Source organism: Leeia speluncae (genome assembly GCF_020564625.1).
Lineage (GTDB): Bacteria > Pseudomonadota > Gammaproteobacteria > Burkholderiales > Leeiaceae > Leeia > Leeia speluncae.
In genome coordinates, this window is the sequence record NZ_JAJBZT010000011.1 from 57,672 (window position 1) to 115,342 (window position 57,671).

Annotated in this window: 46 protein-coding genes and 1 pseudogene (2 of these 47 cut by a window edge); 24 read left to right on the top strand and 23 right to left on the bottom strand. The window is 42.3% G+C overall.

The window, feature by feature from the left end; all coding sequences use genetic code 11:
* The 4 genes from LIN78_RS15815 to LIN78_RS15830 form a co-directional block, all read right to left on the bottom strand.
* Positions 1–1,107: the 5' portion of an NAD(P)/FAD-dependent oxidoreductase gene (locus tag LIN78_RS15815; RefSeq protein WP_227181835.1), read on the bottom strand. It extends 156 nt beyond the left edge of the window; 1,107 of the gene's 1,263 nt are visible here — the first part of the coding sequence; it begins with the start codon at positions 1,105–1,107; its stop codon lies beyond the left edge, outside the window.
* A gap of 28 nt (positions 1,108–1,135) precedes the next feature.
* The gene (locus tag LIN78_RS15820; protein ID WP_227181836.1) at positions 1,136–2,161 is read right to left on the bottom strand and encodes a 4-hydroxyproline epimerase; all 1,026 of its coding nucleotides are present in this window, start codon (positions 2,159–2,161) and stop codon (positions 1,136–1,138) included.
* 84 nt (positions 2,162–2,245) lie between these two features.
* On the bottom strand, positions 2,246–3,124 hold the full coding sequence (locus LIN78_RS15825) for a dihydrodipicolinate synthase family protein (RefSeq protein WP_227181837.1): 879 nt from the start codon (positions 3,122–3,124) through the stop codon (positions 2,246–2,248).
* A gap of 108 nt (positions 3,125–3,232) precedes the next feature.
* Positions 3,233–4,384 carry a branched-chain amino acid ABC transporter substrate-binding protein gene (locus tag LIN78_RS15830; RefSeq protein ID WP_227181838.1) on the bottom strand — a complete coding sequence of 384 codons (1,152 nt, stop codon included), beginning with the start codon at positions 4,382–4,384 and terminating at the stop codon, positions 3,233–3,235.
* A gap of 385 nt (positions 4,385–4,769) precedes the next feature.
* Here LIN78_RS15830 and LIN78_RS15835 point away from each other — a divergent pair, with 385 nt between their 5' ends.
* From LIN78_RS15835 to LIN78_RS15850, 4 genes are all read left to right on the top strand, one after another.
* Positions 4,770–6,209 (top strand): hypothetical protein, encoded by a 1,440-nt coding sequence (locus tag LIN78_RS15835; RefSeq protein ID WP_227181840.1) that lies wholly within the window; start codon positions 4,770–4,772, stop codon positions 6,207–6,209.
* Positions 6,210–6,652: 443 nt separating this feature from the next.
* Complete coding sequence (locus tag LIN78_RS15840; protein WP_227181842.1) at positions 6,653–8,542, top strand: GGDEF domain-containing response regulator; 1,890 nt, start codon at positions 6,653–6,655, stop codon at positions 8,540–8,542.
* Positions 8,543–8,599: 57 nt separating this feature from the next.
* Positions 8,600–9,256 (top strand): alpha/beta hydrolase, encoded by a 657-nt coding sequence (locus LIN78_RS15845; protein ID WP_227181843.1) that lies wholly within the window; start codon positions 8,600–8,602, stop codon positions 9,254–9,256.
* A 112-nt stretch (positions 9,257–9,368) separates the two neighbouring features.
* Positions 9,369–10,991, top strand: a complete 1,623-nt coding sequence (locus LIN78_RS15850) for a methyl-accepting chemotaxis protein (protein WP_227181844.1) — start codon at positions 9,369–9,371, stop codon at positions 10,989–10,991.
* An 85-nt stretch (positions 10,992–11,076) separates the two neighbouring features.
* Here LIN78_RS15850 and cysB read toward each other — a convergent pair whose 3' ends face one another.
* The 5 genes from cysB to LIN78_RS15875 form a co-directional block, all read right to left on the bottom strand.
* Positions 11,077–12,006 carry an HTH-type transcriptional regulator CysB gene (cysB, locus tag LIN78_RS15855; RefSeq protein WP_227181846.1) on the bottom strand — a complete coding sequence of 310 codons (930 nt, stop codon included), beginning with the start codon at positions 12,004–12,006 and terminating at the stop codon, positions 11,077–11,079.
* A 132-nt stretch (positions 12,007–12,138) separates the two neighbouring features.
* Positions 12,139–13,179: a sulfate/molybdate ABC transporter ATP-binding protein gene (locus tag LIN78_RS15860; RefSeq protein WP_227181847.1), complete on the bottom strand. Its 1,041-nt coding sequence runs from the start codon at positions 13,177–13,179 to the stop codon at positions 12,139–12,141.
* A 20-nt stretch (positions 13,180–13,199) separates the two neighbouring features.
* Entirely contained in the window at positions 13,200–14,093 is an 894-nt protein-coding gene (gene cysW / locus LIN78_RS15865) for a sulfate ABC transporter permease subunit CysW (protein WP_227181849.1), read from the bottom strand.
* 13 nt (positions 14,094–14,106) lie between these two features.
* Positions 14,107–14,931, bottom strand: a complete 825-nt coding sequence (gene cysT, locus LIN78_RS15870) for a sulfate ABC transporter permease subunit CysT (RefSeq protein WP_227181850.1) — start codon at positions 14,929–14,931, stop codon at positions 14,107–14,109.
* 67 nt (positions 14,932–14,998) lie between these two features.
* Positions 14,999–15,994, bottom strand: a complete 996-nt coding sequence (locus LIN78_RS15875) for a sulfate ABC transporter substrate-binding protein (protein ID WP_227181851.1) — start codon at positions 15,992–15,994, stop codon at positions 14,999–15,001.
* Positions 15,995–16,393: 399 nt separating this feature from the next.
* Here LIN78_RS15875 and ssuD point away from each other — a divergent pair, with 399 nt between their 5' ends.
* From ssuD to LIN78_RS15910, 8 genes and pseudogenes are all read left to right on the top strand, one after another.
* Positions 16,394–17,560 carry an FMNH2-dependent alkanesulfonate monooxygenase gene (gene ssuD, locus LIN78_RS15880; protein WP_227181853.1) on the top strand — a complete coding sequence of 389 codons (1,167 nt, stop codon included), beginning with the start codon at positions 16,394–16,396 and terminating at the stop codon, positions 17,558–17,560.
* On the top strand, positions 17,557–18,747 hold the full coding sequence (locus tag LIN78_RS15885; RefSeq protein ID WP_227181855.1) for an acyl-CoA dehydrogenase family protein: 1,191 nt from the start codon (positions 17,557–17,559) through the stop codon (positions 18,745–18,747). The genes ssuD and LIN78_RS15885 overlap by 4 nt, the downstream gene beginning before the upstream one ends.
* A gap of 37 nt (positions 18,748–18,784) precedes the next feature.
* Complete coding sequence (locus tag LIN78_RS15890; RefSeq protein WP_227181856.1) at positions 18,785–20,059, top strand: bifunctional 3,4-dihydroxy-2-butanone-4-phosphate synthase/GTP cyclohydrolase II; 1,275 nt, start codon at positions 18,785–18,787, stop codon at positions 20,057–20,059.
* A 48-nt stretch (positions 20,060–20,107) separates the two neighbouring features.
* Positions 20,108–21,094, top strand: a complete 987-nt coding sequence (gene cysK / locus LIN78_RS15895; protein WP_227181857.1) for a cysteine synthase A — start codon at positions 20,108–20,110, stop codon at positions 21,092–21,094.
* A 223-nt stretch (positions 21,095–21,317) separates the two neighbouring features.
* Positions 21,318–22,052 (top strand): annotated as a pseudogene (locus LIN78_RS18440) (methionine ABC transporter ATP-binding protein); the annotation flags it as partial.
* A 39-nt stretch (positions 22,053–22,091) separates the two neighbouring features.
* Positions 22,092–22,331, top strand: a complete 240-nt coding sequence (locus tag LIN78_RS18465) for an NIL domain-containing protein (protein WP_284700263.1) — start codon at positions 22,092–22,094, stop codon at positions 22,329–22,331.
* The gene (locus LIN78_RS15905) at positions 22,328–23,005 is read left to right on the top strand and encodes a methionine ABC transporter permease (RefSeq protein WP_227181860.1); all 678 of its coding nucleotides are present in this window, start codon (positions 22,328–22,330) and stop codon (positions 23,003–23,005) included. Before LIN78_RS18465 ends, LIN78_RS15905 begins: the two co-directional genes overlap by 4 nt.
* Positions 23,006–23,105: 100 nt before the next feature.
* Positions 23,106–23,894: a MetQ/NlpA family ABC transporter substrate-binding protein gene (locus tag LIN78_RS15910; protein WP_227181861.1), complete on the top strand. Its 789-nt coding sequence runs from the start codon at positions 23,106–23,108 to the stop codon at positions 23,892–23,894.
* Positions 23,895–23,988: 94 nt separating this feature from the next.
* Here LIN78_RS15910 and LIN78_RS15915 read toward each other — a convergent pair whose 3' ends face one another.
* From LIN78_RS15915 to ssuE, 4 genes are all read right to left on the bottom strand, one after another.
* Positions 23,989–25,338: an NAD(P)/FAD-dependent oxidoreductase gene (locus tag LIN78_RS15915; protein WP_227181863.1), complete on the bottom strand. Its 1,350-nt coding sequence runs from the start codon at positions 25,336–25,338 to the stop codon at positions 23,989–23,991.
* A gap of 19 nt (positions 25,339–25,357) precedes the next feature.
* Positions 25,358–26,515: a trans-sulfuration enzyme family protein gene (locus LIN78_RS15920; protein ID WP_227181865.1), complete on the bottom strand. Its 1,158-nt coding sequence runs from the start codon at positions 26,513–26,515 to the stop codon at positions 25,358–25,360.
* Positions 26,516–26,594: 79 nt separating this feature from the next.
* On the bottom strand, positions 26,595–26,810 hold the full coding sequence (locus LIN78_RS15925) for a TOBE domain-containing protein (RefSeq protein ID WP_227181866.1): 216 nt from the start codon (positions 26,808–26,810) through the stop codon (positions 26,595–26,597).
* Between the two features lie 45 nt (positions 26,811–26,855).
* The gene (ssuE, locus tag LIN78_RS15930) at positions 26,856–27,449 is read right to left on the bottom strand and encodes an NADPH-dependent FMN reductase (protein ID WP_227181867.1); all 594 of its coding nucleotides are present in this window, start codon (positions 27,447–27,449) and stop codon (positions 26,856–26,858) included.
* A gap of 246 nt (positions 27,450–27,695) precedes the next feature.
* Between ssuE and LIN78_RS15935 the strand changes: the two genes are divergently transcribed.
* On the top strand, positions 27,696–28,475 hold the full coding sequence (locus LIN78_RS15935) for an EAL domain-containing protein (protein ID WP_227181869.1): 780 nt from the start codon (positions 27,696–27,698) through the stop codon (positions 28,473–28,475).
* A gap of 28 nt (positions 28,476–28,503) precedes the next feature.
* Here the strand turns inward: LIN78_RS15935 and LIN78_RS15940 are convergent, their stop codons facing one another.
* Both LIN78_RS15940 and LIN78_RS15945 read right to left on the bottom strand, forming a co-directional pair.
* Positions 28,504–28,809, bottom strand: a complete 306-nt coding sequence (locus LIN78_RS15940) for a DUF2325 domain-containing protein (RefSeq protein ID WP_227181870.1) — start codon at positions 28,807–28,809, stop codon at positions 28,504–28,506.
* 28 nt (positions 28,810–28,837) lie between these two features.
* Positions 28,838–29,410, bottom strand: a complete 573-nt coding sequence (locus LIN78_RS15945) for an RBBP9/YdeN family alpha/beta hydrolase (protein WP_227181871.1) — start codon at positions 29,408–29,410, stop codon at positions 28,838–28,840.
* A 342-nt stretch (positions 29,411–29,752) separates the two neighbouring features.
* Here LIN78_RS15945 and LIN78_RS15950 point away from each other — a divergent pair, with 342 nt between their 5' ends.
* On the top strand, positions 29,753–30,877 hold the full coding sequence (locus LIN78_RS15950; RefSeq protein WP_227181872.1) for a sigma-54 interaction domain-containing protein: 1,125 nt from the start codon (positions 29,753–29,755) through the stop codon (positions 30,875–30,877).
* A gap of 88 nt (positions 30,878–30,965) precedes the next feature.
* On the opposite strand, the gene LIN78_RS15955 is transcribed toward LIN78_RS15950, so the two are convergent.
* The 5 genes from LIN78_RS15955 to LIN78_RS15975 all read right to left on the bottom strand — a co-directional run bounded on the left by LIN78_RS15955 (position 30,966) and on the right by LIN78_RS15975 (position 37,047).
* Positions 30,966–32,225 (bottom strand): acyl-CoA dehydrogenase family protein, encoded by a 1,260-nt coding sequence (locus tag LIN78_RS15955; RefSeq protein WP_227181873.1) that lies wholly within the window; start codon positions 32,223–32,225, stop codon positions 30,966–30,968.
* A 258-nt stretch (positions 32,226–32,483) separates the two neighbouring features.
* Positions 32,484–33,452, bottom strand: coding sequence for an ABC transporter permease (locus tag LIN78_RS15960; protein WP_227181874.1), 969 nt, complete (start codon positions 33,450–33,452; stop codon positions 32,484–32,486).
* 1 nt (position 33,453) lies between these two features.
* Positions 33,454–34,428: an ABC transporter permease gene (locus LIN78_RS15965; RefSeq protein WP_227181875.1), complete on the bottom strand. Its 975-nt coding sequence runs from the start codon at positions 34,426–34,428 to the stop codon at positions 33,454–33,456.
* Positions 34,415–35,977 (bottom strand): sugar ABC transporter ATP-binding protein, encoded by a 1,563-nt coding sequence (locus LIN78_RS15970; RefSeq protein WP_227181876.1) that lies wholly within the window; start codon positions 35,975–35,977, stop codon positions 34,415–34,417. The genes LIN78_RS15965 and LIN78_RS15970 overlap by 14 nt, the downstream gene beginning before the upstream one ends.
* 104 nt (positions 35,978–36,081) lie before the next feature.
* Positions 36,082–37,047 (bottom strand): sugar ABC transporter substrate-binding protein, encoded by a 966-nt coding sequence (locus LIN78_RS15975; RefSeq protein WP_227181877.1) that lies wholly within the window; start codon positions 37,045–37,047, stop codon positions 36,082–36,084.
* Between the two features lie 332 nt (positions 37,048–37,379).
* Here LIN78_RS15975 and LIN78_RS15980 point away from each other — a divergent pair, with 332 nt between their 5' ends.
* A complete protein-coding gene (locus LIN78_RS15980) occupies positions 37,380–38,345 on the top strand; it encodes a sugar ABC transporter substrate-binding protein (protein WP_227181878.1) in 966 nt (321 codons plus the stop codon).
* A 570-nt stretch (positions 38,346–38,915) separates the two neighbouring features.
* Positions 38,916–40,793 (top strand): P-loop NTPase fold protein, encoded by a 1,878-nt coding sequence (locus LIN78_RS15985; protein ID WP_227181879.1) that lies wholly within the window; start codon positions 38,916–38,918, stop codon positions 40,791–40,793.
* 156 nt (positions 40,794–40,949) lie between these two features.
* On the opposite strand, the gene LIN78_RS15990 is transcribed toward LIN78_RS15985, so the two are convergent.
* Positions 40,950–42,383 (bottom strand): LLM class flavin-dependent oxidoreductase, encoded by a 1,434-nt coding sequence (locus tag LIN78_RS15990; protein WP_227181880.1) that lies wholly within the window; start codon positions 42,381–42,383, stop codon positions 40,950–40,952.
* A 314-nt stretch (positions 42,384–42,697) separates the two neighbouring features.
* Here LIN78_RS15990 and msuE point away from each other — a divergent pair, with 314 nt between their 5' ends.
* Positions 42,698–43,282: an FMN reductase gene (gene msuE / locus LIN78_RS15995; protein ID WP_227181881.1), complete on the top strand. Its 585-nt coding sequence runs from the start codon at positions 42,698–42,700 to the stop codon at positions 43,280–43,282.
* Positions 43,283–43,312: 30 nt separating this feature from the next.
* Positions 43,313–44,407 (top strand): dimethylsulfone monooxygenase SfnG, encoded by a 1,095-nt coding sequence (gene sfnG, locus LIN78_RS16000; RefSeq protein WP_227181882.1) that lies wholly within the window; start codon positions 43,313–43,315, stop codon positions 44,405–44,407.
* Positions 44,408–44,494: 87 nt separating this feature from the next.
* Here sfnG and LIN78_RS16005 read toward each other — a convergent pair whose 3' ends face one another.
* Both LIN78_RS16005 and LIN78_RS16010 read right to left on the bottom strand, forming a co-directional pair.
* A complete protein-coding gene (locus LIN78_RS16005) occupies positions 44,495–45,796 on the bottom strand; it encodes a hemolysin family protein (protein ID WP_227181883.1) in 1,302 nt (433 codons plus the stop codon).
* A 155-nt stretch (positions 45,797–45,951) separates the two neighbouring features.
* Positions 45,952–47,214, bottom strand: a complete 1,263-nt coding sequence (locus LIN78_RS16010; RefSeq protein ID WP_227181884.1) for an SfnB family sulfur acquisition oxidoreductase — start codon at positions 47,212–47,214, stop codon at positions 45,952–45,954.
* 336 nt (positions 47,215–47,550) lie between these two features.
* On the opposite strand from LIN78_RS16010, the gene LIN78_RS16015 reads away from it, so the two are divergent.
* The 6 genes from LIN78_RS16015 to LIN78_RS16040 all read left to right on the top strand — a co-directional run.
* Positions 47,551–48,699, top strand: coding sequence for an FIST signal transduction protein (locus LIN78_RS16015; protein WP_227181885.1), 1,149 nt, complete (start codon positions 47,551–47,553; stop codon positions 48,697–48,699).
* Positions 48,692–51,637, top strand: coding sequence for an EAL domain-containing protein (locus tag LIN78_RS16020; RefSeq protein WP_227181886.1), 2,946 nt, complete (start codon positions 48,692–48,694; stop codon positions 51,635–51,637). The genes LIN78_RS16015 and LIN78_RS16020 overlap by 8 nt, the downstream gene beginning before the upstream one ends.
* Positions 51,638–51,894: 257 nt before the next feature.
* Positions 51,895–52,905: a Gfo/Idh/MocA family protein gene (locus LIN78_RS16025; protein WP_284700262.1), complete on the top strand. Its 1,011-nt coding sequence runs from the start codon at positions 51,895–51,897 to the stop codon at positions 52,903–52,905.
* A gap of 76 nt (positions 52,906–52,981) precedes the next feature.
* On the top strand, positions 52,982–53,878 hold the full coding sequence (locus LIN78_RS16030; protein WP_227181887.1) for a sugar phosphate isomerase/epimerase family protein: 897 nt from the start codon (positions 52,982–52,984) through the stop codon (positions 53,876–53,878).
* Between the two features lie 261 nt (positions 53,879–54,139).
* Complete coding sequence (locus tag LIN78_RS16035; protein ID WP_227181888.1) at positions 54,140–56,344, top strand: OsmC domain/YcaO domain-containing protein; 2,205 nt, start codon at positions 54,140–54,142, stop codon at positions 56,342–56,344.
* A 363-nt stretch (positions 56,345–56,707) separates the two neighbouring features.
* Positions 56,708–57,671 carry the 5' portion of an MFS transporter gene (locus LIN78_RS16040; protein ID WP_227181889.1) on the top strand. It continues 395 nt past the right edge of the window, so only the first 964 of its 1,359 coding nucleotides appear in the window; it begins with the start codon at positions 56,708–56,710; the stop codon falls past the right edge of the window.

Below are 57,671 nucleotides of genomic sequence, written 5' to 3' on the forward strand. Positions count from 1 at the left end.
ATCAATAATAGGCTTGGTATCTGGTAGGAATGGGCGATACCCAACGGCGGTTTCTGCGCCAATGACATTCATATCCGGGAAAATCTTTTTTGCCTTCTCCAAAATAATGTCTGCTCTTGCAAAATTAGGTGCTGCATCTTTACCAGCAAATTCAATCGTACCGCCAATTTGTAAACCACGGCTAAAAGGGCTAAAACTAAACCCACCATCTGCATAAATAACAGAGTGAGACAGTTGTTTTCCTGAATTGGGTAGGAGTACCTGATAACCAGCAATTCCAGCTAATGGAATACATAATCCCAATGATTTAAAAAAGTCATTAGAACCAACACCCGCAGCAACGACAATCTGATCGGCAGCAATATGTTTGCCACTCATCAATTTAACGCCCGTGGCGACATCTGCCCGATAATCTAGCGATACCACTTTGTCTTGAATCAGTATCCCACCCTGTTCAGTAAAACTGTCAGCGAGTGCTTGCAGAAAACCCGCAGTATCTTTTACGGTGCGCCAATCCTCAAACACGACACCATGGGAAAACTTACCAGCAAAGTCAGGTTCCAAATCACCAATTTCTTTACCGTTTACAATGCGAGACTTAAACCCTAGTGATGTACGAATATCAAAATGTGCTTTATCTTTCTCGATAGAACTGTAAGCGTCAAAGACTTCTAGCACCGGTGTACTACCTAATAAGTCTTTCTCTTTACAGTCATTTAGAATGAGATCGTAATCACTGTAAACATCACTGGTTAGGGTACCTATTGCTTCTGAAATTTCTAAAATCTTGCTATGCCTCGCTGATCCTACAAATCGAAGCAACCACGGCAAAATACGAGGAATTGCACTTGGGCGCAAAGCCAACGGACCTTTACTATCTAAAAGCCAACCGGGTACTTTTTTCAAAATACCAGGCTTAGACAGCGGAATGACTTCACTCACGGCCATTTGACCGCAACTCCACTTGGCGGTGGAGTCTGCCGGCGCAACTGGGTCAACTATCGTGACAGAAAATCCTTTTTTCTGTAAAAAAAGGCCGCAGCATAAACCAATAATTCCACCGCCAATGACGGTCACTTGTTTACCTTGGTTACTCGTTGTATTCATGGCAACATTGCTCATCTAGCAAATGGTTTTAGACGGATTTTTTTGGTGAAAAATCGGATAGATTGAAGCCATCAATGTAAGGTTGGCTAGGATCATAGTAGAATTCTGCTCTGCCAGTAATCCATGCTCGACCATCAATACTTGGCAAGATGGCTGGTAAACCACATTCCAACTTGGTTTCCTTTTCTACGCGCCCAATAAAACGGCTGCCAATTAAACTTTCATGCGTGAAACTGCCATCTTTCGCCAATAACCCGCGTGCGAATCGTTGGGCAACACGTGCAGAAGAGCCCGTCCCACATGGAGAGCGATCAATAAGACTATCGCCAGCAATCACTACTGATCGTCCATCTGAAGTTTCGGCTAATGCTTTCCCTGTCCACATGCAGTGTTTTATACCACGGATATCCGGGTTATCTGGGTGGACGATATTCATCGTTGCGTTAATGGTTTGTTGCATTTCACGACCCCAAACCAACAACTGTTCGGCATCAAAAAACTCACAACCAGGAAAGTTCTCTTGAACTTCGACGATGGGATAAAAATTGCCCCCATAGGCAATATCTACGACCAATTTACCTAGAGATGGATGAGTTAAGGCAACATCTTTATAGAGTAAAAAGCTTGGCACATTGGTAAAGCGTACTGATGTTACTTTGCTGCCCTCTTGTTGATAGGTTGCGGTTACTTTACCAGCTGGTACATCGACGGTGACTTGTCCGGCTTTCTTTGGCGTAATTAACCCTGCTTCTAAAGCAAAAGTAATAGAGCCAACCGTTGCATGACCGCACATTGGCAAACAACCAGATGTTTCTACAAACAACAAACTAAAATCAGCATCCTCACTGACGGGGGGATAAAACAGTGTGCCAGACATATGTGAATGACCACGCGGTTCTAACATTAACAATCTTCTTAGCCAATCGAAGTGTTCGATGAAATATAAGCGACGTTCATTCATCGTATGACCAACCAACTCAGGTGCCCCACTAACAACCATTCTTACTGGCATACCTTCTGTATGGCCTTCAATACACTTGAAAATATTGCTCATATTGTTTTCCGTATAGTCATAATGATTTGTTTAGACCGCACTTACCAAACTTAAAGTAGGGTAAGTGCGATTTTTCAAAAAAGATTACTTCTGTGAAGCTTCGAATACTTTTTTGAATTCTGCTTTTTCTTCAGCTGTCAGAGGTTGTAATGGCATGCGAGCATTACCCACATTAAAGCCTGCTAGTTCGCAACCATATTTTGCCTTTTGTACAAACTTTCCAGATTCCATGCTTGCCAGAACAGGGAAAAGTGAGCGCATAACGGCTTGGGCGCCGAAAATATCACCAGCTTTAAATTTGTTGTAAATTTCTACGGTCTGTTTAACCAAGAAATTTGCAGGGCCACAAATCCAGCTGCTTGCCCCCCATAAGAAGAAGTCCAACGCTTGATCATCTGAGCCGCAAGATAATTGGTAACTGTCAGCGTATTTATCTCCAATCTCGATCGCACGAAGTAAATTGCCGCTACTTTCTTTAATCGCGATCACGCGTGGGTGATCTTTAAATGCATCTAGCACTGAAAAACCCACTTCAACATTGGTACGAACAGGGTAGTTATAAAGCACCACCTCAATATCGGGTACCGCATCTAAAATAGCTTGATAATGGCCGATTAATTCTGGCTGAGAAGGTAACGCGTAGTATGGAGGTGCAATTAGCACAGCCTCATAGCCAGAGTCGCGTGTCATTTTGACTTGATCGATCACTTCACGCGTGTTTGAGCCATTTGCGCCTGCAATCAAAATACCACGGTTGCCGACAACTTCTTTTACCGTTTTACGAATTGCATTACGCTCTTCATTATTTAATGCATAGTATTCACCAGTAGAGCCCAATGGGACAAAACCACTAACACCAGCTGCTAATTGATATTCAATCACACTTGCCAGCGTATCGTGGTCGACCTCATCTTTAGCGTTAAAAGGGGTAACCAAGGCTGGTAAAATACCGGTTAATTGCATTATTTCCACTCCAAAAGAGAATAAAACTCAGGAATAAACTATTCCAACGACATTCATTAACTACAGTTGATGGGAAGTGGCAATTTGACAGCCACTTCCCTATTACGATTATTGGCCGTACTTCACTTCAAGCACTTTCCACTGACCACCTTTCAAGGTGTACAAAGTAGCTGCAGCTTGCTTTAAGTCACCTTTTGCAGTGAACTCAATTGGGCCGCTTAAGCCTTGGAATTTGTTAGTTTTCATTGCTGCTAGATATTTTTTAGGATCTGCAGAATTGGCTTTCACCATGGCATTGATCACAGCCCAAGTGGCGTCATAAGCAAGTGGGGCAAATTGAATAACGCCAGTACCAAACTTCGATTTCATTTTCTGATCGAATTCCTTACCTTTCGGCATGTTTTCGATTGGCAAACCGTAATCCCAGCTCAATGTACCTTCACCAGACTCACCTGCCATTTTGATGAAGGTGTCATTGGTTAAGCCGCCAATTGGCATGAATGCCGCTTTTAGCCCTAAGGCTTTAATTTGTTTTGCCATCGGTGCCGCTTGGAAATCTTCACCTACAAAAATGATGGCATCTGCGTTAGCAGCTTTCACAGCGGTTAGAAGAGAGGTGAAGTCAACCACTTTGTCACTAGTGAATTCACGCATGACAATATTGCCACCCTCTTTTTTGATCGCCTTACCAATTTCGTCAGCAGCACCTTGGCCGTAGGCGGTACGGTTATCAATCAGAACAATGCGCTTAGCTTTGAGTGATTTCACCACATAGCTACCGGCGTACTGCCCCATTTGGTCATCACTAATAATGACGCGGAAGACAGATTTAATCCCCTGGCTAGTAAGTACAGGGTTGCTAGAAGATGCAGAAATTTGAGGGATGCCAGCATCACCATAAATGCGAGAAGCAGGAATACTTGCACCAGAACCATAGTGGCCGATAACAGCTGCTACTTTGCTATCTACTAAGCGTTGTGCAACGCCTGTAGCAACTTTTGGATCACCTTGATCATCTTCTGATTGAATTTGGAACTTAACTGTGTTGCCGTTAATTTTCAGTTGTTTTGCGTTAGCTTCTTCTAGTGCAATACGCACACCACGTTCTTGATCCACCCCTTGATGGCCTGAAGCACCTGTCAATGGACCTGCAAAACCAATCTTTACCAATAAGTCTTCTGCAAAAGCAGTACTACCTACAGCCATTGTTGCCAGTGTTGCTAAAACAAGTGTTCTGCGAGTGAAATTTGTAGACTTCATGTGTCGTCTCTCCGTTTTGGCACGATTACTACATGGGGTTCAAAAAGTTGCTTCGCTTACATGAGGGGTGGTACATACCGTATACATGATTAATGTATGCATCTATGTATGCATAAATATTAAAGGATAGATTTTCAGCGTGTCAATAATGTTGTATACATTTTTGTATAATTATTTTTGTAGAGGAAACAACGGATGTCGTTTCTCTAAAGAAGTGTTGGTAAAAAAAGTGCGTAATAAGTGGGCTAAAGGTTGGCTGTCTAAGAAAATATGAATCGCCTCAAAAAAACGCTCTCACCGCTTTGTTGATGAATAAAGACAATTTAGATGCAGGATGCATAAATTGTTATGATTAAACAATTGCGTTTAATAGGTTTTGATTGTGATGAGTTTGTGGCGTATGAAGCTTTCCCGCCTTGTGTTGGCAAGATTGGGTGGGTTATTTAGTCTTTGTTTGTTTTCTTTTGGTGTCAATGCAGCAACTGATCCAATTGGTCATTTTCGAATTGAAATCGCAACATTTTCTTATCCTTTGTTATCTCCTAATGAGCAAAAATCGGTATTTAGCACCTTGCTAAAACAGCTTCATGTATCGGCGACATATCTCCCCTCTCAACTCATTGAAGGAAAGACAAAGAAAACCACCAAGCGTTTTCGTTTATTTGGAAATCTAGAGGGGGTTGGACCAATCCCTAGTCCTCATGTAGAGACTAAGGTCGAGACGAAAAGCAAGCAAGTTGATCTAAAAGTTGCTGCCTCGATAGATGCTCAAACGGCTCATTGGTTGTTGAGTTTTGATCTACCGTTAAAACAAGCTGAATTACTCGAACTAAATAGTATTAATGTGAATTCGTTATCTACGGATGCCTTTTATAAGCATGCGAGTATTCAATCTATGCCACTGCATCGCGAATATGGTGAGTTATTCCTTTTCCCTTTTATGCTTTCCCAAACGCCAGCAAATAATCAATTCTCTATGATGAATGTTCAGCTACCCGGGGCAGCCAATGAAGTCGGTAAGAGTGGGATAGCTTCAATCAAAGCTTCTTATACTGTTGATCATTCAAAGCAAAACTTGGCGTTGAAATTTGGCTATCCGCTCTCGACAGATGGATTATCAGCCGAATCGAAAGCACTCGTTGCACAGGGAGAGATTCCGGAAAGCGTGCAACTTTCCCAACTGCCAAATTATTGTATTGGATGTGAACCTATTATCCGAGAAATCATCATCCCTACTAACCTTCCTAGATGGCATAGAATGCGGGAGTATCAATCGTTTGGCTCTCAGATTGAAGTAGAAACACAAGGGGCTTATCAGTATTTATCCATGAAAGGTGCCGTTGCTCCAACTGGGAATGTACGTGGCTATCATCGATCTGAAACTTGGGCTAGCTATCAGGGTAAGTTAATTAACTACTCCGGAATGGTTGAGTTTGAGAAGCTAACCGATAATGATGTTTCGGTTCCTCCTGCTCTATCTTGGAATACCTCTAGACTAAATGGCAAAGTGTTCAACCCTGATATTCGTTTTATTCCAACTTCGCCAAAGAAAATGCAAGTCTCAGAGAAGGATTGTGCAGAAGTTATTTGCCAGCAAGTATTAAGAAGCATGAAGAAACAGTTGGCAAAAACAGATGCTGCACTACAAGAGGAAATGGCTAGTTATGTCCGCCTTGTTACTTCTCCAAAGAAAGTTTGCCTAGAAAATGAGGCTGAAAGTGTTTACGACCTTTCTGGGCGCTATATGCAAGGGATAGATTTACTGGGGGATGACTTCAAAATTACCGCGACACAAGCGGATGGAAAGCCTTTGCCTGCAGGTTGACGATTTAATAGTGAAGTGCGCCGGTTTTGCAAAGTAATTGTGCCATCAGCCCCGGTGAATAGCGAACTATTGGTTAAAATGACGGCAACTGACTCTCATGGGCAATCCACAAGCATGAGAGTAAAGTTGGATGTCAATCACCGTGATATTTTGGATCAACCGCAATAAAAAATAGTCGAGTTGAAAAAGCACTAAGTCCCAGTCTCATGCAGGGACAGGTTACTTTACATTCCAAGTATTTAGACTGTTTAAATACAAGTACCCATTTGAGAAAGATTGATATTTCCCAAAGAAATGCCCCTTATTTCATAATATTTTCTTCAATTTGTCATTTCACGCTTTACTTCATTCTTATATTCATCTAAATAGTATTAAGCATGCTAAAAATCACAACTGCGTGAAATATAACCATCGTTTAAATGAAATCTCACAAGTAAATACCCATGTCGGCACCAGACAAGAATGTACTAATTAAAAGGGTTCTCAGCTCTGCGGAGTTACCCTCGCCCTCTGCATCTGCGATGCGGATTATTCAATTAACGAACGATGACAATGTCTCTATTCGTGAATTGGAGCGGGCAATTAGTGCAGACCCTGCTTTTGTAGCGAAGTTATTAAAAGTCGCGAATAGTGCACGTACCACTGGGCGGGCGGTTGTCAGCATTAAAGAAGCGCTGATGATGGTTGGCTTGCCTGGATTGCGGGCGATTGTGATTGGTTTTTCTATTCTTGAGCATGATCAAAAACCTCGCTGCAAAGCGTTTGATTACAATCGTTTTTGGCTTCATTCTTTACTTGTAGGGTTAAGTTTTCAGGCGATTTCTACACGGGTTCGGCTGGCTGCCTTAGATGAAGCTTTTTCGATTGGCTTATTGGCTAATATTGGTTCTTTAGCGCTTGCTTCCGTTTTTCCTGAACCTTACGCCAAGTTATTAGATCACGTTAATAAAAAAACCAACTTAACGTTAGAACAAGTAGAAACGGATACATTAGGATTAAATCACTGGGAGCTGAGCGCGGAGTTATTGCGCAGCTGGGGAATCCCGTCTGTGCTTTATGCGCCAATTGAAGCGTATGGGTTACCCGATAAAGGGAGTTTGATTTCTGGTAGCCGTGAATATGGCTTACTTAGTGCACTTGCCTTATCGAATGTGATGGCAGATTTAATCTGCAACAAAGAAGCAAGAACAGCCGAAAAGATTTCTGATCTAAACCTCTGGAGTGCCCGTATTTCTCTAGAGATGACACAAGTATTGGATATCGGCCTACAGATTTCAGAAAGCCTACCTGCTTGGAGTTCGCTACTCAATTTAGACCCTTCAAGTTGGATGAATTTTGAATGGGTAACGGAAGTTATTAATTCCCCTGATGTACTGTCTAAGTCACTAGATACTTCCCAAGAAAAACTCACTTTAATGTTGGTGGATGATGAAAAATCTACCAGACTACTGCTGACCGAAATTCTGCAAAATGCAGGCTACAACTTGATTGTTGCTACAACTGGTGAAGAAGCGCTTTGCATGATGAACGATAGTCGCCCAGATTTATTGGTAACCGATTGGGTGATGCCAGGGATGAGTGGTCTAGAACTGATTCAAAAAATTCGTTCAGCTCCTTGGGGTAAATCGATGTTTACCTTGGTGCTCACTGCTAAATCTGAAGAGGATCATCTAGTCGAATCGTTTGAGGCGGGTACTAATGATTATGTGCCTAAACCAATTAAAGAACGGGTGTTGTTGTCTCGCCTAAAAGCGGGTGAACGGATGATTCGTTATCAAAGAGAAACCGCTCGGCAGTATAAAGAAGTACATGAACTTGCGGCTGAACTCTCTGATAGCAACCGTAAATTGCAAGAATTATCCATGACCGATTCGCTAACGGGGTGTTCTAACCGCCGTTTTGCAATCGAACATCTTGAACAGGCATGGGGTAAGTCGAGTAGAATGAGCGAGCCGCTCTCTTGCTTGGTAATTGACTTAGATTGGTTTAAGCAAGTAAATGACTTCTACGGGCATGAGCGCGGAGATGAAGTATTGCAGCTAATCGCCAAAACCTTAAAAACCGTCGCAGGTCCTCGCAATGAACTTTGCCGCGTCGGTGGAGATGAGTTTTGGTTAATTTGCCCAGGATTTGATGAGACTAAATCTCATATTTTGGCTGAAAAGCTAAGAGACGCTGTGGCAAAACTAAATATTAGTGCGGGTAGCCAACAGTGTACGATAACGGTAGGCTATGCTGAGAAAAAAGATGAAATGCCTGATGTCCGTTCGATGATTAGAAAGGCTGATCAGCTATTATATCTTCGAAAACGTGAGGCAAAAGCGAATCGATAATCATCATTTACTTAAGGTTCAATGCTTAAGTAATTGAACCTTATGGTAAAAATAAAATTGCAACGTCAAGAAACACAAACCATCCTTGTCTCTGGCCCTGTTGGCCAAATTGAAGTTTTCTGTGATTTTCCCTTAGCTGCAAGTCAAGGCATTGTCCTCATTGCGCACCCCCAACCGTTAATGGGGGGAAGTGCTGCACATAAAATCCCCCATTTATTAGCAAAGTTATTTCAGCAACTTGGCTATTCTGTTTTTCGACCTAATTTTCGTGGGGTTGGACATACTGCTGGCACGCATGATCACGGTGAAGGTGAAACAGATGATCTGGAAATTGTGACCGATTGGCTATTGTCTCAATACCCTAATCAAGCACTTATTTTAGTTGGTTTTTCTTTTGGTGCTTATGTACAAACCAAATTGGCAGAAAGACTCGCACAACGAAATATTCCGCTGACAGGACTATTTTTGCTCGGCACCCCTTCTGGCACGGTAGAAAGCAAACGGGTGTATCACACGCCATTGGTGAGTAAAGAAGCGGTTGTTATTCATGGAGAAACTGACGAGATTGCGCCGCTAACTAACCTGTTAGATTGGATTAGGCCACAGGGAATTCCGGTGATTCTTATTCCAGGCGCCAATCATTTCTTTAGTGGAAAGTTAATCGAACTACAAAATGTGATTAAGCAAAAAATGCGTTTAATATCACTCACTTAAATAAGTTAATTATTAATTTGTTAATATTTTATTTGACAAAGATTAATGTGCGTATATTGTGAAGTAGGCAAAATAAATACTCATAAAGCGCGAACAATTGATGGGAAGTGTTATGCAGAATAGTCAGTCTTCTTTAAAACTCCGGTCTGTATTGATCGGCGCCACCGTGGTTTCTTCTCTTCTTCTGATTATTTTACTCGTGGTAAGCATGGCAAGCTTGCGCAAAATGCAAGTTGCAGATGCAGAAGAACACCGACTAACCCAAGGATTATCCGTCAATATTGCAGATGCACGTTTTCATATTGTTCAAGTACAGCAATTTCTGACCGATGCGAGTGCAACGGGTGATAAAGATGGCATGACAGATGCCAAAGAACATTATGATGCATTGCAAGTCAACCTTAACAATATTGCCTCATTAGATAGCTCGATGTCTGCAGATGCTGGCCGTGTCACTGAGTTATCCAAAGTGTTTTTTGATGTGGGTAATCAAATGGCAAATGCTTACATTGCCAGTGGCAGAGATGCTGGCAATGCAGTCATGAAAAAGCCGCAGACGGGTTTTGATGATAGAGCAGCAGCATTAACCGATGAAATGGATAAACTTGCTAAGCGTGTAAAAGACGCTAACCTACTGATGGTGACGTCTAACCAGCAAAACATCGAACAATTCAGTATGTTGATTATCGGTTTAACCGTGTTAACGACCTTAATCGTGGTCGTTAGTGGCATCTTCACCTATAAAAAAGTGTTTCATACTTTGGGTGGTGAGCCTGCCGATGCACTAGCAGTTGCTGAAAGAATTGCCAATGGTGATTTGACCCATCGCATTACCGGTGAAAAAGGTAGCTTATTTGAAGCATTTGGTAAGATGCAAGATCAGCTAAAAGCCATGACAGGCCGTATCCGAGATCTATCGATGGAGTTACGTGCCAATGCCACCAACCTATCCACCGCTTCAAAATCTATTCAACAAAGTTCTCATCAACAAAGCGATGCCACTGCAACTATGTCTGACAGTATGCAACGTATTGCAGAAAATGTTGAGGTATTGGGCACACGTACATCCGATATTGGGGTAGAAGCGATTAACACCCAAAAGAGCATTACCAATTGTGAAGAGATGATTCACTCTACTGCGGATACGATCCGTAAAATTGCGACTGAAATTGGGCAAGCTTCGGATGCGGTACATGATCTTAATAAACAGACAGATCAAATCGCGAGCATTACCCATACTATTCGTGAAATTTCTGATCAAACCAATTTGCTTGCATTAAATGCTGCGATTGAATCTGCGCGCGCTGGAGAGGTTGGACGTGGATTTGCGGTGGTTGCAGATGAAGTGCGTAAGTTAGCAGAGCGTGCAGGGAATGCGACTGTCGAAATTTCTGCTCAAATTCAAGCAATTAGAGGTAGTGTAGATCACGCGGTAAGCATGATGCAGAGCAGCGTGAGCGCTTCAGCAACTAGCGTACAAGCAACCATTGATGCGAGTGAATCGATTAGCGGCATTCGTGAAAATACACATCAAATTACCGAGCATATTCAAGAAATTGTTAGCTCGCTCTCTGATCAGCAACATGCCATTAAGAGCATGAGTAGTGAAATTCAAACCGTTGCCCATCTAACCCTATCTAATCAAGCATCAGTAGATAACTCGGCCAGTGCTGCATTGCAAATGCAAAGCCATGCAGAAGAATTGGCAGAAGCTGCATCTGCTTTTAGAAGCTAATTATGTCAAAGTAGGTTTGATGTGCTTAAAGTAAAAACAGCCTCTTTATGAGGCTGTTTTTGTTGGTACGCCGAAAACAAGTACCTTACTCTTCTGCACGAGTAATCTGGCTTTCAATGGCTTCTCTCGTTAAGTGTGGCGCAAATAGTTGGATGAAATCATATGCAAAGCCACGGAGGTACGTGTCTTTTCTAAAGCCGATACGCGTTGTAGATGGCTCGAATAAATGGCTGGCATCAATTGCTTTTAGCCCAATGTCTTTTGCCGGTTCAAACGCCATGGTAGCGACAATGCCCACCCCCAAACCTAAGCTGACATAGGTTTTAATCACGTCTGCATCAATTGCAGTTAATACGACGTTAGGCTCAATTCCGGCTGACTCAAATGTTCTTTGCATTTTGCTGCGGCCAGAGAAAGCAAAGTCATAGGTCACGAGTGGATATTTACCAATATCTTGTAGTGTTACTTCAGAAAAATCTAACAGTCGGTGGCCGTCTGGCACAATCACACTTCTGTTCCATTGATAGCAAGGCAACATGACTAGCTCTCTAAACTGGTCAATCCCTTCTGTTGCGATGGCTAAATCTGCTTCACCACTAAGTACCATCTCGCAAATTTGTGTTGGGCTACCCTGCTTAATCGACAAACTTACATTTGGATATTGTTTCAAGAATGGCTGGATGACTTTGGGTAGTGCGTAACGTGCTTGGGTATGGGTAGTGGCAACAGTTAAGCTACCAGCGCTTTGGCTAGAGAATTCATCCCCTACCCGTTTTAAATTTGCCGCTTCCCGTAAGATTCGCTCAGATATTTCTAAAACGGCCTTACCTGGTTTCGTAATACCAACTACGCGCTTTCCATGACGAATAAACACATCCACACCTAATTCGTCTTCAAGCAAACGAACTTGTTTACTAATACCAGGCTGAGAAGTGTGCAACTTCTCAGCCGCGTCGGATACATTCAGCCCTTGTTTGGCAACCTCTACTAAGTAGCGTAATTGTTGTAGCTTCATGGTAATTAACCGACTTTCTCGTTCCAGAAATTAAATAGATAATCTATTTTTACATACGATCATGAAATAATAAATAACTTTTTAATTTCTTTTGGGTATATAAAGGTTAATTGCTATTTCGGTGCTACGCAATTAAATCACAAAGTCTTCCACACTATCGAACACTTGCACTTGCCTAGGTTTAAACCAAATTTGTTCCCCATGTCGCAGGTTCAGTATGGTTTGTCGCTCTCTAGATAACTCCACATCAATTGTTTCACTTTGATGTGCAATTTCTACTCGGACAACCGGGCCAATTGGATGAACAAATTTAACCGTTGCTTGCAATGCGCCTAGGCTAGCCTCTCTTTGAATCTCAATGTCGTGTGGGCGGATAAATGCAATTGAATCCCCCTCTTCATGGTGATTGGCAATATCAGCCCAACTACCATGCACACGGCTGCGAAACACATTGACGTTCCCTAAAAACTGGTAAACAAAGGGAGTCGCAGGTTGGCTATAAACTTCGTCCGGCGTACCTATTTGCTCTATCTTGCCTTTGTTTAGGACAACCACCTTATCGGCTACTTCTAGCGCCTCTTCTTGATCATGCGTCACAAAGACACTCGTAATGTGCATTTCATCATGCAGATGGCGCAACCAGCGGCGCAGTTCTTTTCTCACCTTGGTATCTAATGCGCCAAAGGGTTCGTCTAGCAGTAACACTTTCGGTTCTACTGCCAATGCTCGCGCTAGCGCGATGCGTTGACGTTGACCACCAGATAACTGCGAAGGATATCGATCTGCTAACCAACCTAGCTGTACCAAATCTAATAATTGGCTGACTTTTTTCTTGATCTGAGATTCAGATGGTCTTTCAGACTTTGGTTTTACCCGTAAACCGAATGCCACATTTTCAAATACAGTCATATGGCGGAACAAGGCGTAATGCTGAAAGACAAAACCCACATTTCTATCTCTTGTATGAAGGTGGGTAGCATCATTACCAGAGAACAGGACTTGGCCTTTATCTGCACTTTCCATTCCGGCGATAATTCGTAATAGTGTCGTTTTTCCGCAGCCAGATGGACCTAGCAACGCAGTCAATTCGCCCGTTGGTAAACTCAAATTAATATTGTCTAGCGCTACAAAGCTGCCAAACTGTTTAGAAATATGTTGAATATCGATACTCATAGTTCACTCCAATATCGTCTTTAGATTGACGCTACTTGTTGCGTAGGGATGCCATCGGGTGGCAATTCTTCTTGATTTGCTAGTTGTTTCTTAAGTCGCCACTCCACAACTGTTTTTAAGAGCAGCGTGATGAGTGCGAGGAATGCCAGGAGGGAGGCAACTGCAAAGGCTGCTTCCTGCTGGTATTCGTTATATAAAATTTCGATATGTAATGGCATGGTATTGGTCTCTCCACGAATATGGCCAGACACAACCGACACTGCACCAAACTCCCCCATTGCTCGGGCGTTACAAAGAATGACGCCATATAAAAGGCCCCATTTAATATTCGGCAAAGTCACCCGCAAGAAGGTCTGAAAGCCACTAGCACCAAGAGAGATGGCGGCTTCTTCTTCATCTTTTCCTTGTGCCTGCATGAGCGGTATTAATTCACGTGCAACAAAAGGGAATGTGACAAAAACGGTGGCTAAGACAATCCCGGGTAATGCAAAGACGATCTTGATATCGTGCGCTTGTAACCAAGGGCCAAACCAACCGTGAGAACCAAACATCAAGATATAAATCAGTCCACAAATCACCGGGCTGACGGCAAACGGTAGATCAATGAATGAAATCAGTAGTGATTTCCCTCTAAACTCAAACCGAGCAATCGCCCAAGAGGCGGCAACCCCAAAGACTAAATTTAAGGGAACGGCAATGACGGCGGTTAACAGGGTTAACTTGATCGCTGCCCATGCATCTGGCTCTTGAATGGCCGTTAAATAGGTTTCAATCCCTTTTCCAAATGCTTGTGCAAAAACATAAACTAAAGGTAAGAATAAAAAGGCTAATAAAAATAAAAGTGCAATGCTGATTAGGGTATACCTTACCCATGCTGGTTCTTGCGTTGACTGAGTGATTTTTCGGGTTGTCATTCTTCTTCTCCAATTAACGCTGTCCGCGACGGCTGGTCCACCATTGCAATCCATTAATTGCAAATAACAGGGCAAATGAGATCACTAACATAACGAGTGCTAGTGCCGTTGCACCGCTGTAATCGTACTGTTCAAGCTTGGCGACAATTAATAAAGGGGTAATTTCTGAAATCATCGGCATGTTGCCTGCGATAAATATCACCGAGCCGTATTCGCCAATAGCTCTTGCAAAAGAGAGGGTGAACCCCGTGAGTAATGCCGGTAAGATGGCTGGGAAAATTACCTTGGCAAATGTCTGCCAACGGCTAGCCCCTAAGCAGGCGGCCGCTTCTTCTACTTCTGATTCCAAGTCTTCTAAAACGGGTTGGAGTGTTCTGACAACAAATGGCAAACCAATAAAGGTAAGCGCAACCACAATACCCAATGGGGTGTACGCAACCTTGATGCCATGTGGTTCTAAATACTGGCCTACCCAGCCGTTTGCTGAATACAAAGTCGATAACGTAATCCCTGCAACTGCGGTGGGTAAGGCAAATGGCAAATCGACTAAGGCATCAAAAAATCGCTTTCCCAAAAACTGATATCTGCTTAACGCCCAAGCAACAATTAATCCAAAGAAGCAATTAATTAGTGCTGCAATGAGTGATGAACCAAAGGTGACTTTATAACTAGCCAAGGCACGCGGCGATAAAACAAGCGACCAAAAGTCATCCCACTTCATTAAGCTGGTTTTAAAGAAAATGGCAGATAGTGGGATCAGAACAATTAACGATAAATACAGAACGCTATAGCCTAAAGAGAGCCGAAAGCCGGGTAAAACGCGTTGAGATGTGGACATAATTCAGTACTCAGATTAGGTGGGATAGGAGAACCAGCAAAACGTCTGCTAGTTCTCCAGTGAGTCATTAACGAGGCAGGTAAATCTGATCGAAAGTGCCACCATCTGCGAAGTGGGCTTTATTGGCTTTTGGCCAATCTCCGAAGAATTCACTCAACGTAAATAGATTTACTTTTGGAAACTGCTTGGCGTACTTGGCTGAAACCGCTGTATCACGTGGACGGTAGTAGTTTTGAGCAATGATTTCTTGGCCTTGTGGTGTGTACAAGAATTTTAAATAGGCTTCTGCTTGCTTTTTGGTGTTGTGCTTTGCCACGTTTTTATCTACAACGGCGACTGGCGGCTCGGCCAAGATACTTTCGCTAGGCGCTACAATTTCAAATTTACCTGGCTCAAGTTCTTTCAAAGAAAGTAAGGCTTCGTTTTCCCAAGCAATCAACACATCCCCCACCCCTTTTTCAACGAATGTCGTGGTAGCGCCACGTGCACCAGAATCTAATACTGGTACGTGCTTAAATAACTCTGCGACATATGCTTTGGCTTTATTTTGGTCGCCTTTATTCTTTTGCAAAGCCCATCCCCATGCGGCTAGGTAATTCCAACGTGCACCACCAGATGTTTTCGGGTTTGGTGTAATGACTTGTACACCAGGCTTGATTAGATCACCCCAATCTTTAATTCCTTTTGGATTCCCTTTTTTGACTAAAAACACGATAGTTGAGTAATACGGTGTGCTGTTGTTTGGTAAGCGTGCTTGCCAATTAGCAGGCAATAAACCACCCTTTTCCGAAATTTCATTAATGTCTTGCGCTAGTGCTAGTGTCACGACATCTGCTTCTAGACCATCAATTACCGAACGTGCTTGTTTGCCAGAACCACCATGTGAAGCCTTGATCGTGACTGTTTCACCGGTTTCTTTTTTCCACTTTTCAGCAAACGCTTTGTTGACATCTTGGTACAGCTCACGAGTTGGATCATATGAAACGTTTAGCAAGGAAACGTCTGCAATGGCTGCTGAACTTGCCGCTAGTAGTGCCAGAGAAATTAAAGATTTTTTAAACATATAGAAGCCCTCATTCCTGTGTGTGTAGTGATATTGAGGCTGAGTCTATCGATAAAATCATATTTCATTAAATACTTTAAATTGATATTTATATGCAATATTGATCTATTAAGTTAATGAAGTGCTGCACAATCAACAATGCCGCCGACCGATTGCTTCTACAGCAACAAACCTGGTGAATTGTGCGCGGCCAGATGAAAAGCAAAGAAGATAGCGGGAGTATTGCTAGTCGGTAATATCTTTATAAATCAAATATTTATAGATATTTTTTATAAATCACAATCAAAAGATGGCACTTGGCATAACTGTTGCTAAAACATTGTTTGTTATAACAAGTAATTATTTTAAATAAAAATCTAAATAACTAAATAATTAGATCAAACAGAATGGGATAGTCAGATGAATGTATTTTGGTTTTTGCCTACACATGGTGATAGTCGATATCTAGGAACAAGCAAGGGCGCGCGATCTGTGGACTTGTCTTATCTAAAGCAAGTAGCACAAGCGGCAGATGAGTTAGGTTATTACGGTGTATTAATTCCTACCGGCAGAAGTTGTGAAGATGCTTGGATTGTGGCATCCGCTGTTGCGCCATTCACCAAACAATTGAAATTTCTGGTGGCTGTTCGCCCTGGCATTATTTCGCCAACGGTATCTGCGCGCATGGCCGGTACTTTAGATCGATTAACAGATGGCCGCTTACTGATTAATGTTGTTACAGGTGGAGACCCAGATGAGCAACATGGGGATGGTATATATCTTGATCATACAGAAAGATATGAAGTCTCTGATGAATTTCTAAAAATTTGGCGTGGCGTGCTGTCTGGTGAGTCAGTCACTTTTAAAGGTAAGCATCTTCAAGTTGAAAATGCAAAAACCTTATATCCACCAGTACAACAACCGTACCCTCCCCTCTATTTTGGGGGCTCTAGTGAGGCAGCACATGATTTAGCGGCAGAACAAATTGATGTCTATTTAACTTGGGGGGAACCACCTCAGCAAGTGGCAGAAAAAATAGCGGATGTGCGTGCGCGTGCGGCAAAACTAGGTAGAACGGTTAAGTTTGGTATTCGCCTGCATGTCATTGTAAGGGAAACAAATGAAGAGGCATGGGCAGCTGCGGAAAAGCTCATCTCTCATGTATCTGATGAAACAATTGCATCCGCACAAAAATCTTTTGCTAGGTTTGACTCTGTGGGCCAACAGAGAATGGCTGCGTTGCATGGTGGAAAGCGCGATCAGTTAGAAGTATCTCCAAACTTATGGGCTGGGGTCGGCTTGGTGCGTGGGGGCGCAGGGACTGCATTAGTTGGGGACCCTGAAACCGTAGCTGAGCGTATTAAAGAATACTCGGCGCTGGGAATCGATAATTTTGTTTTATCTGGATACCCGCATTTAGAAGAATCCTATCGTTTTGCTGAACTAGTATTTCCATTGCTTCCGCTATCTCATGCAAAACCAAGCCGGAAACAAGAAGGTAACCTCACCGGTCCATTTGGTGAAGTAATTGCAAATGATATCGTTCCGACCAATATACAAGATGCCAAAGAAAGGAGTGCTTCATGACTTTCTTAGGCGAACATTCGCTTGCAACGCCGGCTTATCAAGAAAAAGTAGATGCGTTAATTGCTTTTCTGGATAAGACCGCGATTGCACGAGATAAAAAAGGGGGAACCGCGCAAGTCGAACGAGATGCGATTCGTCAAAGTGGCTTACTCGCGTTGTGGATTCCAAAGCAATATGGCGGTATTGGTGCCTCTTGGGCAGAAACGCTAACGGTTGTTAGAAGACTTGCCGCAGTAGATAGCTCGCTAGCGCATGTTTTTGCCTTTCAGCATCTATTACTCGCATCTACCCAATTGTTTGGCCAGCCAGACCAATGGGAGCCATGGTTTGAGCAAACAGCCAAACTCAATTGGTTTTGGGGAAATGCATTAAACCCGCTAGATACCCGGACAATTAGTCAGCCACTGGCAGACGGATTTGTTTTTAGTGGAAATAAAAGCTTTTGCTCTGGTGCAACCGATTCGAATAGATTACTTGTTTCGGCGATCGATCAGACAACAAAAAAGCTGATTATTGCGGTGTTACCGACTGAACGTGAAGGCATCAATATTTTTCAGGATTGGGATAACATCGGTCAGCGGCAAACAGATAGTGGTAGCATTGAGTTGCAAAATGTACGCGTTGACGCACATGAAGTGCTAAGCAACCCAGGTCCTTTATCTACCCCATATTCTGCGTTACGTCCTTTAATTGCTCAGCAAATTTTAACCAATATCTACATTGGTATTGCTGAAGGGGCATATCAAGCAGCCAAGCAATATACCTCGCAATCCTCACGTGCATGGGCTGCTTCAGGGGTAGATCACGCATCACAAGACCCGTATACCTTAGGTCATTTTGGCGATTTCTGGATTGGTTTAGAAAGTAGCCGTCTATTAGCAGAGAAGGCCGCTCATTTACTGGATGATGCTTGGTCGGTTGGAGATCAACTAACACCAGCTCATCGAGGTGAAGTGGCCATTGCGACTGCGACAGCAAAAGTAGCCTCTGCACAAGTTGGCCTCGATATTACTAGCCGATTATTTGACGTGACAGGCGCAAGAGCGACGACGGCATCGTTGGGATTAGATCGTTTTTGGCGAAATATTCGTACGCATTCTCTTCATGATCCTGTGGATTACAAACGTAAAGAGTTGGGTCACTGGGCGTTAAACAATGAATATCCCAGCCCTACTTTTTACTCTTGAAATCGAAGAATGTTATTGGGGATTAGAAGGAATATAGATGAGTGCGAATAATCAGCAATTTGATGCAGTAGAGGATGCCATTGAAGCCATTGCCAATGGTGAATTTGTGGTAGTGGTTGATGATACGGAAAGAGAAAATGAAGGAGATCTGATTATCGCGGCGGAGAAAATCACCTCCGAAAAGATGGCATTTTTGGTGCGTTACTCTAGTGGCGTAGTATGCGTCGCGTTATCAGGGGAAAGAATCGATCAGCTTAAGCTTCCCCAAATGGTGCAGAAAAATAATGAATCATTTACCACCGCATTCACCGTTAGTGTCGATTATTTGCATGGGACTACCACTGGTATTTCTGCTTCAGATAGAGCATTAACGCTTAATTCGCTTGCGGATGAGACGACGACAGGAGATGACTTTGCGAAACCCGGTCATATTTTTCCGCTAAGGGCGCGCGATGGCGGCGTGCTAGAGCGGCCTGGTCATACTGAAGCAGCGTTAGACTTGGCAAAACTAGCCGGCCTCAAGTCTGCGGGTGTGCTATGCGAAATAGTCAATGAAGATGGTTCTATGGCTAGACGACCGGATCTGTTTTCTTTTGCTAAGCAGCATCAATTAAAAATCATCACCATTGCCGATTTAATCTCCCACCGCGTACGTACAGAAAATCACTTTCAACGCATTGCCTCTGCGAAGTTACCAACCAAGCATGGGTTATTTCAGTCTAGTGTGTTTCGGTCCGCGCAATCGCAAGAGGAACATATTGTGTTGCATATGGGGGAACTAGAAAATGCAAAGAATGTGCTACTACGCATTCATTCTGAATGCTTAACTGGCGATGCGTTCGGTTCTTTGAAATGCGATTGCGGTGAGCAATTGGAAGCATCGCTTCAGCAAATTGCTAGCGCTGGTACTGGCGTGCTGGTTTATTTACGTGGGCAAGAAGGAAGAGGCATTGGCTTAGCGAATAAAATTCGCGCCTACCAGCTACAAGATAGAGGGTTAGATACCGTTGAGGCTAATCAGGCATTGGGTTTACCGGTAGATAGCCGACATTACCATGCCGTCTCCAAAATATTAGCGTTAATGCACATTCAATCTGTTCGTCTCATGACAAACAATCCTGAAAAAGAAGCCTCACTTCGCTTATCTGGCGTGAACATATCTGAACGTGTCTCACTAGAAGTGAAAGCGAATCCATTTAATTTGTCTTATCTACAGACCAAACGAAATAAGTTGAATCATCATCTGTTGCTGACTAATCAAGATAAAGAGCGACATCAGACCCAAGCAGCTAAAACTCCTGTGGTGTCATGAATTTTCTAGCAATAAGCCTAGCCAAAGTGGAATAAAAGGATAAAGAAAATGAGTAAATGGTTTGAAAATAATACAGATGCAATTGGCCATACCCCACTAGTTCGACTCAATCGAATCTTAGATGGCGCAAAAGCGACGGTGCTAGCCAAAATTGAAGGAAGAAACCCTGCTTACTCGGTGAAGTGCCGTATTGGTGCTGCACTAGTAGCAGATGCAGAAGCAAGAGGTGTTCTCGGCCCAGGTAAAGAGATTGTAGAACCGACAAGCGGAAATACAGGGATTGCATTGGCGTTTGTCGCCGCAGCAAAAGGAATCCCGTTGACACTCACCATGCCAGAAACCATGAGTCTTGAGCGGAGAAAATTGCTCGCTGCATATGGAGCAAAACTAATCTTGACTGAAGGATCAAAAGGAATGGCGGGAGCCATTGCAAAAGCAGAAGAAATTGCCGCTAGCCAACCAGAAAAGTTTGTTTTGCTACAGCAGTTTAAGAACCCTGCTAACCCTGCCATTCATGAAGCGACCACCGGCCCTGAAATATTTGAAGCCACAGATGGCAAGGTCGATTACTTTGTTGCCGGAGTAGGAACTGGTGGAACCATTACGGGTGTATCGCGTTATTTAAAACAAACAAAAGCACTTCCACTAACCTCAATTGCCGTAGAGCCAGAAGCGAGCCCGGTCATCACACAAACGAGAAATGGCGAAACGGTCAAACCTGGTCCACATAAAATTCAGGGAATTGGTGCTGGATTTGTACCCGCTATACTCGACTTAAGCTTGATTGATGCTGTTGAAACGGTATCGAATGAAGATGCTGTTCTTTATGCAAGAAGGCTTGCGAGAGAAGAAGGTATTCTATCTGGTATTTCGAGTGGGGCAGCTGTCGCAGCGGCAGCCAGAATTGCGCAACGCCCTGAAAATGAAGGAAAAACGATTGTAGTTATCTTGCCGGATTCAGGAGAACGTTATCTCAGCTCTGTGTTATTTGAAGGATTATTTGATCCGGCAACCGGTTTGGCAACCTCAGCCTAATTGAAAAATTTTTAGTAGTTTCAAACAACCCAAACAGGGACATTGTTGATCGCAATGCCCCTGTTTTTTTCTGTATGAAAAATTTTATATAAGTAAATTAAATAAATTAATCATTAAAAATTATTTTTTAATTATATAGAGATTGTATACAATAGGCTTCAATCGCTAAAACCCACCAGGTTTTGGTAGAAATTAAATACAAGTAGTTAATAAAGGAAACGTTGTGATAAAGGTTGATCACCTACACAAACAATTTGTAAGCAATGGTATTTCGATCAATGCATTGAATGATGTATCGCTCGAAATTCAAGAAGGTGAAATTTTTGGCATTATTGGTCGATCAGGTGCTGGAAAGAGCACATTGATTCGCACATTCAATTTATTAGAAAGACCAGATACTGGCTCTATCAGTATTAATCAGCTCGATCTTTTGTCTCTAGATACAACTGCTCTGCAACAGGCAAGACAAAAAATTGGCATGGTGTTTCAACATTTCAATTTATTGTCTTCTAGAACCGTTGAAGGAAATATCCGATTTCCACTTGAATTAGCAGGCCAATTAACTGACGCTGAAATCAACGCTCGGGTAACCGAATTGCTCGCATTAGTCGGATTATCTGCTCATCGAAATGCCTACCCTGCTCAGTTATCTGGTGGCCAAAAGCAGCGTGTTGGTATTGCGCGCGCATTAGCAAATCAGCCAGAGCTATTGCTATGTGATGAAGCGACATCCGCGTTAGATCCGGAAACAACCGAGTCTATTTTGCAGCTGTTACAAGATATTAATCAGAAGCTTAACTTAACCATTGTGCTCATTACCCATGAAATGCGCGTGATTCGTCAGATTTGCGACCGCGTAGCTGTGCTAGATAAAGGTAGTGTGGTTGAAACCGGTAAAGTGATTGATGTCTTTTTGTTCCCAGCGCATGAGGTAACAAAGAGCTTATTAGCTGAAACAGGCCTGCATCTAGACCCCACTCTATTGCGGAAGAAACATTTGCATGATGGTCTACTGCTAAAACTAACCTTTACTGGAGAGGCTGCATTAAACCCAGTTTTGGATAAATTAAGCAGAGAACATCAGATCCATTACAACCTTTTCCAAGGTGCCATTTCAGAGATCAAAGGAGAATCTTTTGGTCAGTTAATTGCTGGCATTAAAGCAGATCATTTATCTTCTGCTGAAATATTAGCGGTATTTGCAGCGCATGGCGTTAAAACAGAGGTGATTCAATGAACTTCCAAGAAATTTTCACCTTTGCCAATGTTAGCTGGCCAGAAATTGGCGGCGCAACCATTGATACGTTCATCATGCTGGGCATTTCGCTCGTCTTTACCATTTTGCTAGGCCTGCCACTGGGTATTGCGTTGTATTTAACTGCGCCCGGCGGTATCTATGCAAAGCCTAAACTATATGCATTTTTGTCATTTATCGTGAACGTGTTGCGATCTTTGCCATTTATCATTCTGCTTATTTTGTTAATTCCCGTCACTTTGTTGATCACCGGCACATCAATCGGTGTGACTGGCGCGATTCCTCCTCTAGTCTTTGGTGCAGCACCTTTCTTTGGCCGTTTGGTTGAGAATGTTTTAAAAGAAGTAGACAAAGGGGTGATCGAGGCGAGCCAAGCAATGGGTGCTTCGACTAAGCAGATTATCTTTAAGGTACTCTTGCCAGAGGCATTGCCTGGGCTAATTTCGGCTGCTACGGTAACTACCGTTGCGCTGGTTTCTTACACTGCTATGTCTGGTGTGATTGGCGGTGGTGGTTTAGGAGACTTGGCGGTACGTTATGGTTATCAACGTTTTCAAACCGATGTGATGATTGTCACCGTTGTCTTGCTGCTCATACTTGTGCAAGTACTTCAAACCATTGGAGATCGTGTATCTACGCGACTTCGTCGGAAGTAAATCTAATTTAAGTTCTCTCCTCGTTAGTACCTCCCTTATATAAATGAATGCCTCACAAGGGCATTCAGGGGGAAATTTTTCTTAAAAGAAAGGTAATAAAATGACTCTCTCTCGTAAATTTTCAACCTTACTAGTCGGTTTGTTGGCTTCGGTTTCTGTATTTGCTGCACCAACTAAATTAGTGGTTGCTGCAAACCCAATTCCACATGCTGAAATTCTTGAGCACATCAAGCCTATCTTGGCTAAACAAGGTGTGGATTTGGAAGTTAAAGTATTTAATGACTATGTTCTGCCAAATACGCAGGTAGAAGAAAAGCAATTGGATGCTAACTACTTCCAGCACATTCCTTACCTGAACAAATTTAACCAAGACCGTGGCACACATTTGGTTGTAGCCAGCAAAGGTGTTCATATCGAGCCATTTGCTGCTTACTCAACAAAGTTTAAGAAAACTGCACAAATTCCAAATGGCGCAACCGTTGCAATTCCTAACGATGCCGTCAACTCTGGCCGCGCTTTGCTGTTGCTTCAAGCAAATGGTTTGATTAAATTAAAAGATCCAACCAACATCACCGCTTCAGTAAAAGACATTGTTGCTAACCCTAAGAACTTGAACTTTAAAGAACTAGAAGCAGCTACCTTGCCGCGTATTTTGAACCAAGTGGATGTTGCATTGATTAATGCAAACTACGCGTTGGAAGCGAAATTGAACCCTGTGAAAGATAGCTTGTTCGCAGAGAAAAAATCTCCATACGCAAACTTGTTAGTTGCACGTCCAGACAATGCAAATAGCCCAGCAATTAAGAAATTGGCTGCTGCCTTAACTAGCCCAGAAGTGAAGAAATTCATTTTGAAAAAATACCAAGGTGGCGTAGTGCCAGCGTTCTAATCGAAAGATTAGCTAGACACAAAAAAAGCACCATTTATTGGTGCTTTTTTTTGTTTAATAACAAATGTATAACTAAGATAGTTAAAGTTTTACTTTAGAATAATGAGTATGGTGGTTTGAGGTCTTTTTCTGCGTATTTTGCCAATCGAAACGCGTGTAGATTCATACCGGGTTCACCATCCACAATCCAATTAGACAATAACTTTCCAACGATTGGCCCCATCGCAAATCCGTGTCCGCAGAATCCCGTTGCAATGAGTAATCCTGGATGGTTGGATGGCGCATCGATCACCGGAATGCCATCAGGCACCACATCAATCCCCCCTGCCCATGTTTCCAAAATTTGCACATTTTTTTGGTTAGGGAAAGATTGTTTCAGCGCAGCGAGTGATTGGCGCTGGATCTTGTCATTCGGGCGAAGATGCGGATCACGAATATGAATTAATTTTCCATTTTGAGATGCTTCTGAAAATGGAAAATGGTTAGCAATATCTTGCAGAAATGCACCATTCAGGTTAAATCTAAACGAGCTTCTTTGTTGCCAAAGCGGTCCAAGATACCACTCTAATCCTCTTAGATGGCCAAGTGTGATATCTATATCTACTTGCGCACCTTCCGCTAAATTAAACGTACCATCACTACGTTGCCTGATACCTACATTATTGCCTAAGTAGGTGGTGCCACTAATCGCAGGGCCTGGCGACGTTCTTGATACACTGCCTCTGACAATATGCTGCGGTAGCTGGATATCTAGCAGTTGTAAAAGCCGCCAACTACTCGCGCCTGATGTACAAACAAAATGTTTAGTCTTAATTAACCCTCTTTCTGTTTGTACGCCTGAAATTCTTCCATTCTCTGTTTCGATGCCGGTTACTCCATTACCTTCTAGAATAATGGCACCTAGTTCCTGAGCACGTTTAGCAAATAAAGGCGCAACACGGCGTGGTTCAGCTTGTCCATCACTGGCTGTATACAAGCCACCTTTGACCGACGTTGCCAAACCGGGAACTAGTCTGGAGACTTCGCTGCTAGTAATCAGGCGGGTATCTAGTTGGTGGTCTTTGGCAATCGGTAACCAAGCCTCGTGTGATGCCATGTCTTCCGCCGTTTCCCCTGCGTATAGGCACCCTTGTTGGCGCCACTCTATGTCACCATTTAATTCTTGTGCTAAGGTCTGCCAAATCTGGTTAGACGCCTGCATGAGCGGCACTTCTGCCGGGTCTCTTCCTTGCTGGCGCACCCAACCCCATGCACGGTTAGATTGCTGACCTGCAATTCTAGATTTATCTGTAATAACGACTGATAGCCCTCTTTTGGCCAGATAATAGGCTGTCGCTAACCCCATGATGCCTGCGCCAGCAATCACAACATCTGCCTCTTGTGGAAGCGATGCATTGAAAACCTCATAGCAGGGATAGTTGAAAGCGGTGATTGGAACCGACATTAATTTCTCCAGTAATGGATTATTTTTCTAATTGATCTAGTGCTTGTCGAAAATCTTGGATGAGATCATGGATGTTTTCGATCCCGATAGATAGTCGAAGTAGATCATCAGGGCATGCACTACCCTCGCCCTCTACACTTTTCCGATGTTCTACTAAACTTTCTACCGAACCTAAAGAGGTTGCACGTTTAAAAACTTGTAAACCCGCAGCTACCGCAATGGCCTGTTGGGCTCCCCCCTTGATACGGATAGATAACATGCCGCCAAATCCGTTGGTAAATTGTGTTTTTGCTAATTCATGTTGGGGAAATGAACTTAGCCCCGGATAACTGACGGATAGTATCTGTGGGTGTTGCTCCAAGTAGTACGCTAATTCTAACGCATTTGCGCTTGCCGTTTTTACTCGAAGAAAAAGGGTTTTTAATCCGCGTTGCAATAACCATGCTTCAAAGGGCCCTAATACACTCCCGCCTAAGGCGCGGATTTCACGTATTCGTTGCCAAAATGGCGATACGACTTTTGTCACTAGTGCACCTGCAATCACATCAGAATGCCCATTCAGGTATTTAGTCGCTGAATGCATCACCAAATCAGCCCTCCAATCCAGTGGCTTAGCCAACACGGGGGTCATCACCGTGGCGTCAACCGCAATGCGTGTGCCTTTTTGCTTGGCTGATTTAGTAATAGCGGCTACATCCGTTAACTCCCATGTTGGATTCGCGGGTGTTTCAATCCAAATGAGATCAACCTGATGTTGTGAGAGTAAAGTAATTATCTCGTCTGAATTTCCATTCTCATAAAAATGCAGATGAATTTTCCATTGCTGAGTAAATTGAATTAACCATTTTCGTAGCGCCCAATACATATGCTTAGGCGCTAGCACGGTAGATTCGGGTTGCAATGCTTGAAAAACAGAGGTTGCTGCGGCCATCCCTGACGCAAATAACAACGCATCTTCCCCGTTTTCTAACTTACTTAAGCATTGCTCAATATCGATATAAGTCGGATTGCCATCCCTAGAATAAACACGACCACCGGGATAACGATTGTCTGCCGCTCTTTCGTATGTAGTCGCGACATAGATGGGAGAAACAATGTCTTTGTATGGCTCACTAGGCTTTAATTGGCTGTGAACGGCAAGGGTTTCTGGGCTAAGTGAAGATGAAGTAAAAGGCATGTTGACTCCTGCTGACTCCGGCAACAAAGAAAACCAGAGTATTTGCAAGCAGGAGTCTTATCATTAGATGGGATAGGAATTACAGTTTTGCGATAGATACTTCTGTTGATTTTACAAAGGCAATCACTTCAGAACCTACGCCTAGATTTAGCTCTTTGATTGATCGGGTCGTAATAACAGAGGTCACCGTGCCTGCCGGGGTTTCAACATCTACTTCCGATAATACAGGCCCTTCAATAATCTCTTTAATCTTCCCTTTGAATTGGTTTCTAACATTAATTGCCTGAATTGCCATGATGATTCCTTTTTATCGTTATTGAATTTCTATTGAAGTAAGTTTTTATAAGCAAATTTGTAAATTACTAGGTTTTTGCTGGTGGCCTTGCGGTGCCTTGAAATGTGGATGCGCTTTTTGAACCTGTTCTGCAAACTGCAAAACCGCTGGGGTAATTCGTTCATCTAGTTCTTCATCCAACTGCACATGACCTTCATCATTTACTTTGATTTGTTTATCAACCGCAAATACACCTTGTTGGATATGACCGGCCTTTAATGCTGCCAACACAGGTTTAATTGCATAATCCACTGCGAGTAGATGAACAGGCGTGCCACCAGAAGCCAAAGGAAGCACGGGTTTACCTTCTAGCCCGCCTTCAGGAATTAGGTCTAACAAGACTTTTAACGCGCCCGCATAAGCGGCCTTATAAACTGGGGTGGCAATAATTAAGCCGTCTGCTGATTTCACCGCCTCTTGAAATGCTTTGATACTAGGGTCGGAAAAATCTGCATGAAGTAATTTTTCTGCATCAAAGTCATGCACCCTGATCGTATTTAATTGGATATCTTGTTGAGTGAGCAATTGCTCTGCTCTCTCAATTAACCTGCCCGTTTTTGATTGTTTGCTTGGGCTGCCTAAAATTGCTAAAACCGACATCTTGCTTCCTTTGTTTTATTTTCAATGAAGCAAGACTATCACTGTCTAAAATGAATAAAAAATAATATTAAAAGATTATTTTATTCCAAATTAATATATAAAGAGTTGGTGTCAAGCATCTAGGGTCTATAGATCAAAGAGCAATGAAAATATAGCTAAGTGTGATTTCTTTTATTGTTATTCATTATTTAAGATGGCCGATGAATGCGTTTTCAAGCAAACGCAAATGGATAGTCAGAAAATAATATGAATAATGAACAAGCACTAGGTAAAATTTGTCAGAAGCTCAACCTGTTATTAGGTATTCAGAGCGTTGATCTCTATGGACTCAAAGTTGAAAACGATAAAATCGTGGCGCAATTTGGGGAGTGGCACTTAGAGAGCCGATTTTTCCCGGTGATAGAGCTAAAAAGCCTAAAGCAAAAGGCCGTAGAGGCACGCCTAATCATCAAAGGGCCGCATCAACGGTTGATCGATGAGCAAATTATTTTTGCTGTTGAGTCCAATCCTAAGCGAATCATTTTGCTGGATCGAATGATTAGAGCCTTGCACACCAGTAATTTTGCAATTCAATATGAAGCCGACCCATTTTCACTTGATCTTCAAGGAAAACACATGGAGTCACTAGATGAATTACATGGTGTTTTTCAACATCAATTAATGGATTATTGGTCGCTTCCAGCCGAGTTACTCACCTTAAAAATAGTGCATCACAATGCGTGTTCGCCAGAACGCTTGCAAAAAGCGATCGATAACTATCGTCAGCGGGGTTATCGGCTAGGGCTAAAGTTAGATAAACCAGGTGTGACAGACTGCTTACATATGTGGACATTTGGACCAGACCAGATCCAATTGCCTGATCGTTTTTCATCGAGGATGTTGGTTGAAGAACCGCTAAAGAAGGGATTTCGTGCGCTTGTGCAAGCTTGCCATGAGGTAACCAATACATTAACACTGGCTGACGTACATAATGAAGTGCAAAGAAAAATTGCGTTTGATGCTGGTGTAGATTGGGTAATGTCTTAAACGTGACATCACTCAATCTACAATAATATTAATGTAAGGTGAGCTTTGCTAATCCCGCACTGGAAAGCTGTATTTGTAATTCGGTTGTAGATCGCCGGCAGACCATCACTGGTACACCTTGGGTGTAAGCGATTTCACGATAATGTTTCATTACATTATGTCCGAGAAAATCGGTAAATAAGATCATTAAATCTGCCTTTTTGGGTAAGGCAGATGTTTTCCGTTGGTGAGAGGCATTTCTACCTGAAACGTGTTTCAGAATATTGATATCGTATTCGGCCAGCAACTTGGGTATGTTACCAAGTGTATCTGCGCCCACAATGAGTGCTTGCATGGTTTTCTCCACTTGTCATCAATAACGGTTATGCAACTAATCGACTGACTTCTTCGGTAAAACGGTACAACAACACCTTCCCTTCATTCCAAGTTTGGTGCCCACTTTCGGCGTTGATATGAAAAGCATCTGGCAGAATGGTGAGGCTTGCTTCCCAGTGCTTGGCAAAGGTTTTCGCTCTATCTAATTGGCAAAATGGATCATTCGTACTTGCAATAACATGCGTCGGAACAGGGATCCTTTCTTTTAATATGGGCGCAAATTGGCTAATTTCCTTAGGTGCATTTGCTCTTTCAATATCGGCAGGCGCTACTAGGAAAAGCCCTTTTACTCGCCCGGATTTCAAATTTCTTTTTACCCAATGCGTGGCGGTAATGCAGCCTAAGCTGTGAGCAATCAAGATGGCAGGCGTTGTAGATGCTTCGATCGCATTATTTAAGCCTTCTAACCACTTTTCTAACTGTGGCTCTTGCCAATTTTCTTGATACACACGGCTTACATTTGGTAATGAATTTGCCCAACTAGATTGCCAATGCAAAGGCCCAGAGTTTTTCCATCCTGGAACCACAATAAAACGGCTATTCAAAATAGTGGCGCTCATGTTGCGCTTCCTTCTGTTGTTTTTTACTAGTTTACTCAGCTTGTAAAGAATTAGAAGGAATAAAAAACAATAAATATATTTCATATGGAAATATTGCATCTAGAAAGACACTTTTTCGAAGTATCGATGGTTGCTTCACCGTCATATAACCAAATGGAATTTACAACTCATCATTGATTACTTTGTCATGATGAAGTGGGTTGCTAATATACCAACAATCAAGCAACAAATTGTTTTGAACGAAACAAACACATTCACATGTGAAATAGACAGATTTTGCAGAATAATCATCTGAAATAACGATTATGTGGATTAATCGATAACGAAATAGAAAGTAGAAAAATGCAACTAATAACACTCCCAAATGCACAAAAGCTCTCTACCTCTATACGTGCGACAGCCTTAGTATTTGAAGACCCAAAATCGCGTGCATTGCATCAACATATTGAATTGATTGCGCCTAGTGATGCGACAGTTTTAATCATTGGGGAAACGGGGACGGGCAAAGAGCTAATTGCAAGACATGTACACGAATTAAGTGCTAGAAAAGACAAGCCTTTTGTGGCGGTAAATTGTGGCGCATTTTCAGAAACACTCGTGGAAAGCGAACTGTTTGGCCATGAAAAAGGATCATTTACTGGTGCGGTGTCTCAGAAAGCCGGCTGGTTTGAAGCGGCAAATGGCGGCACTATCTTTCTGGATGAGATTGGAGATTTACCACTCTCTATGCAAGTAAAGTTACTACGTGTTCTGCAAGAACGAGAGGTCACTCGAATTGGTGCGCGCCATGCCATCCCTATTAATGTTCGGGTGATTGCCGCAACCAACGTAGATTTGGAAGAAGCGGTGATCGCCGGTAATTTTAGGGAAGATTTATACTATCGCCTGCGGGTTGCCGAGTTAGATTTATTGCCCCTATGCGAACGCACGGGAGATATTTTACCCTTAGCCAACTATTTTGTTAGTTTATATAAAAAGCGACTAAACATAGCAGAAGCCTACTTATCTCCTTCTGCGGAGCAAAAACTAATTACACATAGTTGGCCAGGTAATATTCGTGAGCTAGAAAATATTATTCACCATGCACTGCTGGTGAGTAAAACCGGGACGATTCAGGCAGACGATTTACATATTGTACGGAGAATTAAATCCCCCGCCGCAAATGCAAATGTTCAGGAGCAACGCTATGCAGTGATCCCTGAACAAAAAGATCCTTATGAGAGACTCTCGCTCGCGTTAAAAGATATTTTTGAAGACCCATCACCCCTGCTATATGAAAAGATTGATCATGTCTTCGTAAAAGTAGCTTATGACTATTGCCATCGAAACCAGTTGCAAACTAGCCGTTTATTAGATCTCAGTCGCAATATTGTGCGAGCCAAACTCATTAAATATGGCGAGCTAAAAGAAGGAAAGCAGCGATTTGGCTTAAGCCAGCAAGATTTATCCGATTTAAGTGTGGCTTAAATTTACTAACCCAAAAAAATCCCCCTCGTAAGCTTCTGCCGAGGGGGATTTTCTTATTAAGTATAAATCAAGCTACTTACCTAGCTATTTAAGCCGCTACTTTTGCTTTCTCCTGTTGTTTCGCTTTTTCTGGGTTGCCACTGCCAATCTGCCAAACATATGGTGGCTCTTTATCATTCACCACCCAATCACCCACAATTCTGGCCTTGTAAATCAGTGGATTATGAGAAGAAACGGTTCTAGCATTTCTCCAGTGGCGATCTAAGCTGGTTGTTGCTTTTGCAGCCGATGCGCCTAATGCATTAAATAAGTCTGTCGATGCTCTTAGTACCAGTTCAGATGCAACTACTTGCGCTTTTGCCGAATCAATTTCTGCAGCAATATTAGCTGCTTTTTCTTCTTCATCATTTCGGCTAAATCTGGCTAAATATGCTCGCTGAGCACTTTCTGCCGCACGGAGGGTAATTGTTTCTACTGTAAACGCTTGCGCTGAGATTTGGCCAATTACCTGCAGGATTTGGGCATCATCTTTTACTTGGTCTGCATTACCAGTACTGTAAACGCGATGCCTTTCTCTTACTTGTTGGCTGACATCTCTCTCTACTGCTTTTGCAATACCCGATTGGACTGCTAGCAGTACCAATTGATAAAATGATGTTTGGTATTTGAATCGTTGATTAAAATCGATGACATCCTCTGCTTCAACTTCAGCATCTTGAAATACGGCGGTTCCGCTACCTGTCGTACGTTGACCAAAACCATCCCAATCATCACTTACTGTCACCCCTGCTTGGTGTGTTTTTACAGCGGCAATCACATCTGATTTGTCATGCGCACGTTGCGCGTAAACATCAATCCAATCAGCAAAAATGCTCCCGGTGGTGTAAAACTTATTACCATTAACAACCGTTTTACCGTCTTTTTGTGAGACTTTGGTAATTACATCGCCAATCTTGACTGTGCCTACTTCCGTCCACGCATTGCCGACAATATCGCCTGCGACAAAACGCTCAAACCATTTATCTCTTGAGGCGCTTTGAGGCGCATTTAGCTTGTCTTCCACAAAAGCAAAGTGACCACGTAAGGCTTGTGGCAAGTTAGAATCCGCCGTGGCCAACTCAATTAATAATTGGAAAAGTTGAGGTAAAGAGGCACCATCCCCACCGTATGTTTTTGGCACGCGTACAGCACCAAAACCCGCTTCTTTTAGCCATTTGATTGGCTCAACGGGAAGCTGCCTTTTTTGTTCTCTGTCTAATGTCCCTTTTGCAATTTTTTCAAAGATCGGTCTGAATTTATTGGCTAACACTTCATAGTCGGTGCCGGTAGATAGGGTGGTAACTGACATGCTCATTTCCTTTTCATTGTATAGATGGCTTCTGCTTAGCAAGTTGGATGCTGAACGTTTCACGTACTTAATTAGCAGGTTTTATGCCAGCAAAAAGTGCATATAAAAGACGATTTTCTTAAGAATTTGCTTCTATAGAAGCAGTTGATAAACAGTGTTGACTGTTCTACCGCAGAAAGTTGCTATCAGTTTTTACTCATAAAAAAGCACCTGCATCTGTATAGACGTAAGTGCTTTTTGGCTGGAGTTATCGCAGGATTAGTTAGATTTTCTTAAACCGAAGCTAATGGCTAAAACAATTAGAATAAATGCGCCAGTCGCCACTTGCTGCCAGAAGAAGTTCCAACCAATTAGTAGCAATCCATTTGCAACAATATTCAGGAAAAGCACGCCAGCTAATGTACCAGGCACATTTGCCCTGCCCGATCTAGCCAAAGTAGTTCCGATAAACGTCGCGCCAATAGAATTGAGTAAAAATGAGTTGCCAGATAACGGCACGTAAGAGCTCACCGTGGTGGTTAACAAAATACCCGCAATCGAAGCAAGCAAGGCAGCTACCAGAAACACAGAGCCACCAATCCATCTCGGCGAGAGACCAGAGTAGCGAACCACTGCTGGTTGAATGCCCGTAGCGGTGAGCAAGCGGCCATAAATGGTTTTACCCAACACTATACTTGCAATGATTGCCACAATAGCGGCGATGGTAATTGGCAGTGGAATCCCTAATAGTGTTGCTGACACTGTTTGAATTTGGGCTTCGTGATTAATATAGATCGGCTGCCCACCATTTGATAATAATTGCTGTGTACTCGTTCCGATAAACAAGGTGCCAAGTGTCGCTAAGAATGGGGTAATTCTTAGTACACCAGTCAGAAAGGCATTAAACGCCCCTGCGAGTAACCCCGCCACTAAAGCACTAATAATCGCAATCTCTGGTGCATAGCCCGCATTTAAAGCCAGTACTAAGGCGAGGCCAGAAAAGTCTAACGCCGTACCAACCGATAAATCAATTCCCCCTGTCGAGACAACAAATGTCATACTAATGGCGGTGATCGCTAAAATGGAAAAGTTGTTAAGCAATAAGCTTTTCCAATTGGCGAGTGTCAAAAATGAAGGTGCCAAAATCGTAAAAAAGATCACCAATCCAACGATGAGTATCGGTACTAATAAGCGGATGAATGCGCTTCGCTTTTCTTCTGAAAAATTTAGTGTGTGAGTAATGGACATGCTAGGCCTCTTTTCCGCGCAAAAAGGTTGATGCCGCTACAATCAGCAGAATTAAAGCACCTTGGACACCATTAACCCAGAAGTTAGAAATATTCAGTAATTGAAAACCATTGATCAGTGAGCCAATAAATAGACCAGACAATAAAGTGCCTCCGATAGTGGGAACAAAGCGCCTAGAAAACACAACACCTAACAAAGCGATAGCCACCACTGGTAGTAAGTATTCCCCAGAGCCAGTACTACTCCCGCTAAAAAAGACAGAAGCGCAAACGCCTGAAATACCACCGCATAATCCACTAATAATGTAACTAATAAAAATGTAGCGTTTGGTGGCCAAACCAATCGATCTAGCCGCTTCTTTATGTTCACCAATGGCGTACAAACGTAGACCAAATGGGGTAAATTGCACCAGTAGAATTAAAAAGAGTGCCACCGCAATTAACAAATACCCTAGTAGTGGAATCCCAAACTGATCAGTTCCTGATAGCAGCGTTATTAAATTGCTGGAAGCAGGTAGCACGGTGTTTTGCGTAAGTACTAGCTCAAAGCCTGCCACTAGGTTCATCACTGCTAAGGTGGCTAACAAAGGGGGGAGCCGAAATAACACGACCGCAATGCCATTAATCACCCCTACTGCGCCGCCGGCTAGTACGGCAATTACCACAGCAGCTGTATCGCCGTTGCCATGATTTAGTAAACTGGCATAGATTGCAGAGGTAAAGCCGAGGGTAGCCGCTACGGATAAATCAATCCCCCCCTGAATGACATTACCGCCACCCGCAATAATTACCGTGGTTAATCCAAAAGCAAGAATCCCTAAAATGGATGTCTGTGCAAAAATATTGGCAATATTGGTAATCGACAAAAAATTAGGTGCGAATTGTGTGAAGTACAGCAATATCAAGGCAAATACGATATAAGCCCCGCCTTGCACCAGTTGTAGGGAGAGATTTTTCTCCAGTCTAAGCGTTGACATAGTTTTTCACCTCTTTGAATGGCTGCGGGATGATCTGCTTTGGCGTTTGTCGGCCTGCGCCCGTTGCTGTAGCCAATACTTCATCCGCATTGGTTTCAATTGAACGCAGGTTTTGAATCAGTTCTCCGCGATAGAACACGGCAATAGAATCTGTCAGCGACACTAGCTCTTGTAAGTCCGAACTTAAGATAATGACGGCAGCACCATTTTTGACGAGCTCACCAATTAATCGATAGATTTCAACTTTTGCGCCGACATCCACCCCCACAGCGGGTTCATCAAAGATATAAATATCCGCATCTGTTTCTAGCCACTTTGCAATAGCAACTTTTTGCTGGTTACCCCCACTTAATTGGCGTAAATAAGCCTGATCACTACTGGTTTTGATGCGTAGTGACTGAATTTTTTCTGCCGTTGCGGCGGTTTCTTTTTTCCTAGAAAGCCAGCCATAGTTAGCAAATTTCTTTAAATTGCTTAGTGTGGTGTTTTCCAAGACGGTTAATTCGGTGGCAATCCCGTGTTTTCGGCGATCTTCAGGTACCAAGCCAATGCCGGCTTTCACTGCATCATGCGGTGAGTGAATTTTTTTCACTTGGTTATGTATTTTTATACTGCCGCTGGCTGCACTTTTTAGGCCAAATAACGTTTCAACCACCGCTTTGACCCCAGACCCAACTAAGCCAGTAATCCCTAGAATTTCCCCTTTTCTTACTTGAAACGAAACATCCTGAAAGTGCCCTGGCAACGATAATTGCTGAACATCGAGTACCACGTCCCCAAGTGAAACGTTTTCTTTGGGATACATTTCATTTACTTCACGGTTAATCATCAACCGAGCAATTTCCGCCGCATTTACTTCTTTAGGATTTACCGTGCCTACATCTTTGCCGTTTCTGAAGATAGTCACTTCATCGCACAGCGCTTCAATTTCTTGTAGGTAATGCGAAATATAAATAACAGCAATGCCCTTCTCTTTTAGCTTCAAAATCAACCGTTGAAGCTGATCTACTTCCCGTTTAATGAGTGATGCGGTCGGCTCATCAAACACAATTAATTTCGGATTAGCCAACAGTGCGCGTGTAATCTGTACGATTTGTTGTTCCGCCGTACTAAGATCCTGAATCAACGAATAGCCAGAAAGATGAATATCAAAGTATTGTTTTAGATAAGCCTCTGCTTCTCTTGCCATTTTTTTGCGGTTTAATAAACCAAACCAAGTGTGCTCATGGCCTAAAAACAGTGCTTCTCCCACGGTTAATGTGCCAGGTAATAAGCGATCTTGATGAATAAAGTGAATCCCAAGAGATTCCACCACACTTGGGTCTAAGCGCGAGATTGCTTGATCATGAAAAATCACTTCTCCGCTATCTGCACTATGAATACCCGCTAGAATTTTGATCAGGGTAGATTTACCCGCACCATTTTCACCAACTAATCCATGAACGCTAGCTGGTTTTACACGGAAACTTGCATGATCTAATGCGCGAGTCACGCCAAACTGTTTGGAAATATTCAATAATTGAAGGACATAGCTAGATGAATCACTCATGTTTTTTCCTTATCAACTAGGTAAATAGAGATGCCCCTCTAATGCCATACACAGAATGGAAATGGCTGGTCATTAGAGGGAGTCGGGTTGATGAGTGATCGAAATTAATCGCCGCGAAGTTTGTTTACTTCTGCCACATTTTTCGGGGTAGCCAGTAACGCAGGTACAAAGGTTTCCTTCGGTAGCTTTTGCCCAGCTAGATATTTAGCGACGTTTTGAATAGCCGTTTTACCAATTTCAGCTGGTTGCTGCGCAACATCCGCGCCTACCGGTGTATTTTTCTCTTTCAACAAGGCGAGCACTTCTGGGGTTCCGTCTACACCATAGGTTTTAATTTCTGTGCGCCCTGCCGCAATTAACGCCTTACTTGCCCCTAGCTGAGGGATATCCCACGCAGACCAAATGGCCGCCACACTACCCTTCGGATACTTGTTTAATAGCGCCGTAATTTGTGTGTAAGCATCTTGAACCGTATTAGGAATCACATCACGTAGTTCTGGCTGAATAATCTTTAGATCTGGATATTTCTTTAAGGCTGCTTTTAGCTCGTCGTATCGAATCGCGCAAACAGGTACGCCATAAAAGCCATTAAAAACAATGATATTGCCTTTGCCGCCCGTATCTTTAATTAACTGTTCAGCCAACTTTTTACCAATATCGTGGTTATCTGACGTGGTGTTATTAATGCTGTGCTGAGAAGGCACATCAATTGTAAAAACAGGAATGCCGGCATCTTTAATTTTTTTCAGATACGGATCAATCACACTTAATGTACCTAGCGTCTGAACGACTGCATCTGGTTTTTGCGCAACCACCGTTTGTAATTGTGAGACTAGGTTTTTATCATTACGGCCAGCATCTAAAGTAATGGGTGTTCCACCAAGACGCTTCACTTCTGCCACCTGAGCCTGAAAAGACTTCAGATCAAAATAGTGGCTTGTCCCTGTCACGCTAATGGCAATACGTTTGCCTTTTAGTGAAGGAATGTTCGCATCATCAGCAAACGCGGTCACCGAACTAATCGCAGCGAGTGCAATGGCGGTAATTTTTAGTACATTCTTTTTCAACATTTTTACTATCCCTCTGATCGACAAATTTTTTGTGTGAAGCCATCTTAATCAAAAAATCTATAAAACAAAAAATAATATAAAATGATTTATATATTCCAATATAGTTTATTAAAGATAGCGTTATATAGAGAAACAAAACTGCTGATTGGCTGTTGATTTAGCAACACATAAAAGGCTGTAACTTTGATGGAATTAGGTTTAATTCATACTAAAGAGGAAAATCGTACAAAAAATGAACAAATCAGAGGGTGATCAGTACTAAAAAGTAAAAACACAAGCTGGCATATAAATTGCAAGACTATAAAAACTTAAATTTATAACTTGGAGTTTATATGCGCCGTCAGTTTATTTTGTCTGCTCTTGCGATTGCAGCATCTTTTCATTTTTCTAGTGCTTGGGCTGATGACGCTATCCCCTCTTTAAAAGGAAAACGCATTGCGCTAAGTACAGTCGGTACTAGTATTTATTATGATAGCCGTGCTTTTCAGGCTCAGATCGATGAAGTAAAACGATTGGGCGGTACGCCAATTACACTAGACGCAGGCCGTAATGATAAAGCCCTAGTCTCCCAGCTACAGACTGTAGTTGCCCAAAAGCCAGATGCGGTAATTCAACTATTAGGTACTTCTACCGTGATTGAGCCTTGGCTTAAAAAAATTAATGAAGCAGGTATCCCGCTGTTTACCGTAGAGGCAGAATCAAAATACAGTATCAATGATGTCACCGCCGATAATTATCAGGTGGGCTTACAACTTGCTGAAAAATTAGTAAAAGACCTAAAAGGCAAAGGAAATATTCTGGTATTTAATGGGTTTTATGGCGTAAAAAGTTGCGGGCTTCGATACGACGCACTAAAGAAAGTATTAGAGAAAAACCCAGGCATTAAAATCATTCAGCCAGAGCTACGTGATGTCATCCCAAATACAGTACAAGATGCCTATTCCCAAGTAACTGCATTACTGAATAAATACCCTAAAGGAAGTGTCCAAGCAATTTGGGCCGCATGGGATGTACCACAACTAGGCGCAACAAAAGCCCTAATTGATGCAAAACGCACAGAAATCCTAACGTACGGCGTGGATGGCTCGCCAGAAATTATTAATTTACTCACCCAAAAATCAGCCCCAATTGGCGCAGTAATTGCCCAGCAGCCTGCTTTAGCAGGGAAAATTGCCGTACAAAACGTTGCAAGATATTTGGCAGGAAAAAAGGATTTACCGAAAGTCACTTCTGTCGCCACCCTAGTGGCCACAAGCAGCAATGTGCAAGAAATTAAAAAAATACGTGGCGATAAATAAGCGTTTTCTGGACTACTCTCTCTCCTAAGTCCAATTTCCCCGTGGTATTTGCCACGGGGTTTTTTTATTAAGATGTAAAAATAGGTAGAGTTCACTACAATAACAATTTGGATTATAGGCTGAAATGGAATATCATACATTTTATAAAAATATTATTTTTATTTTTTTGCAATAAGTCAGCAATATATTTTTCTTGCAAAATATATGGATTAAAAATTTTTGTTTGCATGTGTTTACTTGTTGTCATGAATTTAAAATATCATTGCTTTAGTTTTAATCTTTAACCAGTTGATCTTGTTGTTAAAATATTTACCCTGAAAATTAATTCTTGATAAAATCATATAAATTGACGTATAAAATTAGCCAAAACTTTTTATAAAAAACCATAAAAATCCCCATGCATGTTGTTGCTTTATCAATTTTATAAGAAATTATTTTAAAACAATAAAAGCATTGTAAGTATTTTATGTGATAATTTAACAGTTTATTATATCATATCAATGATGCATTTAATTTATTTTAAACATTTTAAAGTACTAATCTAATAAAGTAAAACAAAGGGTAGCGATAGTGATCTCACAAAAAAATATACACATTGAAAGTTTTCTTGACTACTACTGTGAACTCGATGAAGCGCCTGAATATGGTGTAATGATTGATGGAGAATGGGGTTCAGGAAAAACATGGTTTGTAAAAAAATATCAAGAAAAAATTGAGAATGATAATAGAAAAGTAATATATGTATCGCTTTATGGCTTAAGTAAAGTTAAAGAAATCAATGAGGCAATATTTCAAGCTCTGCATCCTGTACTAGCTCACAAGTCTACCAAATTAGCCGGAAAAATTCTTAAAGGTGCAATAAAAGCTACTATTAAGATTGATATTGATGCTGACAAAAAAGATGACGTTAGTATATCAACTGGAATTCCTGATGTTAATCTCCCTGACTATCTTAGTAATGCAGATAAACATATACTAATTTTTGATGATTTAGAACGGTGCGAAATTCCTACAGGCCAATTGTTAGGATATATAAATCATTTCATTGAGCATGAAAAAATGAAGTGTATTCTTGTATCTAATGAATTTGAAATGGAAGAAAAAAACAAAAATTCAAGCAACAAATCATACATCAAAATAAGAGACAAGATTATTGGCAAACGGTTTGGTTTTACATCAGATTTTGATTCTGCCATATCGGATTTTTTGGCAAGCCAATCATGCAAAAACTCTAGCTCCTTATTGATTAAACACATAGAAATTATAAAGTCAATCTATCTAAAAGCAGGATATAATAATTTTAGGCATTTAAAACATGCGTTATGGGATTTTGAAAGAATTTTTTTAGTTGTTATTAAAGATAGTAATCTAGAAGAAGAAATTCAAGAGCACATTTTGCAATCGCATTTTTTACTTTCATTTGAGTTAAAGTCTGGTGGGTTATTAAATAAAGATATTATTGAAATTAACAAAAGAAGAATGAAAAATTTTTTCGTAAAATACAATGATGTGGATAAGCGTAGTTGTAATGAAAAAAACATTGATGAGATAATTTCAAAATACATTGGTATATGCTCAACTGAAATATTTCCTTCAGTAGATTTTTGGGAAGTTTTTTTTGAAAAAGGAATTGTTGATGATAGCATTGCAAAAAATTCAATAGACAACAGCATCTATAGATATTATTCAAACATGCCGTCTTGGAAACGGCTTTTGCAATGTATGAATTTAAATGATAATGAATTTATAAATGTGCTTTCAGATGTTCAAAAAGAATATATTGATAGAAAATATAAAGATGTTGGTATAGTACTACATATTTTAGGCGTGAAACTTTGGCTTATTGATATTGGAATACTGACAGAGACTAAAGACGTGGTAATAAAAGAAGCAAAAGATTATATTGATTCAATGGAGAAAGATAAAACATTACCAGAGGAAAATTTTTTAGATAGTGATATCAATAATACTAGTTATGACAACTCTGCATACTTTAGTAGAGAAACTGTAGAGTTTGAAGAAGTATTTACATACTTGACTGAGGCCAAAAATAGACAGTATATAAATTCTCTAAATGAAAAAGCTGAAGAATTAATGAAAGAAATGCAAAAAGATTTTTCTTTATTCACAAGAAGGTTAATACTAAATAATTCTGTGGATAATACTTATTATAAAATTCCAATTTTATCAAAAATTGATCCGGGTATTTTTTTAGCAGAGCTAGAAAAATTAAACAACGAAAAAAAACGTGAATTTGGGTTTTTGCTAACCAGTAGATATCAATTTCCGAATTATTTAGCGCATATTAGAGAGGAAATACCTTGGCTGAAAAGCATGGTTTCTCTATTGAAGAACGAAGCAAACATAAAAAAAGGCAAAATGAGCGGCCATATTTACACAATTCTTGTAAAAAAATTTGAAGAGTCAATTCAGCGATTTTCCTCGTAGCAATTAATATTTTTGCAGATATCTAGAATCTTCCTAATACTGACTACTTTGACCGAAACTCCGAAAAACTCAATACAATACAATTCTAGGTCACAAAATATGCAATTGATCACCCAACCGAGATTTCTCTCGGTTGGGTGTTGATTAGCCTACTTCTTAAGCCGTTGCGCGTTCTTCCACCCTTTGTTGGCTAAATAAACTGCCATCGATTGGGTGTTCTTGTTTGTATTTTTCGATATCTCGATATTGATTGGCGGGGTGATTGCTTGGTAGTCGATCACCATCCCCAAATAGCTTTTGTCTTAATGTGCCTTCTTTATATTCCGTGGCATACACGCCTCTACGCTGCAGTTCTGGCACTAAATATTCCACAATGTCCTCAAAGGTTTCGTGCGCAACAGCATAGGCCAAATTAAATCCATCGGTATCGGTTTCTGCCACCCATTCTTGCAAAATATTAGCAACCGTCGTTGGTGAGCCTACAAAAATTGGACCTAGGCCACCAATGCCACCAAATTTGGCTAGTTCATCAATTGTCCATGTCTTTCCGCCGCCTGCTAGGTGCTCAACGGCAGAAACAATGGCATTCGTTTCTACGTGCTTAACCAGATCTGTTGGGGCGTATTGGCCAAAATCGATACCTGTCCAACCAGACATAAAGACTAACGAGCCATCGTAAGAAGCATATTGTTGGTATTCTTTGAATTTGGCTTGTGCTTTTTCATCGGTTTCATCCACGATGATGGTTACCAAGTTGTAAATCAATACCTTTTTCGGGTCCCTTCCCGCTTCTGCTGCTTGTTCCCTGACTTCTTGCACATATTTTTTTAAGACATCTTTTGTTGGTGCAGCAACAAATACGCACTCTGCGTGTTGCGCAGCAAACAGTTTGCCTTTACCCGAAGCACCAGCCTGGAAAAGCACAGGGGTTCTTTGTGGGGAGGGTTCGCTTAGATGGTAACCAGGTACTTCAAAGTATTTTCCTTTGTGGCCAATTTCATGCACTTTTTCAGGGTGAGCAAAGATGCCGCGTTCACGGTCTCTTACCACCGCGCCATCTTCCCATGAACCTTCTAGCAATTTATAAATGACTTCCAAGTATTCACTCGCCACATCATAGCGATTGTCATGTCGGCGTAACCCGCCTTCACTGATATTTTTTGCGCCACTTTCAAGGTAAGACGTCACAATATTCCAGCCTACCCGCCCTTTTGTGTGGTGATCTAAGGTAGTTAAACGCCTTGCAAACGTATAGGGGTGCTCGAAAGAGGTAGATGCAGTAATACCAATACCAAGATGCTTGGTTGCTAAGGCTAGTGGTGCTGCCAATTGCAATGGATCATTCACGGGGATTTGCGCGCCCTGTTGTAAGGCAAAGTAGTTCCCGCCTTTGTAAACATCGTAATAACCAATGACATCCGCAATAAAAATCGAATCAAAAATCCCTTTTTCTAAGATTTTTCCTAAGTCTGTCCAATATTCCAGATCTTTGTATTCCCAAGACCTGTCTCGTGGGTGTCGCCATAAGCCTGGAGACTGATGGGCTACGCAGTTCATTTCAAATGCATTGAAGTGGATTTGTTTGCTCATGATGCCTGACCTTAATTTGTTTTTATAACAAAGCATAATGAGCAATATGCATGCCAGTGATTATATATTCTAGCTATATGTATAGATGGCTGTGATGAGTTCGACTTGGCAGATTTATTTAGTTCATTCTTTAGTTTGAGATTCAACAACCATTATCCAAATTGTTGATTAATCAACACCTACTCTTCAAATTCTCTTCTATAAAAGTCATTTTTGATGATTTTTAGCTATTTCTAGGCTGGCACGCTTCCTGCTAATAACCATACGTTAGATTAATTTTTATTTTAAGACTTATTTATTGTATGGAGGCGAAGATGGCCAATCCCCTAAATGTTGTTGCTGTCTCGGGTAGTTTAAACCGCCCTTCTAGAACACTTGCTTTAGTTGAACATATTTTAGAAAGAATTCAATTAGATGTACCGGTGAACATCCGATTAATAGAAGTAGGCAACATAGCAGAAGGTTTAGCGAATGCGAGAAAAGCGGCGGATTTGCCGACGCAAATTTCTGCAGATGTCAAAGCCATTGAAACGGCAGATTTTCTAGTCGTTGCTTCTCCAGTTTATCGGGCTAGTTATACGGGGCTTTTCAAACACTTGTTTGATTTAGTGGATCACACCTCGTTGATTGATGTGCCTGTCTTTTTGGCTGCAACCGGTGGTAGTGATCGTCATGCATTAGTGATTGATCATCAGCTTCGACCGCTATTTAGCTTTTTCCAAGCGTTAACCCTACCAATTGGTGTTTATGGTGCGGAATCAGACTTCACCAATTACCAAATCAGCAACCAAGACCTGATTGATCGCATCGATTTGGCCGTGGCACGTGCGTTGCCCTATCTAAAACATCGTCATTTACCTGTTAGCCAGCCATCTGAACTAACAGCAGCATCTATTTAAACAAACAACTGTATAAAAGAGGGTTTCAAAATGAGTAAACAATTAGACAACATTAAATTTGCCTACTGGGTTCCAAACGTGAGCGGTGGATTAGTCATCAGTAAACTAGAACAGCGTACTAGTTGGGATATTGATTACAACCGCAAGCTAGCCCAAGTAGCTGAAGATTCAGGCTTCGACTATGCCCTTAGCCAGATTCGCTTTACTGCTGGCTATGGCGCGGAATACCAACACGAGTCTGTTGCTTTCTCTCATGCCCTATTAGCGGCGACGAACAAATTAAAGGTGATTGCAGCGGTGCTTCCTGGCCCGTGGAACCCTGCGCTACTTGCCAAGCAAATTTCAACAATCGATCACCTCTCTAATGGCCGTGTTGCAGTCAATGTGGTTAGCGGATGGTTCCGTGGCGAATTTCATGCCATTGGTGAACATTGGCTAGAACATGACGAGCGGTATCGTCGTTCAGAAGAGTTTATTCGCGCGATTAAAGGTATTTGGACTGAAGATAACTTTAGTTTCCGTGGCGACTTTTACCGGTTCAATAACTACACCTTACAGCCAAAACCACTGCAAAAACCTCACCCAGAAATTTTCCAAGGTGGTAGCTCTCGTGCTGCCCGCGATATGGCTGCACGTGTTTCTGATTGGTATTTCACGAATGGCAATACCGTCGAAGGGATCAAAGCCCAAATTGATGATATTCGCGCAAAAGCTGCCGCCGAAGGCAGAACAGTAAAAATTGGTGTGAATGCGTTTGTGATTGCACGTGATACAGAAGAAGAAGCGAAAGCAGTATTACAAGAAATTATTGATAAGGCAGATCCAGAAGCGGTGAATGCGTTTGGCTCAGAAGTAAAAAATGCCGGAAAAGCCTCTCCAGAGGGGGAAGGCAATTGGGCTAAGTCTTCATTTGAGGATCTTGTTCAGTACAACGATGGTTTTAAAACCAACCTAATCGGCACCCCGCAACAGATTGCAGAGCGAATTGTCGCCTTAAAAGCGGTAGGCGTAGATCTGGTACTGACTGGTTATCTGCACTTCATTGAAGAAGTGGAGTACTTCGGGAAAAACGTATTGCCACTCGTTCGTGAATTAGAAGCAAAACAGACTGCTGCGGCTGCGTAGGTGGTTGAGTAAATGCAATAGCCGTTGTTAAAAGGCAGTGTTTCTTGGCTAGCTATTCTTTTATTTGCTAGCCAAGAAATGAAATTTTTAATCCCCAAGGATAGAAGAGCTAACTATCGGCGTTGCTAGTACCTTATCAATTCTTCGGCCATCCATATCCACTACTTCAAAGCGCCAATCTGCCCATTCGGTGTAATCTGCGGTAGAAGGGACTTTGCCTAGTAGTAGCATCATCATCCCGCTTAGGGTGTGATATCTGCCTTTATCTTCTTCTGGCAGCGTTTTCAGTACTAAACGGTCCTTCATTTCTGGTAAGGGAATCGCACCGTCTAGCAACCAAGATCCATCCTCTCTTTGCACCGCCCATGCATCTTCCGCATTTCTTGGTGTAAATTCACCCGTTACCGCTTCTAACACGTCTTGCAGGGTCACAATACCTTCAATTTCACCATACTCATCAATCACAAACGCCATTGAAATGTTATTTGCTCGGAATTGTTCTAATAACTCCATGCCGGTTAACGTTTCTGGCACGTATACACTAGGCAATAAATGATTGAGAAAATCTGGGGCTTGGCCTTTGGCAATCATCGAAAGCGCTTGTTTTGCATGCACCACGCCCAACACATTGGTTAAGCCACCGTCACAGACAGGGAAACGGGAGTGTTCAGATTCAATTAACCGATGTATGTTTTCTTCTGTACTTAGTTGAATATCAATAAACACCACGTCTGATCGCGGAATCATCAATGAACCTAATTGACGATCATCTAGGCGGAAAACATTCCGTACCATTTCATGTTGGTGCTGTTCAATCACGCCGGCTTCAGAGCCCTCTTCCAACATGGCGTGAATTTCTTCTTCTGTTACGCTCGCGTTGGTATTTTGCTTCACCCCCATGAGTTGAAGAATCGTATGCGTAGAAACGGTTAGCATCACAACAAATGGACGTGTCACCACGGCTAGCGCCTGCATTGGCTTTGCAACCAATCTGGCAATCGGTTCTGGCGTAATTTGTCCCAGGCGTTTGGGTACGAGTTCACCAATCACAATCGAGACATAAGTCACCACAATCACTACAACCGCTGTAGCACCAATATCAGCGGGAGACTCTGGTACGCCTAAGCTTTGTAACCAAATGGAAAATGGACCTGCTAGAACGGCTTCACCAACAATACCGTTAAGAATACCGATAGAAGTAATACCAATTTGAATGGTAGAAAGAAATTTAGTTGGGTCTTCCCCAAGCTTTAAAGCGACAGTAGCAGAGGAATCTCCCTCTGAAGCAAGTTTCATTAAACGCGCTTTTCTAGCCGTCACTAACGCAATTTCTGACATAGCGAAGAGACCATTTAAAATGATCAGTCCAATCAGAATGAGGATTTCCATGTTTAACCTAGTGAATAAAGATACTTATCTTGACACTATGGTGTTGTGCTAGGTTCCTGCCTTTTGATAAAAATAAAAATCATTGTTAACTAGCTCCTCTGTGATAGCGGTATTGCATGTAACTATCACAGAGGAAAACGATACGTCAGTCTGGGTTAATTCCAAGGATGGCGCGGCGGGCTAATTTGATTTAATGCATAGTTTCCAATATGAAAATATTTCCAACGCACAGGATCATGCAGCGTGTGTGTGCGGGCATTTCGCCAGTGTCGGTCTAAATTATGGGCTTTTAATGTAGCGCGCGTCCCTGCTAGCTCAAACAGTTTATTTGTTGCCTCAATAGCAATTTCTGTTGTCAGTACTTTCGCTTCCGATGTTGCTAGCGTTGCTGCATTTACTGTTGTTTCATTGGGGGAAATAAGTGCTTCATCAATCTTTTTACCCGCTCTTTCTAATAGTGCTTCTGCTGCATGCAGTTTAATCACTAAGTGGCCAATCGCACTGACCGTGAACGGATCTTCTGATGCTTTTTCCTTTCCGCTATCAATCCATGGTCGGCTTTGATTTTTGATAAAGGTAATCGTATCTTCAAGCGCACCTTTCGCAATTCCCCCATCAATGGCTGCTTGAATGATTTGTGAAATGGCACCCGCTGCAGTGGGTGTATCAAATGCATCGACCGGAATGACTCTGCTTTTTGCGACTTTTACTTGTTCAATCTTAATCGAGCCTGAAGCCGTTGTTCGTTGGCCAAAACTAGACCAATCATTAATAACCGTTAACCCGTCTGCTTGGCGATCGGTAAAGACTAAGAAGCCTTTTCCTTCGTCATTGACAGCGACGATAGGTACTAGGTGGGCTAGTAAAGCACCTGTGGTATAGAATTTTTCGCCAGTAACAGTAACAAAATCACCATGATCGGTTAGTTTCGTTTCAAAGGCAGCAACGTTTTTACTGTTCTTTTCTGAGAACGCATTTCCAAAACGGTAACCTTTTAGCACCAAGCCAAATAAGTCTTTTTTCTGCTCTTCTGTACCATCTAAAGCAATATGCGCATTCAACGCCAAATGATTTTGGGTGATTTGGGCAATGCTAGAGTCGCCAGAAGCAATAATTTTAATGACTTCAGCTAACGTCGCATAAGAAACCGCCGCACCGCCATACGCTTTAGGAATATTGATTCCCCATAAGCCACTTTGCGAATACGCATCAATTTCTTTAATTGGCAAAATACCTTCGCTATCTCTTAGCCCTGCATGTCGAATAAACTCCCCTGCTAGTTTGTGGGCAATTTCAATCGCTTCTGCATCGCTTTTAATAATATGAGCAGGGGTTTCTACTTTTTTTAATGGGGCAAATGTATCTTGCGCGTTAACTCGTGGAGCGGATCGTAACTCTTGTTCGGTATAGGTACTCATCAATATGTCCTTTATGTTTATCGCTAAAGAGAGTGGTTTACACCTATACATTGGCAAGTTCTGTGCCATGTTTTTTGATCGAAAAAAGTTAAATAAGATGCTGTTTCACTTACTTTTTGCTGCATGGCAAACAGTCGATGTGCATTGCTGATCTTCCATCAACATTTCAAAAATTGGCACAAATAAAGGGAGCGTTGAATTTAACGATCTATTGATGGGTAAAACTAAATGACGTTGATCAATATCAATCATTGAAAAGTGCGAAATTTTAATTAGCTGCTAAACTAAAATTTGAGTGTTCAACGCTAATCTATTTTCATTACATTAATTATCAGCATGACAAACGCAGCCCAAGGTTATTTCCCAGCTTACACAGATGCCCTCTTTTCTTTCTTGCAGGATTGGAAACAGTTGCATCCAAATGCAGGTGTGTTTGCTTTTATTGCAGAAGCAGACATCGAAGTGGTATCGCAACTCCAAAAGTCGTGTAATCAGCTTGGTATCACGCTGGTGGGTGGTGTTTTTCCATCGGTAATTTCTAGTGATGGCATCCACAAGCGTGGGATATGCTTAATTAATGTGCCTGAAATGCCGCCTTATTTTCTGTTAAATCAGGCCGGTTTAGGTGTGGCGGGTGAACGCATAGCTGAGCAGGTATTAAACAAGCTAGAACAGCTTCAATCTACTGATGAAACTTGCACATTATTTTTGATTTTTGATGTGCTGATTCCAGACATAGCAAGCCGTTTGGATGATCTTTACCTGAAGATAGAAGATCGAGTGAACTATGCCGGGTTATGCGCTGGCAGTGAAACCTTCCAACCAATTGCTTCTGTTTTTAGTAATGATCTGCAACTAACCAAAGGTCTACTGGCGATTCTATGGCCAGAGACTCACAAGTTTATCGTGCAGCATGGGTTTTCCATGCCTAATCAGATGTTGATGGCGACGAGTACCCATGGTAACCGCATTACACAAATCAACTGGAAACCAGCATTTGAGGCTTACCAAGAACTCATCCATCAAAAGTATGATGTACTATTAAATAAAGATAACTTTTATCAGTATGCTGTGCATTACCCGTTAGGCTTGGTGCGAGCGGCAGATCAAATTGTCGTTCGGATTCCTATTCTTTTAGATGATGATGGCGCTTTAATTTGCAGTGGCGAAATTCCAGAAAATGCCATGCTAACGTTATTCCAAGCACCTCCCCCCAACCCAAACCATTTTGTAAATGAGCTTGCAGAGGAAATTTCTCATACCGCGACAACAACAGAATCCATGCATTTAGTGTTTTACTGTGCAGGTAGAAAAATGCACATGGGCGAAGGCGCGCAAACAGAAATTGATGGGTTGTACGAAAAAAGTGGAGATAAAGAAATGCTAGGGGCACTTACCCTAGGAGAAATTGGTACCAGTTCTGTTGGTGGTCAACCTGTGTTTCATAACATGGCATTAGTCGTATGCGAGTTAAGTCATGAATAAAGATTTTGCCCTTGTTATTTTATACGATTTAACGCTAACCATTGGCTCTGAAGTCACGTTAGATAAGCTGCTACCAAAAGTGATGCAGCGATTTTTATTCCATCTCTCCTACCCTGTTGGACTTATCTTAAAAAGAGATACCAGTAATAGCCAATATCACCAAATTATTGATAGCGTGGGTGATTACTCTTTTACTTCTTTAAAAACAGAGCATCAATCTGTCCTGATCACGGGCGTTGGACATGAGCCATGTTTATCAACAAATGCTCAGTTACTGAGCACTTTTAGCCAAAGAAGAAAGTACACACAGGCAGCTTGGTTCCCGATTGATGGTGAGTACAGTTATTTGTTTCTAACAGACTCTACCTTAGAAACTGATATTCCCCTAAACGAAGTTTTTTCTCCAGTGATTAGAAATTTGGCACGGGCTATTGGTCTGTGCCAACGAAGTGAACAACTCACACAAAACCTAACTCAAGATAGAGATGAAGCAAGGGCTGAGCTTGCTAAAACCTTGCAAAAGGTAGAACACGAGCGGGCATTTTTAACGAGTTTAAAAAACACAATTCCGGATCTCGTTTGGTTAAAAGATAAAGATGGTATTTATCTGTCTTGTAACCCAAAGTTTGAAGCACTATTTGGCCATAAAGAATCTGAAATCGTCGGAAAGACTGACTTCGACTTTGTTTCTAAAGAATTAGCAGAGTTTTTCCGAGCGCATGATAAACGGGCGATGTATGCCGGTAAGGCGATGCAGAATGAAGAATGGCTTCGTTTTGCCGCAGACGGTTACGAGGGACTTTTTCAGACAACTAAAATCCCAATGTACGATGACAAAGGTGCACTCTTAGGCGTACTTGGCATTGCACACGACATTACCGAACTGAAAGCTGCGCAAGATAGGCTCCAACTGTCTGCTAGTGTGTTCCGATCTGCGCGTGAAGGCATCATGATCACTTCTCCAGAAGGTAAAATTCTGGAAGTGAATGATATGTTTTGCTCGATTACTGGCTATGTACGTGAAGAAGCGGTTGGGCAAAACCCTCGTATTTTAAATTCTGGACGACATTCGCAAGCGTTTTATCAACACATTTGGGCCTCGATTAAAGACAGAGGGCATTGGTCTGGTGAAATTTGGAATCGCCGTAAAAATGGTGAGGAATATCCAGAAGTCTTAACGATTACAGCGGTAAAAGATGCCCAAGGCACCCTCACCCACTATGTCGCATTATTTGCAGATATTACAGAGATTAAGCGCCAGCAACGTGAACTTGAGCGAATGGCGCATTTCGACCCGTTAACGGGTTTGGCCAATCGCAGTTTGTTGGCCGATCGCTTATCGCAAGGCATGTACGGGGTAAAACGCAGAAGCCAGTCTCTGGCGGTTGCCTTTTTAGACTTTGATGGCTTTAAATTAATTAATGATCAATTCGGGCATCAAACAGGTGATCAACTTCTTTCTATCGTTGCAGGAAGAATGTCTTCTCTCATGCGTGAGGGAGATACATTAGCGAGATGGGGAGGCGATGAATTCATCGCTGTATTTATGGATTTGCACACCAATGGTGATGCAGAGCACTTACTTCAAAGACTGCTGAAAGAAGTTGAAAAGGTAGTCGAGATTAATAGTAAACAGCTCAAAATTAGCGCCAGCATTGGGGTGACCTATTATCCACAATCAGAAGATGTGGATGCGGATCAGCTGCTTCGTCAGGCAGATCAAGCCATGTACCAAGCAAAACTTGCGGGAAAAGGCCGTTTACATACCTACGACCCGCAAGCAGATAAGTTGGTACGTGGTCACAATGAAGCGATCGAAAATGTGTTGTCGGCAATTCATCAAGATCAATTTGAGCTCTTCTATCAGCCCAAAGTCAATATGCGGACAGGAGAGCTAATTGGCCTTGAGGCTCTTCTCCGCTGGCGCCATCCTGAAAGAGGACTACTACCACCTTCTGTCTTTATTTCGACAATCGAGAACCATCCAATTGCGATCGACGTTGGCCATTGGGTGTTAAATCGGGCGATTAAAGATATCCAATATTTAGAATCAGAAGGGATTCACACCAAAGTCAGTATTAATGTCAGTGCACTTGAATTACAACAGCCAGACTTTGTTGGGCATTTGTCCGAAACATTAAGCAACGCGCAAGGGGTAAAACCTGGGCAATTAGAGCTAGAACTATTGGAAAGTAGCGCCTTACAAGACATTAACCAAGTGTCAGATGTGCTGCGTGCTGTGCAATTATTAGGTGTCACCAGTGCCATAGATGATTTTGGTACAGGCTATTCATCACTTACCTATCTAAAACGGCTACCCGCCCAAACGCTAAAAATAGACCAAAGCTTTGTACGCGATATGGTGATGGACGCAGAAGATGTTGCCATCTTAGAAGGCATTATTGGCTTAGCAAAAGCTTTTGACCGTCAGTTGATTGCAGAAGGGGTAGAAACCATTGATCATGGCGTAATGTTGCTTCAACTGGGGTGTGAATTAGGCCAAGGTTACGGCATTGCAAGGCCGATGCCCTTAAACCAACTGCTAGGATGGTTGACTAATTGGACTCCGAACCCAAGATGGCAAGCCGTTCATGTGATCACAGAAGAAGATCGTCCACTATTCTTTGCGGGGATTGAGCATCGTGCTTGGGCTGCCGCATTAGAGGAGTATCTAAGAGGTATGCGTAAAGCGCCTCCTCCTTTGGGTGAGACACAATGCCAATTTGGGAAGTGGCTAAACAAATTTATAGCGGCAAGAACAAATACACAATCTCACTATGCACACTTAGTAGGTTTACATCACCGTATTCATCAACACGCTTCTTCTCTTGTCTCTTTAAACACCGACAACAAACCTGAAAAGGCACTTGCTGGCCTCCCCGCGCTTCATGAAATGAAAAGTGAGTTTCTTCTGCAGTTAGAAGCATTACTTAGATAACATCTACAATCTCACAATAAAATTGTATACATATTAATTGGTAGCAATTTTATTGTGAGGACTATACATACACATCAATCCAAATTTCTAGATTAGCCTGCTAATTATTAGGAAGTCATGACGAAATATCGTCATTCTTCTTCGTGCCCTCTATTTGCCCTCCTTGTATATTTTTCAAAACTTCGCAGCAAGCTAGAAGTTGTGCGGTGTCACAGCCTTTAGCCATTACATTTCTAATAAAGAATAGAGGAACAAAAATGACTTTACGCGTTGGTGTGATTGGTACAGGTGCAATTGGTAAAGAGCATATCCGCCGTTTGGATAAAAAACTGGCAGGTGCTTCTGTTGTTGCTGTGAACGATATCAACAAAGAAGATGCATTGAATTTTGTCAGTAGCGAAGGCATTAACGCTAAGTTTTTTGATAATCCACACGACTTAATCAAGTCTGCAGATGTAGATGCGGTGGTTGTTACCTCTTGGGGCCCTACGCACGAAGAGTTTGTCTTAGCGTCTATTGCTGCAGGTAAGCCAGTATTTTGTGAAAAACCATTGGCAACCACGGCAGAAGGTTGCTACCGCATTGTAGAGGCAGAAATTAAGTCTGGTAAAAAGTTGGTTCAAGTCGGTTTTATGCGCCGTTTTGATGCGGGCTATCGCCAACTAAAAGCCGCGATTGATAGTGGTAAGTTCGGTGCGCCACTCATCGTTAACGCCGCACACCGTAACCCTTCTGTGCCAGATTCTTATGTTGGTGATATGCCAATCACTGATACGTTTGTCCATGAAATTGATGTACTACGTTGGTTATTAAATGACGACTACGCAACCGTACAAGTCATTTCTGCAAAAAATTCTAAATATGCCAATGCAAATCTGAAAGACCCAATCTTAGTCTTGTTAGAAACCAAATCAGGCATTCGTATTAATGGTGAAATTTTTGTGAACTGCAAATACGGTTACGATATTCAGTGCCAAGTCGTCGCTGAAGAAGGCATCTTTAGCCTACCAGAGCCAAGCAGCTTACTCATCCGTCAAGAAGAAAAACTATCTACCGTTATCATGAATGATTGGAAGCTTCGTTTCATTGATTCTTACGATGTAGAACTTCAACAATGGATTAACGATACCAAAGCAGGCACGGTGACAGGCCCAACCGCATGGGACGGCTACTTCACCGCCGTGACAGCAGATGCATGTATCGAAGCGAAAAATAGCGGCAAGATTATCTCTATTCAAACACCACCAACCCCAGACTTCTATTTATAAGAAAGTCCGCTAGATGGCCAGGGTGCATCTCTGGCCAATGGCAGGTGTAAAGCTTCACATCATAATGGAGATACGAATGAAGATTGCTTTAGATCCGTACATGCATCGTCATCTTTCTTTGCCTGAATTGGTAAAAAAAGTCGCTGAACTTGGATACGAACACATTGAGCTCTCGCCACGCGCAGATTTTCTAGATTGGTGGGTGATGCCACGTGCTTACCCTGAGCGCATCAAAGAGTTTAAGCAAGCGTTAAAAGACCACGGCGTAAAACTGACAACCATTCAGCCAATGTACCGTTGGGCAAGCCCGTTTGAAGACGAGCGTCTAAACGCGATGAAGAACTGGAAAAAAGCCATCGAAATATCGGTTGAGATGGGGTGTGAGTTGATGATTTCTGAGTTTGGTCGTGGTGCCTCTCCTGAGCGTTCAGTAGGATTTGGGCCAAGCGTCAATACTCGCGAGCAGTGTGAGGCAGCTTGGTTAACATCGATTGAAGAGCTACTACCGATCTTCGAGCGTGAAGGCGTAACGCTATCTGTGGAAGCGCACCCTGAAGATTGGACGGAGACATTCCACCCTGCGATTGATATCGTCAAGATGATTGGTCATGACCGATTGAAGATGTCTTACATTGCGCCACACACCTTCTACTACGGGGATGATATGGCAGCCATGCTGCGCGAAGTAGCTCCAATTTTGGCGCACGTTCGTGTCGCAGACACCTTTAACCACAAGGCATCTTCTGGTTTACGCTATATCGTCAACCCACCGGGTTCGAATGTTCGTGTGCACCAGCACTTGGACATTGGCCAAGGTGAAATCAACTGGGATGTATTTTTCTCTACTTTGGCAGAAGTTGGCTTTGACGGTGTGATGTCTTCTTGTGTATTTGCTTGGGAAGAACGAGCAGATGAATCGTCTATCTTCATGCGTAATAAGATGAACGAATACATCAAGCAATACTGGAAATAGTTTTATCTCAGCTCCTTTGGGTAATTGATAGGGGAAACCGAATGGCTTCCCCTTTTTTTCGTCCGCTTTGCACGATGATTCTAATGTGTTGCTCCCTCCTTGAATTTGATTCCATTTGCGTTTACCCGCATAATTCTGGCATTCGGCCTTGGGGCAGAAACCCCAGTTCGCATTCGAGCAACGCCAATCAGCGCTTAGCGCTTTACCCGGTGTCGTAGAAGGCCGGGGAAGTTTATTTTTGCGCTATTTTGGAGTTCTTTTATGGAAATTAAGGTCAACTTTCTCGATAAGCTTCGCTTAGAAGCGAAGTTCGATGACTTTACGGTAATTGCAGATCAACCAATCCGATACAAAGGAGATGGTTCTGCCCCCGGACCGTTTGACTATTTCCTAGCCTCCTCTGCCCTATGTGCAGCTTACTTTGTAAAGCTTTACTGCAGCACCCGTAATATCCCGACAGAAAATATTCGTTTATCTCAGAATAATATTGTGGATCCTGAAAACCGCTATAAGCAGATTTTCAAGATTCAAGTGGAATTGCCAGAAGATATTTCGGCGAAAGACCGTGAAGGCATTTTACGTTCGATTGACCGTTGTACCGTTAAAAAAGTGGTACAAACTGGCCCAGAATTTATCATTGAAGAAGTTGAAAACCTGGATGCTGATGCACAAGCATTGCTGACAATTAACCCAGATGCGCAAACCAGTACCTATATCCCAGGTAAAGATCTTCCGCTAGAAGAAACCATTGCCAATATGTCTGCCTTTCTGGCCGATTTGGGCATTAAAATTGAAATCGCTTCTTGGCGTAACCTAGTGCCAAACGTCTGGTCTTTACATATTCGCGATGCACATTCACCCATGTGTTTTACCAATGGTAAAGGTGCAACCAAAGAAAGCGCTTTGGCTTCGGCGTTGGGTGAATACATCGAGCGTCTAAACTGTAATCATTTTTATAATGACCAATATTGGGGTGAGGAAATTGGCCACGCCCCATTTGTGCATTACCCAGAAGAACGCTGGTTTCAGCCTGGCCCGGATGACTCTCTGCCAGAAGGCTTGCTTGATGAGCATTGCCTAGCCATCTTTAATCCAGATGATGAACTTCGAGCTTCAAATTTATATGACACCAACTCTGGTAATACAGAGCGCGGTATTTGTGCCCTGCCATTCGTGCGCCAGTCGGATGGTGAAGTGGTGTATTTCCCCACTAACTTAATTGATAACTTATACCTAAGTAATGGCATGAGTGCGGGCAATACGCTGGCGGAAGCGCAAGTACAATGCTTGTCAGAAATCTTTGAGCGTGCGGTAAAAAGGGAAATCTTGGAAGGCGAATTGGCCCTTCCAGATGTGCCACAAGAAGTGCTAGCAAAGTACCCAGGTATTGTGGCGGGTATTCAAGAGTTAGAAAACCAAGGCTTCCCAGTTTTAGTCAAAGATGCATCATTGGGTGGCGATTACCCAGTCATGTGCGTTACTTTAATGAACCCTCGCACTGGTGGTGTTTTTGCTTCTTTCGGTGCTCACCCAAGCTTTGAAGTGGCACTAGAACGAAGTCTGACCGAGTTACTACAAGGCCGTAGCTTTGAAGGTTTGAACGACTTACCACGTCCTACTTTTGAAAGTAATGCGGTCACTGAACCGAATAACTTTGTTGAGCATTTTATTGATTCTAGTGGTGTCGTGTCGTGGCGCTTCTTTAGTTCAAAATCTGATTACGAATTTGTTGAGTGGGATTTCACCAGCGACGCAGAAAATGCCAATGAAGAAGAAGCCGCAACCCTATTTGGTATTCTAGAAGAACTGGGTAAAGAAGCCTATATGGCCGTTTACGACCAGCTAGGTGCGACTGCTTGCCGTATATTAGTGCCAGATTTTTCAGAGGTTTACGCAGTAGAAGACCTAGTTTGGGATAACACCAACAAAGCACTGCAATTCCGTGAAGATATTCTGAACCTTCATCAGCTAGATAATGATGCGTTAGCCTCTTTGCTACAACGTCTAGAAGACAGCGAAGAAGATGACTACACCACCATTATTACACTGATTGGTATTGAGTTTGATGAAAATACAGTGTGGGGCCAACTCACTATTCTAGAACTAAAGTTATTAATTAACTTGGCACTAGAGCAATATGAAGAAGCGAAAGAGCGTGTAGAAGCTTTCTTGCAATATAACGACAACACGTTAGACCGAGTGCTGTTCTATCAGGCAATGGATGTTGTGTTAGAAGTCTTGCTAGATGAAGAACTAGAAATTGAAGATTACGAACCGAACTTCCGCCGTATGTATGGTGATGAAAAAATCGATGCCGCTATCGGCATGATTGAAGGCGATGTTCGTTTCTATGGTCTAACACCAACTAGCATGAAGCTAGAGGGACTTGATCGTCACCAACGACTAATTGATAGTTATCAGAAACTACATAAGGCACGTGCTCAAAAAGCGGGCATTACGCTCTAATTGCTCATACAAATAGGGATAAGGTAGCGAATCACGCGGCCTTATCCCTGTTCATTCCTCTAGCTCTCACCATCTCTTGCCCTCTCCTTTACCCGCTTAAAATTGGTCAATTTGCGACGTTTTAAACAAAATTTGTCGTATTAGGCGTAATTGCTGACGGATTGGCATCCCTCTAAACCCGACAGCCTCCCTACACTCTGCGACCTTAAAGCATCGCCATTATTTGCCTATTCCGACACGAATGTCTTGCAAATGTAGTTTACCAATCGTGTGAATATAGCTTTTTAATGCCTACTAACTGTGTCTTCTTCATCAACACAGGCATTAGACGATGCGTAAAAAATAAATATAGAGGAGTGATGAATGGCCCAATCAGGTAAAGCGGCAAGTGTTTCTGCCCGCAAAAAAGAAGCAGAAGCCTCTGCTGCTTTCAAACGTCAATTTTTAATCAGAATGATTATCGTGCTTGCAGGTGGCACGTTTCTAGATGGTTATATTCTTGGTATCGTTGGTCCTGTATCTGCAAAAATGACTGCCGAATTAGGCATTTCTGCTTTTTGGGAGGGATTAATTGCGGCTGGTGCGCTATTTGGGATCTTGTTGGGCTCTCCGTTAGGCGGTTGGGCGGGCGATAAGTTTGGACGTAAACCACTCTTCATGTTGGACATGGGTTTATTTGTCGTTGCATCGTTAATGCAGTTCTTTGTTACCTCCCCTGCCCAACTTCTGATTGTTCGATTAATGATGGGGGTGGCCATTGGAGCTGAATATTCGGTAGGTTGGCCATTGTTATCCGAGTTTTCCCCTTCCCGTATGCGCGGAAGATTAATGGGGCTAACCTTAATCGCTTGGTATGCTGGATTTATGGCTGCATTTGTTGTTGGTTATTTGTTAAACCAATACACCGATTTAGGTTGGAGAACAATCTTAGGTAGCAGCACATTTATTGCTGTCGCCTTATTTATAGGCCGATTTGGTATGCCTGAATCACCGCGTTGGTTATGGAGTAAAGGCCGTAAAAAAGAAGCTCGTGAAATCGCTCATCGATATTTAGAAAGCGCGGCAGAAGTAGCGGATATGGAAAAAGAAACTGTCCATGCGACTGGTAGTTTCAAAAAGCTCTTTTCACGCCAATATTGGAGAGCAACCGTATTTGTCTCTATGTTTTTCTTCTGTGTTGTTACCCCCTATTTTGCGATTGCAACGTTTGCTGATAGCGTATTGCAAACATTTGGATTGGGCGGTGGTTTGGCGGGTGGGGTCGGATTATCTGCTGTCGCATTGGCGGGTAGTATCGCTACCGTTGTGCTGATCGATAAGATTGGTC

What these genes read in the sequence shown, in the direction of transcription:
- LIN78_RS15820 (WP_227181836.1), bottom strand. Translation starts at nt 2,161, where the DNA reads ATGAGCAATATTTTCAAGTGTATTGAAGGCCATACAGAAGGTATGCCA.
- LIN78_RS15825 (WP_227181837.1), bottom strand. Translation starts at nt 3,124, where the DNA reads ATGCAATTAACCGGTATTTTACCAGCCTTGGTTACCCCTTTTAACGCT.
- LIN78_RS15830 (WP_227181838.1), bottom strand. Translation starts at nt 4,384, where the DNA reads ATGAAGTCTACAAATTTCACTCGCAGAACACTTGTTTTAGCAACACTG.
- LIN78_RS15835 (WP_227181840.1), top strand. Translation starts at nt 4,770, where the DNA reads ATGAGTTTGTGGCGTATGAAGCTTTCCCGCCTTGTGTTGGCAAGATTG.
- LIN78_RS15840 (WP_227181842.1), top strand. Translation starts at nt 6,653, where the DNA reads ATGTCGGCACCAGACAAGAATGTACTAATTAAAAGGGTTCTCAGCTCT.
- LIN78_RS15850 (WP_227181844.1), top strand. Translation starts at nt 9,369, where the DNA reads ATGCAGAATAGTCAGTCTTCTTTAAAACTCCGGTCTGTATTGATCGGC.
- cysB (WP_227181846.1), bottom strand. Translation starts at nt 12,006, where the DNA reads ATGAAGCTACAACAATTACGCTACTTAGTAGAGGTTGCCAAACAAGGG.
- LIN78_RS15860 (WP_227181847.1), bottom strand. Translation starts at nt 13,179, where the DNA reads ATGAGTATCGATATTCAACATATTTCTAAACAGTTTGGCAGCTTTGTA.
- cysW (WP_227181849.1), bottom strand. Translation starts at nt 14,093, where the DNA reads ATGACAACCCGAAAAATCACTCAGTCAACGCAAGAACCAGCATGGGTA.
- cysT (WP_227181850.1), bottom strand. Translation starts at nt 14,931, where the DNA reads ATGTCCACATCTCAACGCGTTTTACCCGGCTTTCGGCTCTCTTTAGGC.
- LIN78_RS15875 (WP_227181851.1), bottom strand. Translation starts at nt 15,994, where the DNA reads ATGTTTAAAAAATCTTTAATTTCTCTGGCACTACTAGCGGCAAGTTCA.
- ssuD (WP_227181853.1), top strand. Translation starts at nt 16,394, where the DNA reads ATGAATGTATTTTGGTTTTTGCCTACACATGGTGATAGTCGATATCTA.
- LIN78_RS15885 (WP_227181855.1), top strand. Translation starts at nt 17,557, where the DNA reads ATGACTTTCTTAGGCGAACATTCGCTTGCAACGCCGGCTTATCAAGAA.
- LIN78_RS15890 (WP_227181856.1), top strand. Translation starts at nt 18,785, where the DNA reads ATGAGTGCGAATAATCAGCAATTTGATGCAGTAGAGGATGCCATTGAA.
- cysK (WP_227181857.1), top strand. Translation starts at nt 20,108, where the DNA reads ATGAGTAAATGGTTTGAAAATAATACAGATGCAATTGGCCATACCCCA.
- LIN78_RS15905 (WP_227181860.1), top strand. Translation starts at nt 22,328, where the DNA reads ATGAACTTCCAAGAAATTTTCACCTTTGCCAATGTTAGCTGGCCAGAA.
- LIN78_RS15910 (WP_227181861.1), top strand. Translation starts at nt 23,106, where the DNA reads ATGACTCTCTCTCGTAAATTTTCAACCTTACTAGTCGGTTTGTTGGCT.
- LIN78_RS15915 (WP_227181863.1), bottom strand. Translation starts at nt 25,338, where the DNA reads ATGTCGGTTCCAATCACCGCTTTCAACTATCCCTGCTATGAGGTTTTC.
- LIN78_RS15920 (WP_227181865.1), bottom strand. Translation starts at nt 26,515, where the DNA reads ATGCCTTTTACTTCATCTTCACTTAGCCCAGAAACCCTTGCCGTTCAC.
- LIN78_RS15925 (WP_227181866.1), bottom strand. Translation starts at nt 26,810, where the DNA reads ATGGCAATTCAGGCAATTAATGTTAGAAACCAATTCAAAGGGAAGATT.
- ssuE (WP_227181867.1), bottom strand. Translation starts at nt 27,449, where the DNA reads ATGTCGGTTTTAGCAATTTTAGGCAGCCCAAGCAAACAATCAAAAACG.
- LIN78_RS15935 (WP_227181869.1), top strand. Translation starts at nt 27,696, where the DNA reads ATGAATAATGAACAAGCACTAGGTAAAATTTGTCAGAAGCTCAACCTG.
- LIN78_RS15940 (WP_227181870.1), bottom strand. Translation starts at nt 28,809, where the DNA reads ATGCAAGCACTCATTGTGGGCGCAGATACACTTGGTAACATACCCAAG.
- LIN78_RS15945 (WP_227181871.1), bottom strand. Translation starts at nt 29,410, where the DNA reads ATGAGCGCCACTATTTTGAATAGCCGTTTTATTGTGGTTCCAGGATGG.
- LIN78_RS15950 (WP_227181872.1), top strand. Translation starts at nt 29,753, where the DNA reads ATGCAACTAATAACACTCCCAAATGCACAAAAGCTCTCTACCTCTATA.
- LIN78_RS15955 (WP_227181873.1), bottom strand. Translation starts at nt 32,225, where the DNA reads ATGTCAGTTACCACCCTATCTACCGGCACCGACTATGAAGTGTTAGCC.
- LIN78_RS15960 (WP_227181874.1), bottom strand. Translation starts at nt 33,452, where the DNA reads ATGTCCATTACTCACACACTAAATTTTTCAGAAGAAAAGCGAAGCGCA.
- LIN78_RS15965 (WP_227181875.1), bottom strand. Translation starts at nt 34,428, where the DNA reads ATGTCAACGCTTAGACTGGAGAAAAATCTCTCCCTACAACTGGTGCAA.
- LIN78_RS15970 (WP_227181876.1), bottom strand. Translation starts at nt 35,977, where the DNA reads ATGAGTGATTCATCTAGCTATGTCCTTCAATTATTGAATATTTCCAAA.
- LIN78_RS15975 (WP_227181877.1), bottom strand. Translation starts at nt 37,047, where the DNA reads ATGTTGAAAAAGAATGTACTAAAAATTACCGCCATTGCACTCGCTGCG.
- LIN78_RS15980 (WP_227181878.1), top strand. Translation starts at nt 37,380, where the DNA reads ATGCGCCGTCAGTTTATTTTGTCTGCTCTTGCGATTGCAGCATCTTTT.
- LIN78_RS15990 (WP_227181880.1), bottom strand. Translation starts at nt 42,383, where the DNA reads ATGAGCAAACAAATCCACTTCAATGCATTTGAAATGAACTGCGTAGCC.
- msuE (WP_227181881.1), top strand. Translation starts at nt 42,698, where the DNA reads ATGGCCAATCCCCTAAATGTTGTTGCTGTCTCGGGTAGTTTAAACCGC.
- sfnG (WP_227181882.1), top strand. Translation starts at nt 43,313, where the DNA reads ATGAGTAAACAATTAGACAACATTAAATTTGCCTACTGGGTTCCAAAC.
- LIN78_RS16005 (WP_227181883.1), bottom strand. Translation starts at nt 45,796, where the DNA reads ATGGAAATCCTCATTCTGATTGGACTGATCATTTTAAATGGTCTCTTC.
- LIN78_RS16010 (WP_227181884.1), bottom strand. Translation starts at nt 47,214, where the DNA reads ATGAGTACCTATACCGAACAAGAGTTACGATCCGCTCCACGAGTTAAC.
- LIN78_RS16015 (WP_227181885.1), top strand. Translation starts at nt 47,551, where the DNA reads ATGACAAACGCAGCCCAAGGTTATTTCCCAGCTTACACAGATGCCCTC.
- LIN78_RS16020 (WP_227181886.1), top strand. Translation starts at nt 48,692, where the DNA reads ATGAATAAAGATTTTGCCCTTGTTATTTTATACGATTTAACGCTAACC.
- LIN78_RS16025 (WP_284700262.1), top strand. Translation starts at nt 51,895, where the DNA reads ATGACTTTACGCGTTGGTGTGATTGGTACAGGTGCAATTGGTAAAGAG.
- LIN78_RS16030 (WP_227181887.1), top strand. Translation starts at nt 52,982, where the DNA reads ATGAAGATTGCTTTAGATCCGTACATGCATCGTCATCTTTCTTTGCCT.
- LIN78_RS16035 (WP_227181888.1), top strand. Translation starts at nt 54,140, where the DNA reads ATGGAAATTAAGGTCAACTTTCTCGATAAGCTTCGCTTAGAAGCGAAG.